The organism is Fibrobacter sp. (genome assembly GCF_017551775.1).
In the GTDB taxonomy this organism is placed as follows: Bacteria; Fibrobacterota; Fibrobacteria; order Fibrobacterales; family Fibrobacteraceae; genus Fibrobacter.
In genome coordinates this window covers 1-57,671 of sequence record NZ_JAFZKX010000075.1, presented here as the reverse complement: position 1 = coordinate 57,671, position 57,671 = coordinate 1, and the positions used below count along the sequence as shown (strand labels likewise).

Below are 57,671 nucleotides of genomic sequence, written 5' to 3'. Positions count from 1 at the left end.
CCTATGACGGCATCGGATTCCGTCGCAGCGCTCAAGACGGCCAGCGACGGTTCGAATCTCTTCCTCGCCGTGCTCACGAGCTCGGGCAAGTTGAATGTCTACAAGTCGACCGGCGGAACGTCCACATGGGCCCGCCTCGGCACCGCCGACATCAGCGGCAGCGCTTCGAGCATCAGCATCACCTGCAAGCCCGGCACGACCGACCGGCCGGCCGTAAGCTACATAGATAAATCGACGAAGATGCCCGCATTCAGCCGTTGGAACGGTTCGGGATGGATCTCGACAGAGATTGCCGCGCCGTTAAAACAAGAAATCAACTGCCACAGGGTAAACCACAGAGATGTCTGCGACACCTCCTATAAGGAAAACCCGACAAAGATGCGCGAACTACAGTCCGCATATCTACAAAACGGCTCCATTGCATTCATCCTTGTTGACACCACATCGAGCTACGTAGCCTACTACGCACTCTATGACAACGCCAATAACCTGAGTCACCGTACAGAAAGCTTTGCAACCAACGTGAACGGCGTGAACCTCGCTACCGACGGCAACACGCTCTACATGGGCTTCCTGAACCGCGACACCGAGAAGTACGGTCCTTATGTATACAAGGGAACTGTAGGCTCTTCTTCCATATCGTGGACCAAGACCGGCGCCTTCGGCAAGTCCATCCACGAAGGTATCCTGGCCTACCATATCAGCCTCACGACCTTCGACGGGAAGCTGTACGCCATCGTCGACGACAAGGGCAAGGTTTCGCTTGCGCAGAGCCACGCGTTCCACCTGGACGGCAACAAATGGAAGCTCCTCGGCGAAAACGAACTGCCCTACTTCAAGGCCGTGTTCTACAACAACAAGCACTACTATCTCCGCGGTGCAGTCCCGAGCATCGCTGTCAGCGCGAACGGAAAAATCTACATTTCCATGCTCGCCTGGGAAAACGCAGGCGGTAGAGACAAAAACTTCGGCCCCATCGTAATGAAATACGTGGCCGACACATGGACGGTTCATTAATGAATATTGAAATTGCAGCAATTTGTGACGCAGCGACAGCGAACGGAGTAGGTGGTAGACTTAACATTCTCGGAGCATTCGACAGGGCTTTCCCGCCGCAGTTCCCCTTTGTCATACCGCAGTGCGCCGCGGCGTTCCGCATCCGTTACCTGAGGGCGGAAGCAGGAACGCACAAGCTCGCGCTTTCCATTGAAGATGTATGCGGTCACCCGATCGTTCCCGTGATGGAATCCAACATCCCGTTCGAACCCGTGGCCACCGGTCTCGACACCGCGGCAATCAACCTGGTGCTGAACATGCAGCGCCTGCAGATTGCCCGCCCCGACAAGTACATCGTGCGCCTGCATATCGATGACGAAGAAATTGCGACGCTCCCGCTGTACATTCTCGAAGACCCGCGCGCAAAGCAGGCCAATCCGCCGGCTAACAACGGCGAGATAAGGAACTAGCAGGGAATGCACCCGCACCGCATTTTCACGGCCGTCACGCTGTCGCTCGGGCTTGTCGCCTGCAGCGGCATCAACGACAGTTGGGAAGTGAAGGGCGGGGGCTATATCAAGTACAAGATCAATGGCGGGGAGAGCCACACCATCGAGCTCGACGCGGACGACGTCGAAATCCCGTTCATCCGCAACAGCCACCATTACCTGTACCTGAAAACGCGCCCCGAGGAAAGCAGCCGCGGCGACCAGTTCTCGATCATGGTGAACAGGCCCACCCTGGGCAACAATGCCCCCGTTCAGGGGCAATATTCCTGGTTCATCGCCGAGAATACGGAAAAATCCATGATTTACGCCGACAGCAGCATCGTCCATTTCGACCAGAAGGACGATTCCACCTGGACGGCGGACCTTTCCCTGTACGTGCAGGACTGCAGGAGCGGATACTGCAAGGAATCGCTCCCCAGGCTGCATATCACGGGCAGGCTACGGTACTGGATACCCGCGGAAGACCGGTAGTGGCAAAAAAAAGCGGTTTCCCCTTGACAAAACCCGCCCAAGTTTCTACTATTGGGCTACCTTAATGGTCGATTAGCTCAGTTGGTTAGAGCGCCACCTTGACATGGTGGAGGTCACAGATTCGAGTTCTGTATCGACCACTGAAAAAGACCCTGCGAAAGCGGGGTCTTTTTTTATGTCTAAAAAACAAAAAGAAAACCGCTCCGAAGAGCGGTTCCCTAAATTCAGCCGAAGTAAAAATTACTTCTTGCCCTTCTTGGCAGCGGCCTTCTTGGAAGCGACAGAAGCCTTGAGAGCGGCGCCGGCCTTGAAGCTGACGGTCTTGGAGGCCTTGATCTTGATCTTTTCGCCGGTGAGCGGATTGCGGCCGTCACGAGCAGCGCGTTCCTTCACAGCGAAGGTACCGAAACCGATGAGCTGAACGTTGCCGTCCTTCTTGACACCAGCGGCGATGCCGTCGAGCACTGCGTCAACAGCGCGAGCAGCAGCAGCCTTAGATTCAATACCAGCTTCCTTGTTAGCGAGGATGGCGTCGATGAGTTCTTGTTTGTTCATTTTTTAACTCCTTGAGTTGTTGAGATTAAATTGTATGGTGATATTATACCTTTTTTTTTCTCATGTGGAAGATATTTTTTGAAAAAAATCGTTTCAAAGCCCATGAAATCAAGCCTCGGGGGCCGGTTCGACTTTTTCTTCAGAAGCGTCTGTCCTCTCGTGGAATTTCTTCACATACACAAGACACAGGCATGTAAATGGGATTGCAACGAGTAAACCTAAGAAGCCCAACAACTTACCCCACACGGAAAGAGAGAGGAGAATTCCGACGGGCGGAAGATCCATCGACTTACCGACAATGCGCGGCACCAAGAAGAAGTCTTCGATAACCTGCACGACCAAATAAATGGAGCCGATGATGATCGCGACCTCCCAGAACGGAAGCCCGGTATTGAGGGCGTAGACGACCGCCAGTAGCAGTGCAAGCGGAATCGTCGTGAGCTGCATGTACGGAATCATGTTGAGCGCACCGGAGAAAAGTCCGAAGGCGACTCCCATAGGCAGTCCCATCACGCCAAAGCCGATGGCGTAAAGGATTCCGACGATCAGGGCGACCAGCGCCTGTGCACGGAAGTAGTTGCCCATGAACTTGTCTGTCTCTTTTGCAAACAAACTAGCATCCTTGCGCATGCGTGTCGGGAACATGCTGAGAGCGCCGGAACGGAGCTTGTGCATATCGAGCATGATGAACACGAGGTACATGAAGATGACTGCCGCACTAGAGAACCACACGACAACCGTACCCGTATAAGAAAGCACGCCCCAGGCTCCGGGCAATACCTTCGATGCTATACTCTGGACTTCGCTCCAGAAATCGAGACGCTGCATGGCGCCCGCTAGCTTGTCCCAAGAAATCATCGAACGGACGGAATCGAGCAAATTGGCGGGCAGGATTTCGTTCAAGCGAGAAAGCCATTCAGAGTCCGTAAACAGGCGGGTTATCAACGTTCCCAAAGTCTGCACTTCGCGAACAATCTGCGGAATGAAGAACTTGCCGAACCCGAACAAAGCGAGCACGACAGCGACAAGCACGATAATGACAGCAATAACGCGGTGTTTCACCTTCTTCTGCAGCCAGTTCACAATCGGGTCGACGATATAGGCCATCAGGAACGCGGCAAAGAACGGGAAGAGCACGCCACGCAGATAATAAACCAGGACAACGGAAAGCCCTATCCCGAGGCTCCAAAGTACAAACCGCATCACGCGGTCAAGATTCCAGTATCTAGACATTTTGTCCCCCGTTTTTCGGAGGCTCGTTCGGGTTCCTCTTGAGCGTCACCGTTTCGAGAATCACGAACGTCACCACCATCACAATCAAAATAGCATACATCACGTTTTCGAAATCGCGGCTCACGCCCCAGGCGCGCAGGCTCTTGACGCTAATTTCGTCGGAGATTCCGCGCAGGATACCATCGCCGTTCGCAATTTCGAGCGCGGTACTCCTGTGCAGGTGCGTAAGGCCGTCATCTTCTTCCAAGCCCATGGCGGCAAGCCACCACACGGCAGTCTTGAACCCATTCACCGGGACCTTCACGGTATCGAACGAGCGGGATGCCGGCACGTTGTACACAACCGGGCGGAACGTTTCGCGGAGGCCGACCTTGCTATACGCGGGATCGTCGGTAAGGATACGGATAGAAACCGAAGACATGCGCCTGGTCGCGAAAACAATTTCCAGCGTATCGTACACCGAGAAGTCGAAATGGTCCACGGGGCGGTTGTGCACGGATTTCAGGTTGAAGCCCACGCCGACCGCCGGATACGCGACACCCGAGCGCACGTTGACTTCGACACTGAGCAGGGAATCCGAAAGGTCCATGGACGCAGTCGAAAAGCCGCCACGCGCGGCGTCCGTCAGTTCGTAAAATTCGAACGGGCTCGTCGGGAAGAACTCGCACGAAATAGGCCGGAACGAGACAAAGCACCAGGCCCACACAAACAACAGAACGAAAAAGACGAACCCTACGGCATATTTAATTCTTGTCTTCGTCATTATGAACCTTGTGGCTGCGGCCCACTGCGATAATGGTGATGATCAGGAAGGCGAAAAGCACTACACCGAAATAGAAGTTGCTCACACCGTTTGCGGAAATCGAGTGCACCTTCACGGAGAAGGCCTTGCCGCGCGGCTGGTTCCAGCCCGGGGTAATCTCAAAGCGGGCGACAGACTCCTGGTGACGCTTGTTGTACTTCGGGTCGACACCCGCAGTCTCGTACCAGAATTCCGGAGTATAGAGTTGTTCCATCGGGATAGCCACACGCTGGCGCCCCGCCTTCAAGGGAATCTCCTTCAGCAAGAGCTTGAAGGTCTGCGCCTTCTCGATGTCCGTCACGTCGGGATCGTACGTCCATACCTTGACCAGGATTTCGTCCGTCCCCTTCGCGTCGATATCGAACACGAGCGAATCCACGAACATCCAGTTCCTGTAATTCTTTTCACCCTGCGGGTCGAAATTCCAAAGCAGGCCGCACCACGCGAAGACGGCGGTATCGGTCCCGAGCGTACACGAAAAATCGGCAGAAGAATCGTGCAAATCCATGGACGCTTCCGAGGAGCCCCCGTCAAGGCGGTCGTCGTACTTGTCCAAAGTAACACCTTCCGAAAGCGGGAACACGATTTCGGAAAAAGACCTGTCCGGAAGTAGAGCGTAAGCAACGAGAATCGCAGCAGCGACAATCGCGAGCACGGCATATGTTTTTTTCATGTTATTCGAATATCTTCTTTAAGTGGAGGTTGTACTGAATTTCATCCAGAGGGTCGACCTCAGGCATTTTTTCCCCAAACCACTTGTTCACAAGAGCGTCGATTGCACGAATAAAAAAGAAATGGTGTTTCGTCGAAGCGGACGCAGGCTTCTGGAACGGCGAATCCAGCGTACGCTTCAAGATGGCAAGCATCTGCGACGGCGGCAGGTGGAACATCTTGCAGCATGTCGTCACCTTGCCGGGCATTCCGTAATCGGGAATGTTGCCGTCTACCAAAGGTTCTCCGTGATCGATACAGCAGGCGCCCGTCATATCAGGATCGGGTACGTTCTTCGCCTTGAGGGCGTTGTACCACATTTCGCGCGAACGATCAGGAACGTCACCGCGCAGGGCCATCGTCTGGTCGCACGGGAAAAAAGTCGAAAAGCACTTGGGGCAAATGCGCAGGTCCAGATGGCCTATTTTCTTCTGGACGACTTCCGATTTGCAGAATGGACATATACTCATGTTATTGAATATAGTTATTTAATTATTACAAGCACTACTCCACCAAATCGAAATCAGCGGTTCTGAGTTGCCCGAATTCCCCGAAAAAAGCCAAATAACCAGAATTCACCAACCGGGAACGGCACCCGAAGCCCCCCGGAAACTATTAAACTAAATTTAGGCGCATGGCAAAAATTGTACAGATTACCGCTGAAAATTTCGAGACCGAGGTCATCCAGGCCTCCGAGACCCGCGCCGTCGCGGTGCTTTTCTCTTCCGCTGAATACCCCGACTGCGGGCCCTACTCCCAGCTGATGGGCCAGCTTTCGACCAGCATGGACTTCACCCTCGGCGTAGTGAGCTGCGACGAGCGCGAGAACATGCGGCTCATCCAGGCGTTCCGCGTGCAGTCCGTACCCGAAGTGCACGTGGTGGACAAAGGCCAGATTGCGGACGTCATCGCGGGCGTGCTGCCCGAAGCCGACCTGAAGAAGCGACTCGAGAAGTTCTTCGTGAGCGACGAGGCCCGGTTCCAGATGGCCCTCGAAGACGCTATTGCCCAGAAGAACTTCGACCAGGCCATCCCGATGCTCGAAGAAGCGCTCTCCAAGACTCCCGACGACAAGAAGCTGCAGCTCCTGTGGGCGAAGGCGAGTCTCGGGCTCGGCGACACCGAGAAGGCGAAGACCGTGCTCCAGAAGTTCAACGAAGGCGACGACCAGTACCGCGAGGCGAAATCCCTGCTGGAACTCCTCGACTTCCACGCCGAGGCCGCCAAGAAGGACGTTACGGGCAAGGAAGCCATCGTGTACCACGAGGCATGCAAGCTCGCCTGCGCCGAAGACTTCGAAAGCGCATTGCAGGCGTTCCTGAACCTGTTCGTGGAAGCACCCGAATGGAACGACGGCGCCGCCAAGAAGGCGATGCTTACTTTATTCGGAGTTCTCGGGCCCAAGCACGAACTCACGTGGAAGTACCGCGCCAAATTGAACACGATGATGTTTATTTAATGGTCGCTGGTTGCTGGTCGCTAGTTATTAGTTACTGGCCCTCTGACGAAATTTTTTGTAGTTTATTTTTGATGTAGTTCATCGCCGAAAGGGGTGTGTATCCCAGGATAAGGAGGAGTTGGGATGGGTAAGTTCAGGACAGCGCATATTCTCGCGGCAGTACTGTTATTTGCCAGTACCGCCTCGGCACTCTCGTTCAGCCCTTGCGGAAGCGCCCGGGAATGCGAGGATTATCCGGATTCCATCAACGCGTCAAGGCTACCGGAAACACTCCGTACCACCTTACAGCAAAAGCTCGACAGCGACACCGGCCTCGTGTTCTGGGGCCTGCAAGAAAATTATGAGGCCCTGGCCATCGTAAAGTATAGGGACGGGCAGATTCACTCCTGGTCTCACGAAAACATAACGAAAGAACAGGAAAAGAATTTCTTTGCTTGGTACAACGCAATGGACAAAGCGTCCCGCAGCAAACTCGATTCTGTACCGGAAAACCTCAAGCGCACCTACATTGATGCAAACGACCAGACCTTATACGCCCTTGTCAAGGCGGATTACGTCATCAAGAAAACCTACGACCGGAAAACGCGTACCTGGAACACCCCGCCGCAAGGGGAGCAATTCCTCACCCGATACTACCTAGTACACGACGGTCCCGTTCTCGAGGTGAACCCGCCCAAGTTACAGGTCAACATCTCCCTAGAAAATGTCCATTCGCAACTCGAGAGGATCTTCTTCGAAGATGGTCACTCCCGAATTATAGAAGAGAATGAGTTCAAATCGCTGGACTCCCTGCTGAAAAAAGAAGGCTACTACTTGCCGAATCACTATTTACTTGAAGTTTCCAAGGACATGTCGCCCATCTATAAGCAGAGAATCGCAGACGCCCTCGGGAACGGCGACAGGGACGCCATCCGCAGGAACATGGCCGCACTTGACTCCTTCCTGGTTTATGCCGACGGCAAGTTCTTCTTCTCCCGGCCAGGGCCGTTGACCTGCCCCACCAAGCAGTTGATGAACGCCTACCTGCGTACCTTCGAGGACGGGCTCGACTGCATGGAAAATTCCTATATGACCGAACCGGAAAACGTTATCTTCGCCCTGCTGCAAGACTCCCTCCGGGCGATGAACAAGTCGGGCGAACTGGAAAAGGAAATCGCACGGCTCAATTCCGGTGACCGCGCGTTTTGGCGTATACTAGTCACCATGCTCGAAATAGATGACCGGGAAAAGCGCAACGATGTTGTGACGGCGAACGTCGACAGCATCAAGAAAATCGATCAGCGCGACTTTATCATCAATAGATTCTATAAAGGTATGGGTGTCAGCTGGAACATCCAGATGGGCATGGGTGGCGGATTCTCCTTCGGGCTCGGCGATGCACACGAGTTCTTCCCGAGCGAAGGCACTTTCAACGTCACCCTCGAATTCTTCCCGAACAAGATTGGCGGCGGCTACAACGGCAGGATCCTTTCTTCAAAGAATTTCGACGAGAACAAGTTCCAGAGCATATACCTTCTGGATTTATATGCGGGCTACCGCACGTTCTCCTTGTCGCATCTCGAAAACCGTATTTACGTGGGGCCGACGCTCCTGTTCAGCGACCTCATGGAAAAGGACAATCAGGAATCCCTCAAGTCCCACTTCGGGGTCGGATTCCATCTCGGGACAGCTTTCGACTTCTACTTCACAAAGTACCGGCAGAACGGGCAGCTGCGCCTGGGGCTCAGGCTGCTCGCGAGCATCAGCAACTATTACACCGACGTCGTAAAAGGAAGCAACGGCGGAATGCTGTCGCTTTCGCTCACGCCACTGTTGCAGTATTACCAAATGAGGGCGACGAAATATGGCGAAAACTAAAGTGTCTATAAAACGAATCCTTGTCACAGCCTGTATCCTCCTGGGTTTCGCGCAATCCGCCTATTCGCAGCCGTCAAGCCCGGACGCATCCGACATGCGCAGCGAATGGAGCTGGGGCGGTGAAGCCGCCACGCCCGAAGCAGAAAAAGTCACCGTAAAAAAAACGGTGGAGATTCCCTATTTTGACCAGGACATTGGCCAGCGCCTGCTCAACAAGGAATTCAGCTACATCGCAAACACCGACAACATCCGCGAAAGCCTCGCAAGGTCCATCAACGTATACAGGACACCGTTCGGACGCCTTAAGGAATTCGGTTACGCCAACACGGAGTTTTACGAAAACATCTACGTGTACCTGAACAGCGACGAATGGGAAGAAGACCTGAAAAAACTTTCGCCCGGGGATGCCGCATTCATCCGCTTAATCGTCTATTACTGCTTTGCCAAAATACAGAGCCCGCGTTTCGTTCAAACGCAACTCGAAAAAATCGAAAAAGAGAATCAGCGCTCATTCATAGAGAATTTCTTCCGCGTAAAAAGCCAGCGCGAAGTTCTGCGCTCCAATCACTGGCTCATGTTCATAGGGTTCGGGGGGAACTTCTTTACCCACGGAGCCGAAGAGAATCTCGGGAACGGTCCCAGCTACGACATCGGATTCGGCTACTGCCTCAAAGGCATGTTCTGTGCCGATTTTCGCCTCAACGGAATTATCGGGGTAAACCCGTACAAAGAAGACATCGTACAGTCGGAAATCACCTACCCCAAAGAAGACATCCACTACACCGCCGTCGAAGCGCTGCTGCGCACAAAAATCATCTACACCTTCGATTACGAGTTCTCCATATTCGGCGGCCTGAGATTGCATGCCATAGAGTTCGACAGCGACGAAGGCAAGAAGTTCAAAGAAACGTTCGGCAAAGACATGAAAAACTCGTATTCGTACAGTTACACCATGGGCTTTGAGGGTGCCAAATACTTCGGCGGGAACGGAGCCATGCCAAAACTATTCGGAATCGGCGCCCGCGTCGGCGTCGCGAACTTCGGCGACAACTTCTTCGACATCGGCGGGTACAACTGGTACGCCACCCTGGACCTCATCGTAAAACTCATGCGGTACTAGATTTTTTTCGCAAGCGCGGCCTCGGCCGGATTTTCATCTATATTTACAGAAAACCGGTGAGGATGGTATGAAACGTTTCGCGTTGCTTGGCACCATGATTACTGTAGCCATCGGGCTTGCCGCCTGTGGTGACGACGGGAGCAGTGCTTCTGCCGACGAGACCTCCAGTTCATCGTGGGCACTATCGTCTGACGATGTTTTTTCTTCAAGCAGCGAAACCGGCGATTCCGGCTCTGAGGCCGGAATGACATCCTCGAGTTCGTACTTTGACGATGGGGCTGGACACACCTCCAAAATAGTTTACGCGCTCAAGCGGTTCGATGGGCCGCTGGCCAATCCGCACAAGGGATTCACGGTTCCTACCGAAGGCACGTGGGTTTTCGCCCCCGAATTCGAATACGGCCCTTACGGCTCGTTGAACAACAAGGCGTGGGACCTGGTCACCTACGGCTCCGGTTACCAGCAATGGAACAAACTGAACCCCGCAAAGGGCGTTTACGACTGGACGGAACTGGACAAGTTGCTGGACGCGCTGGCTGAACACGGCATGGGCTACGCCCTGCGCGTTTTCCCGTACACGCCGTCCTTCATCAGGGGGAACGACACTCCCGAAGAAGAATACGACTGGACCCCGAAATACGTCTACGAGATGGGTGCGAAAAAGGGAACCGCCATTTTGAAAGGCAAAGGCTACCGCGCGGCCGTTCCCGTCTGGGACGATTCCATCTACATTCAAGAAGCTAAAGCCTTCGGCACGGCTCTGGCGCAAAAATACGACGGCGACCCGCGAATCGAATACATCGACATCCGCTCCTTCGGCGAGTGGGGAGAGTGGCACACCTCGAACCTGGAGGGCAGCGAAATGCCTTCGGAAGAAATCCAGAAGGACATGCTGAAACATTACGCTTCCGTATTCAAGAAGACGCAACTCGTCTTGACGTCCGACGGTTACGGGGACGTCTATACGTACGCCCTGAGCCTCGGCATCACCAAGCGCGACGACGGGCTCATCGGCATTCCCGGAACCGCGGATTCCCTGGTGCGCGCCTACGAGGCGAACATGCCGACCATCGCCGAGAACATGGGCGGTTATGCGCTCATGCTGACCTACAACGACATCATTCCCGGCGGCTACCTCAAATGGACCCCGCAGCGCTGGGTGGACGCCATCACCACGGCGCACCTGACCTACTACGTACTGGACCAGGACAGCGATTGCGGTTACAACTTCTACAAAGACAACAAGGCCCTCGCGGATTCCATGAGCAAGGTCATCGGCTACAATTTCACCGTAACGCAAGCGGAACTGACGACAGTCGCAGACGCCTCGGGCACAACGAGCACGCTGGACATCTCCGTAAAGAACACCGGCGTGGCGCCATGCTTCTTCGACATCTACATGGTCGCGGAATTCGTCGACAGCACGGGAGCATCACTCGCGCAGCTGGGCAAGACCATCCACATTCCCAAGGGAACATTCAAGGACGGCATGTCGCAGGAATTCTCCTTCGCGTACAGGGTCGACGCCGGAGAAACAAACGCGGCTGCCCAACCGGGCGCTACAGTCGCGCTTTCGCTCTACGAAAGCGAAGAAGCCTTCAAGAGCGGCAAGAACCCGACCGTCCGTTTCGACAACGACGGAATCCTGGAAAACAAGAAACTCCTGCTGAAGCCGTAAATTACCCGAAATCCGACGCGGCAAGGCAGCTCACGTCGACCTTCGCCAAGTCCGGAGAGGCCGCGAGACGGTTCGCCTGCCTTTCGATCACCTTTTCGAACAGGTTGCGCACATAGCGCCCGTTGCCAAAGTGGTTATCCTTTTCGCGGACCGCCTTGGCAATGCAGTTCTTCATGGCGACAGCGGCAGCATCGCCCATCTTGTAGTCGTACTTGGAAAGCAGACCCCTGAAAATCTCCGCCAGCTCGTCTTCCGTGTAGTCGGGGAATTCGATATACCTGTTGAATCGCGAAGAGAGACCCGGATTGGAATTCACGAAGCGCTTGATCTCGTCCGTATAGCCGGCGATAATGACCACGAGCCTGTCGCGGTCGTCTTCCATGCGCTTGAGCAACGTGTCGATGGCCTCCTGCCCGAAATCGTTTTCCGCACTCCGCGAAAGCGTGTACGCCTCGTCGATAAACAATACGCCGTCCAGTGCGCTGTCGATAACCTTGTTCGTCTTGATGGCGGTCTGCCCCATGTAACCGGCGACAAGGTCCGCACGCGAGGCTTCTACCAAGTGGCCCTTCGCAAGGACCCCGAGGTCCCTGAAGATTTCCGCCATGATGCGCGCGATAGTCGTCTTGCCCGTGCCGGGATTCCCGGAAAACACCAGATGGTACGAAGTCGGCGGGACGGACAGGCCCTTCTTTTTGCGCTCGTTCTGCACGCGGAGGAAGTTGTGGAACGTAATGACCTCGCGCTTCACCGTCGAAAGCCCCACAAGCGAGTCCAGCTTTTTCACCGCGTCGCCCGTGCCGCGCACCTCCCCTTTCGCGGGGACCATCTTGGAGACGGCCTCCTGCAGCGGAGAGTTCTTGTAGTTCACCGAGCGCGCCGTACACTTCACCGCACCCGCACGGCGCGGAATCGAACGGTTGTTCCCGATATAGCGTTCGAGGTACTGCAGCCACTGCACTTCGCGCGGAGTGAGCGTGCCGTCGATGTTCGCGAGCGCCGCCGAGAAATCGTACATGAGCCGCATGTACTTGCTGACCGCATCCGGCGAAAAATCCGCGAATATCGAAGCGAACAGGAACAGTTCGCCCGAACCTTCGAGCTGGGCATGGTTCTTTTCCAGGCCACCTACCAGGCCGTCCATGTCGACATCCCTATCGACGAACGTCTGGAGCACCAGGCGGTTCCAGTCCGTAGACGAAGGCGCGTTCGTGCGCAACCGCAGCAGGAGCGAGATGAAACCGCAGGACTCGAACGAATCCAGGCTCACCTCATGCCCGAGTTTCGACGAAAGGAAGTTGACATCCGCAAGGAAAATGGTGGAAAGTTCCTGGAACGTGTCGTTGCCCGTCCCCGTCGTAAAATGACTGCGCAATTTTTCGACCACGCCGTTGTACGACAAGAAATCCTTGAAGAAATTCGAGATGGACGAAACCGACGGTTCGAGCTTCGTCATGTACTTTATGAGCTTCGGGTCGATTGTCGCATCGGGCTTGATAGCGACAGCGTATTGCGAATCGCCCCCCGCCTTTTCCAGCGGGGTGGTCAGGGCCTCCTTCATCAGGTCGGCGACCTGCTGCGCAGTCTCGTTTTCGCGGTAACGCGTCCACAGGTAGAACCCGACGGCCAAGAGAACGCCGAACACCACGAGAAAGAGCGAGTACGCCGAAGCCCCGATTATAGTCGAAAGCTTGACGACAAGAATAACCACGACCACCATCACAATCATCACGATGGAAGCCATTCCCATGACCAAATTCTGATTAAATCTCTTCCTCGGCATACCTTTTTCAAATCTATAATTATTTTGGCCGCATATAGAACGCTGGCTCAATTTGACCACTTAAAACCCGTTTGCAGCTAGTAAGGATTCCTTACATACCGAATTACAGGTTCAATCAGTCCTGCCGAGGTCCCATTATAAAGTAATCGTACTGGATGCTGCGTTCACGAAGAAGGCTATCCAAAACGGGTTTGTCGTATATTTCTAGCAGAGTCGGCTTATCAGCATATAACGATCTTCCAAGCCCAATAGAACGCCCTTCCAACTCAAAGCCCATAGACTCCAGCAATGTCGGGAACATGTCCATCGAGGAATATATTCTTTCGCGATGATAAGCCTCTTCATCAACAGCCGAATTGACGATGAAGTTTGTCCAATACACGGTATCCGTAGAAGCCACCCCCGCCTTATTCGAAAGCATTGGCGTCGCATGGTCTCCCATTACAGAAATCACTGTATTTCCAGACCACGGCTGATCCTTAATCCACTCAACGAACGAAGCAACTTGCATCGAGGCACAACGCAAAGCCGCTGGATAGCGATTATCGTCCTTTACTTCAAGGCCAACGTTCTTCAAAGCGATTTTACAGGAATCATCCAAATAACCAAAGGGCTGATGAGTGTCAACAGTCAGCATATAAAAAGCAAAGGGTTTACCCTGATTGGCAAGGCTATCCAGTTCTTCCTTGGCAAACGCATATAGTCTGCGATCCTCGAATCCCCAGAACTCATGATATTTCTCGGGAATTTTCCCCACCGATTTGTAATACTCGATATCGTGAATCCCGACGTTCCCATGATCAGTCCAGAAAGACCGCTTCTGCGTAAAATCGCCGCTGGATCCTTGCGCATAGAGCTGGTTATATCCCTTGCCGGCGAGGACATCCATCAAGCACTTCGCATAAGGCAGATACGTTGGCAGTCTTCCGTGGTGCTCGTTGATGCCCATGGGCATGTTCAGCGGGATACCGCAAAGTTTTCCCGTGATGCCAGCAATCGTCCACGTGGTCCCCGAAACATTATGCCCTCCAGGCGCAAAATTGAAGGACGTTTTTTCCAGGTTCGCAATCTCCGGTGTATGCACGGAAAAATTCGTCTCCATCGATTCAAGGAAAATCACGATCAAATTTCTCGGTTCGCCCTGCGACTGTATTTGCACCGAATCGGGATGGACATAGTATTCCCGATAGAACTTAGAATCTACAGGTTGCTGGAAGAAAGCCTTGAACGGCGCACTCGATACGATTCCCGGAACAACAAGAAACATGATGCATGCGTAGGGAACAAGAACTATCAAGGCAACACGATTCAAACCCGTTCTAAATTTCCACAATTGCACTTCATAAAGGATTTTTTTTCGAGACTGCACGAAATACAGCACAACTTGGAAAGCCTCTATCAAGACAAAAGACACCGAAGCGGGGAGCAGCACCTTCTGCACAAGGGAAGACACCACAAAATTCTCGGCCCCAGCATTCGTCCCTGAGAAAATGGTAAAAAGGACAGCCTCCACATTGGAAAGCGGAAACATGTCGACAGCCCACGGCAATGCGAAAACGACACACAGGCAAACGTACACAAGGACAAAAGACAGTACAAGCCGAATCCGAGAAACGGGAACGGATTCCGAGCCTGCCGGCACCGCGCGCAAAGATACTGCAAGCAGAGCCATACAAGAAGAAAGAACCGCCCCCAGATAGGAAATCAAGAAGGGGACTGGGCCGCCTAGCAGGCCATAATCAAAATCATAGAACAGTAGATATTGAAGGACAGGAGCAATCAAAGCCGCCAGCAACCGCCTTTTCAGCGAATTCCTGAAAAGCAACGGCATTGCAGCAGAAAGAACTAGCGCTACAATAAAATGTACCGAATAAGACGTCATCCTATTGTTTAATTTAGTATTTTACGCAATCTTGTCCACGTAAAACGAAGCTACTCCGGCCAAAGCCCCTAGGCTTTCGCCTGGCTGCGCAGAACGATGACGTCTTCGATAGAAAGGCCGGAATAGGCTGCGATATCCTCGTCGGTCAGTTTTCCGTCAGCAATCATCCGTTTGGCACTTTCACGCTTGGCATCGGAAGTACCTTCTTCAACCTTCGCGTTGACATCGTCCGCGAATTCCTCGAAGATACTTCTTCTCAGTGCATTGTGATCCCATTCTGCGTGAAACATTCTTTGATACGCCCCGATTTCTTCTTTAGAAAACTAAGACACTTTTGAAGATTCCGTCAACTATCTGAACTTGCTTTTTTTCGGGCGTTTCCCCAGCAAGCCGGGGCCGGGCCATCGCTGTATAAAATCGACGCCACGCGGCTTCCGTCCCTAACGCTAATCTACAGATCAATTCCCAACTTGTCTTTGTTGCCAAAGGCTATGTGGCTTTCGGCGTTCTTTAGCAATAGATTGTTCAAGAACTGAACATCTTTGCCGCATAACGGCTTAATGTCGAATCCGTAATCTATCGGCTTCTTATCACGAGTAAATGAAACTTTTGCCGGTTTGAGCATATAGCCATTTCCAAAACCAAGTACATCTTGAATGGAATTCTTGGCAATCGCGTATCTAGGATTATCAGCAATAAGTTTAAAAAAGGAACTCATACACAAAACGGCCATGTCTTTTGATAGTGGGAAAATGGTGTAATCATGAGGAGTCAACTGAGAAAGAATCTGAACAAACGTTTCATCAGGACGCCTCATCACCATTTCATACATTAAATAAGCTTTTTCCATCGCAAGGCGCCCCATAAACCAAGCGTTCCCTCTATCCGGAATCAAGAACTCCCTGCCACAATCCGTAGATTTAACAAATATTAAGTAAGAGCCAAGAATGTCCTTGGCGTAGGCTGTTAGCGAAAGATTTGCATCCGCGTCCTCGTAATTGTAGAAACTGGTAATTTCGTCCTTAGTTTTACAATTGAGAATTTTATTGATATTTTCAAAAAAATTTCCCTTAATAAATTTAATTTCTGATTCGCTCAATTGTTCAAGAATTGCTTCGTCTTCCTTTTCATCTGTCCTGTAACGGAGAACAGAAATAAGCAAGAACTTTTTTAATAGGAACATTTCTGCAGCAGATAAAGTCAATTTTCCCACAGATGCGACAATCTTTTTATGAACAACGGCAAAATCCCGTTCAATTTTATCGCAAAGGTCATGCTCTAGCTGCTCTGGATAATAGCCATATTCGCTGAAAACAGACCGCGTATTTCGAGATTCCACCTTTTTTGACGAGAGATCCATGTATTGGATCTGATCATCTTCGCAAAAGGCTCGGAGAATAAATTGCGGGATATAATGAGAACGGAGCATAGATGAATGTGATTTAGGTTTAACTAGTTATAAAATATATGTCCTCTTCCGGCATATTTGTCTTTTTTTCACAAAAAAAGAGCACTTTCTTGCTAGCCGCATCCCACATTTGTAGCATAAATCTATATTACTCAATAGAATGACAGCGATAGAATTCGAGAACATCAGCAAGCAGTACCGCCTGGGCCTAGTGAGCACCGGGACGCTCAGCCACGACCTGAACAGGTTCTGGCAGACCAAGGTGCTGCGCCGCGATGACCCCTACCTCAAAGTAGGCGAAACGAATGACCGCGCGCACAAGGGCAACAGCGACTACGTGTGGGCCCTCAAGGACATCAACTTCAAGGTGGAGCAGGGCGACGTCGTAGGCATTATCGGCCGAAACGGCGCCGGCAAGAGCACACTCCTCAAGCTGCTCAGCCGCGTGACCGCTCCCACTACCGGAATCATCCGCGCCAAGGGCCGCATCGCAAGCCTCCTCGAAGTGGGCACCGGGTTCCACCCCGAGTAGTGTGCAAGGCGAGTGTCGCGGCGGGACGATTGCGTACCGACATGACCGAGCCGCAGCCACAGACGCCGTAGGCGTCAAATGACCGGCGTTCCTATATCTTTTTTCAACATTCCGAAAAAGATTAAATCTATATTACCTATAGACATACTAAGGATTTTCCCACAATGAAATCGGTTCTCAATTGGATAAAAAGGCATTTTCTTGCCATTCTATGTTCAATGGCATTCGCAACAACTTTATTTGCGCTCCTTGCTCCATGGCTTTTCGCCACTCGCTCTAGTTCCATAGCATTTAATAGCGAAACGGGAGTCATTGGCGACACATTCGGCATTATGAACCCTTTCGTTGCAATTGCCGCAGCAATCATCACTTTTGCCGCATTTTGGGCACAATACCAAGCCAATCAAGAGATGCAGAAAAATTCAAACAAAATGCAATTTGAGCGACAATTTTACGAGATGCTCAAGATTCACTGCGACAATGTCAAAAGTCTGCACGCAGAATCAACATACAAGTCCCTCGAATCAGAACATCCCGTTCGAAAAGCCGCCGAAGGACGAGAATATTTCAGTTGCTTGCTTGAAGAATTCAATTTAATCTACGAAAACTTAAGGAAACTAGAAGGGACAATAGACATATTTAACAAAACATACCGTATTTTCTTCTTCGGCATAGATTTGATGGCAAATCACCTAAAGAAGGAAACCGTAGATTTTTTTCGCAGTTTTGCTTTTCAGAATATCAATAAAACCACTTGGCAGGAACACCCCAAGTTAACCCCTATAAAAGATTCCCTTTTCATAGGACGTATAGACCAATTAGTTCCGTATTACAGGCACCTCTTTTTACTCGTGAAAACCGTTGTGCAGTCCGACAACAAACTGTTTACATACGACGAGAAACGCCAATTCCTACGAATTCTACGAGCCCAGTTATCCAGCGCGGAGCAAACACTACTATACTATAACTGGAAATCAGGCTGCGGTGAGCAATGGGAAGAAGATTCCTCCAAACCCAGAGGCAACCATTTCTTCACAGACTACCGGATGATTCACAACATCATTCCCAAAGACTGTTGGGTATTCAGCTCTGATGAAATTTTGCAATCTCTATTAGAGAAAAATCCCGATTACCAAAGACTTAATGACGAAGACACTCTGTTTGAATTAATCTAAGGCAAATCGTCCTAGCGTAATAGAGAAAACGGCAGGCTTAGCCTGCCATTTTCTCTTGTCAGTCGTTTTATTCCTTAACCCAACGGTACTTTCGGGTAAAAGCCTCCTTTTTCGTTTCATAACGGCGATACGGGTCATCTTTTATGGTTGCTTTCAGCAGCCATCCAGCACTCTTTGCAGTCATCTTGAGAGCATCACTCCTGCCTCGATAGGCCTCAAATAATTCCTGCAAAGGCGTCCCGTTCCAGTCAAAGTTTTCTCCGCCCATCAAATCTCGCAAAGAAAACCATTCGCCGACCGCAACCTTATCGTGACAGCGGATTGCTCCTTGAAAGAAATTCTTGATTCCCTGTACTTTTGTCTCGGAAATGGCATGATTTTTTCTGATTTTACCATCTTGTATAAGCATAATTGCTCCTTATTTAAGATTATATTGAGAAAAGGAGGTAGGTAGGATTTATCTTCGCTCCTACTCGCTCCCGTTTTACGCAAATTTCGGCAAAACGCCTCTATTTACATAGGTAAGGGTTTTACCGCCCTCCAAAGGCGAACATCATGACCTCATATTGTCTTTTTTGCTCGGAAAAGACAATATTCACCACTGTACGGCATTCTATCCAAAAAAGGGTCCTGCCGGAACAGCGAAAAAACGCGCGTTTTTCGCGCATTTTTTCTGATTTGGGTTCCCGACAGTCCCTTTTAATCTATATTACTCAACAAGATGACCGCCATTGTCATTGCGCAAGCACATGACCCGTCGATTACGAAATATCGAAACATAAATGTTTCGCTGCTTCGTAACCTAGGATGTCATTGCGAGGCCGAAGGCCGTGGCAATCCAGGGCGGTTTACTAAAGACCTTGAAAAGACCATGACCGCCATCGAGTTCGAGAACATCAGCAAGCAGTACCGTCTGGGCCTAGTGAGCACCGGGACGCTCAGCCACGACCTGAACAGGTTCTGGCAGACCAAGGTGCTGCGCCGCGATGACCCCTACCTCAAGGTGGGCGAAACGAACGACCGCGCGCACAAGGGCAACAGCGACTACGTGTGGGCCCTCAAGGACATCAACTTTAAGGTGGAACAGGGCGACGTCGTGGGCATCATCGGCAGGAACGGCGCCGGCAAGAGCACCCTCCTCAAGCTGCTCAGCCGCGTGACCGCCCCCACCACCGGCATCATCCGCGCCAGAGGCCGCATCGCGAGCCTCCTCGAAGTGGGCACGGGCTTCCACCCGGAAATGACCGGCCGCGAGAACATCTACATGAACGGCGCCATCATGGGCATGAACCGCAGCGAAATTACCCGCAAACTCGACGAGATTGTAGACTTCAGCGGATGCGAACGCTACCTGGACACCCCCGTGAAGCGCTACAGCAGCGGCATGACCGTCCGCCTCGGATTCGCCATCGCCGCCCACCTGGAACCCGAAATCCTCGTGGTGGACGAAGTGCTCGCCGTGGGCGACGCAGAATTCCAGAAAAAAGCCATCGGCAAGATGCAAGACGTAAGCCGCGGAGAAGGCAGAACGGTGTTGTTCGTGAGCCATAATATGGGGGCGGTAAAGAATCTGTGCAAGAGGGGAATTGTACTAGACCAAGGGCAAGTTGCGTTTGATGGTGACGTAGAAGATGCTATTTGCCACTACCAGGATGCTGGCATGTCTTCTTCTACTTATAAAAATTTATCATCATTGCCAAGATCCGGCAAAACATCTCAAAGCATCACCTTTTCAGAAATTGAATTTCTTGACAAAAAAAACAATCCTATTCAACCACGATGTGGGCAGTTTTTAAGAATAAAACTCACATTCAAAGTTTCATCACCCATCACTAATTGCAACTTGGCAATCGGCATGAGAACACTATTTGGGACGCCATTGTTAAACTTTGCTGCAAATACAAACAAGAAGTCTATTTCCTTCTCGCCAGGATTTCACTCAGCACATTGTGATATTGAAAAACTTCCTCTTACAGGGGGTGTATATAAGTTAGGCCTTTGGGCAGAAGACTTGAATGGATGTGCAGACTTTATTGACAATGTAATCACAATGGATGTTGACGACGATGATTTCTTTGGTCACGGCAAAGGTCCAAGCAAATCTCTGTATGGGAAAATTGTGCTATGTGAAAACTCATGGGAAATCCAGTAAATATGAAGATTCTGTATATTGGAGACAACCGAAATCGCGGTAATTATGGATGCAGAGCGACAAGCACTGCGCTATCCATGCTAATCCGAGAAAAAAACAAAATTACCGGCATTATCACTGGGAAAAATACATCTAAGGACACATCTGAATTATTCTTTTACTCTCCTCTTCCCCAAATAGCCTATTCTTTCTTTGGGAAGCACACCTTTCTCAGAGATGTTGTAAAAGTAATCCTGCATCGTTTCAAGTTTTTCTCGTATTTTGGTTCTTTTGATTTTGTCTCATTGGATTTTGAGAAATCAAGAAAGAATCTGTTAAAATGTATTCCAGCAAATCCGCAATTGCGGGATTTGCTTATCGATCAATATGATTTCGACGCAGTTGTTGTAAACGGAGAAGGCTCATTTATTTTCGGGAAACCTCAATGGAGAGAGCCTTTAGTTTTAACAATGCTCATCCATTGGGTTAACCAAAAACACAAGCCAGTTTATCTAGCAAACGTGATGTTTTCCGATTCAACGAGCCTACCCCATAATCAAGATAGTATCAAAGCCATAAATAGTGTGCTAAAAAATTGTTCTCAAATCATTGTTCGGGAAAAAACATCTTACAATTATATAAAGAAGCACTTTGTTGACATAGAGCCTTCAATCATCCCAGACGCCCTTTTCTCATGGCACAAGCTCATCACAGAAGCACCCGCCATCACAAATGGGAAATATTGTTTAGCACATTCAGCAGAACAAGACGAAGCCTATTTCAACCTAGATTTTTCTAAGCCCTATATCTTGATTGCCGGATCTTCCGCCTTTGTAGGAGACACAACGAAGTCTATTCCCGCATACGTTCAATTAGTCCAAAAACTAAGAAACATATATAAAAGCAACATTTTCTTGATTCAAACATGCGAGGGTGACAAGTTCCTATCGGAAGTCAGTTCAATAACAAACGCTCCCTTAATATCCATGGAAACCCCAATACTAGCGGCAGCAAAAATTTTATCGTGTGCAAAAGCGTTTATAACCGGGCGATACCATCCAGCAATTCTCGCTTCCCACGGGGGAACGCCTTGTGTTTTCATGGACTCAAATTCTCACAAAACCCGATCCCTCCAAGACGTTCTACAATATCCGTCACCTAGGGAATATCATGCAATTCCATCTGAAAAAGAAATAGACCTCATTATCGAAGACACACTTAAAGCCATATCTCTAGGCAAGCCCCTTAGAGAAACAATCGCCAACCGATGTAAATTCCTATCAAACGAATCCCACAAACTCGCCGATATTCTTTAGGATTCAGCATGATACTTCAGCCAATATTATTCCCCCGTGAAGATATTTGTACAGAAACGGAACTGTATTACAGATCCAATTCGAAGCAATTTGGCTGTAATTTCTTTTTATCGCCTCATCAAACAATTTCCTTTGACACATATTTCAACAGTTTTTCAATAGAGAACTGGAAAGAGTATACATCCATAACAAATCTCTTTCTTAATCTAAAAATTCAAGGAAGATGTTTTATTGAATTATTTGAAGCGACATTGGTCAATGGAACGATCCAAAACCGCTTACTTGCAACTCACGAAAAAAACGAAATCGAAGAATCCATAACAATTTCATTTCCCGACATAGCGAACATTCATGGAATTTGCTTTTTTACTATTTCTTCTAAAGACGAATCATGTCGCATAATCGAAGGCTTTTATGGCACCAGAATCTATTCCGATTCTACAAACTCTATAAAAATCGGCATTGGAATATGCACATACAAAAGGGAATCTTTTGTTTTAAAAAATTTAAAAGCAATTCAAGACACAATACTTGACAATCCGCAATCAGAACTATACAACAAACTAGATATAATCATTTCTGATAACGGGCAAACGTTACACAATTTCAACTACCATCATCCCAAAGTCCAAATTTTTCCAAACATTAATGCCGGAGGTTCTGGCGGATTCGCAAGATGCATGATTGAGGCCATTTCTCATAATCTAGAATTGAACCTCACTCACTTCATCTTGATGGATGACGACATTTTACTAGATCCCGCCGTTTTAGTAAGGACATTTTGTTTTTTACGTTGTCTCAGAGTGAATTTCCGTACAAAAATACTTGGTGGAGCAATGCTTAAATCGGAGAACATGTCCGAGCAAGCCATTAATGGCTGTATTTGGAGCCCAACAGACGGAGTCCGTTTTAGCAACCCCAACAGCAATCTTTCAAATGTTTCAAGCATTCTGAAGAATCTTAACAACAAAGAACCCAATTTTGCGCCATGGTTCTACTGCTGCATTCCCATACAATATATCAGAAAGGACAATCTTCCATTACCGTTTTTTTTTCAATACGATGACACCGAATTCAGTCTAAGAGAATCATCCACTGTAATTTTATTAAATGGAATTTCCGTCTGGCATTCTTTTCTCAGCAAAGACAATATGTGCAAGCAATATTGCTCCTACAGGAATAGCAGAATTCTAAAGCTGCTAAAAAAGACGCCCGGAAAAATTCTTGCCACAAAAAAAGAGATGACGTTGTCCTTTATCAATTTAGTCGGGACATATCGTTATCTTGACTGGATTGCTCTATCACAAGCAGAAATTGATTTATGGCAGGGTACAAAAAGTTTAAAAAACAAAAAAACAATAGTATTTTGTCAAAAAGCAATAAAAACGTCTTATCCTCAATGTGGAGCCAATAAAATTTCCACTAAAGCAACGTCTTTCTCCACTAAAAAATCCGACGATAAGACTTGGTCTTTTTTAAAGAAAATCTTTTTTGCGGCAAATATATTCAACACACTTTTGCCAAAATTAAAAAAAGATGTAATAGTTTTGGATTCCAATGATTTGACACCCGATTTATTTCGATTAAAAAAAATTATATATTTTCGACAAAACGAAGACATATACACAATCTATCAAAGTAACTTTAAATTATTCCTCTGGAGTATTCTGCAATTCACAAAGGTCTTATTCCATTTAAGGCCATCAGAGGCAACTTTGCAAACCAAACTACGTAAAGAAATCCGCTTCATAACCAGCACCGATTTTTGGCAATCATATCTAGTATAAATCCATTCAACATAAAACAAAAAAATGCCCGCTCCTGTTGTTTCCGTCATAGTACCAAACTACAACCATGCTCCTTTTCTTAGGCAGCGTTTGGAATCTATATTCAATCAAACATTTCAGGATTTTGAAGTTATTATTTTAGATGATTGCAGCACGGACAATAGCAAAGAAATAATTGAAGAATACCAAAATCGCCCCCAAATCAGCCATATAATCTACAACGAAATAAACAGCGGCTCCCCATTCAAACAATGGGCGAAAGGATTTAAGCTGGCCCAAGGAAAATACATTTGGATCGCAGAAAGCGATGATTGGGCTGAATTAAATTTTTTAGATGAGATGGTCTGCTGTTTAGATAGAGATTCATCTTTAGTTTTTGCCTTTTGCGAATCTTATTGGGAATACACCACCCAAACTGTTCCTGGCACCTATCTTGCAAGAGACACATTTTTTAGGGGCTTTACATTTTTAAAGAAAAAACAAATTTATTTCAACAACATCTACAACGCCAGTTCAGTTTTGTTCCGAAAACAATCTTTAACCAGCATACCCAAAGACTACCAAGATTTCCTTGGATCCGGAGATTATCTTTTTTGGAACTACTTGTGTGAAACAGGAAACCTGTATTACATATCCAAAAGACTAAATCATTTTAGGCGCCATTCCACAGCAACAACAAGCAAAAGTTTTAGCACGGGAATAAACTTTATTGAGAACCATCGTATTTACGAGTATTTCGAAAAAAAAGGCTTCACATCCAGATTAGCCAAATTCCGTATCGTTGATAGCGAATTATCCCAAATAGAACGAAACAAGCAAGACCTGATTCAAGCCGGCAGCTATACAAAATGTAGACTGTTATGGGAAAAAGAACTCAAGCCATCCGGATTAACATCTGTTTTTCTTTTATGTTGGGCACGGCAAATAAATAAATATAGCGGTCTACCATTCATTGTTAAAGTCTGGAAATTTTTCCATCTACCCAATACGGATTTTAGAGAAAAATTTCACCAAAAATTTGATAAACAGTAAAAAGCAATATATTTGGGCCATATGACACAACCTCTTGTTTCCATCATCATCCCTATTTACAAAGTTGAGCCATACTTGCGACGCTGTTTGGACTGCATCGAAAATCAGACTTACACGAATTTGGAAATCATTTTAGTAGATGACGGATCCCCAGATGCTTGTCCTCAAATCTGCGACGAATACGCAGCAAAAGACAATCGCATTGTGGTAATACACAAAGAAAATGGCGGTTTATCTGATGCAAGAAATGCAGGGTTAAATATTTGCACTGGAGAGTACATATCCTTTATTGATAGCGATGACTGGGTGGACAACGAATATATTCGTTGTCTAGTAGAAAACGCTTTCTCAACAAATTCAGACATCACAATCATCAACCACGACTTGGTGTGGGACGACCATCAATTAGATTCTGAATTTTTTGAAACAGGCATTATTGACGGAAAAAAAGCCTTTCGAAAAATCATTCTTTCACAAACGATACATTTAGGAATTTCTTGGGCGAAGCTCTACAGCAAACGGCTCTTTAAGGATATTAGATTTCCCAAAGGAAAAATCCACGAAGACGATTTCACAAGTTACAAATTAATATACGAAGCAAACAGAATATGCTGCGTTGACCGCGTTCTCTACCATTATTATCAGCGACAAGATTCTATCACCAAAACAGATTTCCTTTACAACTACATAGATGTTGTACACGAACAGCTCTGTTTTCTTTTAGAAAAGAAAGAGCTCGAATTAGCCGTTCTCGTTTCAATAAAATTAAGCTGGCATTGGATTAACAAATATACATCCGATTTAAACAACGACGAATATTTCTCAAAGGCTCTTACATATTTCTCGAAACTAAAGGAACTGCCTAAATTTCATATAATACAGAGAACAAAGTTAACCTTAGCCATAAGATTTCCCAAATTATATGCCATTTATGCAAAAAAATTAATCAAAATCCGCTCTCAATAAAGGCAACAATCTCTTCTGTCGTTTTTTTCCAAGAAAACAGTTTTGCGCGCTCCAAGCCCTTTCTTCTATTTTCTTTTCTCAACGCCTCATTGAAATAGTATTTCTCATACGCATCAATATGTTGCTCGTCACTATCCCAGTCAATCATTATCCCCGCATCACCAACAACTTCTGGCAAAGACGAATTATTACTTGTGATTACAGGGCAACCACATTGCATCGCCTCCAATGGCGGCAGGCCAAAGCCTTCATATTGGCTTGTAAATACAAACCATTCAGCATTACCATATAATATTGGCAAATCCACATCATCAACAAAACCAATTGGCAAAACAGAGCCGTTGCCAACAGACTCAATTTCACTTTTCATCTTTTGGGCAATAGTGGTGCCTGCACCACCCCCTAATACAAAAATAATATCATCTAATTGGTTTTTATTCACAAATCGCAGAAAACACGATACTGCACGAATTTGATTTTTTCGAGGTTCTAGAGTACATAAACTAAAGAGATATTTTTTCTCTTTGGGGATACCATACTTTTCTTTTACAGAATTTAACTTAGCCTCATCTTTTTCAACTTTATATTTTTCCGAAGCCGCCAAAGAAAGAACATGCAATTGTTCCGATTTTAAAATAGGAAAATAGGCAAGAAAGTCTTTTTTCGTCGCATTAGAAACAGCAAAATATGCATCTTGGTCATTAAACGAGTCAATTAAAGTTTTAAACCAGCCCGTTCGTGATTGTTCCTTGTATTCCTCTAACAGAATCGGAATAATATCATGAAGAACAACATAGCTTTTTATTGCCGTTTTTTTCAGTTCCTTAGGTGGCGCTTGATTCGGGGAAAAATAGACACAATCACTAGGACTATATTTTGAAAAATTATATTTACGAATACACAAATGAAGTATTTCAACAAATCTAATGATTACATACAGGCATTTCCGTATTATTGATATTCTTGAAAAAATTTTTCTTGCATATTTTAAATTTTTCCGAAGTTTATAAAAAGCGAAATCTAGTGACGAAGGCTTTTCAAACATTTTTAGGGAATAAAAATTTTTTTCTCGTAAATAAAACAGGTCCACAGAGTCTATTACAGTCGGCAATAAAATAACGTCAACATCTAATCGTTTGCTTAATTCCCTTAAAATGTTTTGGGCAACAAAAAAAACACCACCTCGGCTTCGCGTGTCGATTATCCCTCGCACCAACTGGGTAACGTCAAAAAGAATTTTTATTCTTCGCATTGTCGATGTTCCATAACTGAAATAATTTGATTAACAGACTTTGTCCATGAAAATTGTTCAGCTCGAGCCAACCCTTTCCGACCATACTCTTTTCGCAATTCTTCATCAAAATAATATTTCTCGTACGCCTCAACATGCTGTTCTTCACTATCCCAGTCTATTGTAAGTGCAGCATCACCAACAACCTCCGGCAAAGAAGAATTATTACTCGTAATTACAGGACATCCACATTGCATAGCCTCAAGAGGCGGGAGGCCGAATCCCTCGTATTGGCTGGTATACACAAACCATTCGGCATTACTATACAATATTGGCAAATCTTCATCATCAATATAGCCCGCACGTACAACGATTTCAGGATCCCAGTTCACGCCCGCTTTTTCTAATTCATCAATAAATGTTGTCCAAGCGGCACCACCCATAACCCAAATAATGTCCTTGGCGTCATTCTTTTTGACAAACCGCAAAAATGTTCTAACTGACCTTATTAGATTCTTTCGCGGTTCTAGCGTACACAAGCTAAACACATACTTCTTTTCAACGGGAATATTGTACTTCTTTTTTACCTTCAACAAGGTATTTTCATCGCGTATTGGAAAATAACATGAGTCCGCAGCCAAATGAATCACAGTAGAATTGGCTTTTGTGACAATAGAGAAAAAAGATTTAAAATCATTATATGCACTGGCAGAAACAAAAAAGAACGAATCTCCTTGGCACGAAGTTTCCATAATTTTCTTTACCAAAGGCTTCCCATAAGGATAATATTTCGGGAACTTCAAAGGAATGGCATCATGCAACAAAACAAATGGTTTCAAATGAGGGAATTTTCTTACAAATTCAGGGATTCCATATATGGGTGAAAGAAAACAATCCGATTTTTTCACTTCATCTTCATTGACTTTTATAAAAAGTTTAAAGATCCACTGCGAAAAAAAATATCCAGCAGCAAATATTTTTCGAAAATACAAATGCTTGTAGAAATGCGAATATTTTTTCTTGAAAAATGAATATACTTTCTTCAAAAAATAAAATCTAGAAAAATCTTGAATATAGACTGCTTCGGGCAAAAGTTCTTTTTGCAACCGACAACCTTCAGCATACTCTTCAGGATTGACATAAAGACGTAATCTAACATCTTGACGTTTCTGCAATTCCTTCAAAATATTCCATGCAACAAAAAAAACCCCGCTTCGGTTGTCATCTTTATAAAAAATATTCGCTATAATTGTTGCATCGTAGATGATATTCAACATATTTCGTAACTCTCGTCAATAGTTGAAAGAATTTCTTTTGTCATTTTTTCCCAAGAGAACTGCTTAGCGCATTCCATGCCCTTTTGGGCATAATCTTTTCGCAACGTTTCATCAAAATAATATTTTCCATAAGCATCTACATGCTGTTCATCGCTATCCCAGTCAATTAGCAGTCCCGCATCACCAACAACTTCCGGGATAGAGGAATTATTGCTGGCTATTACGGGACAACCGCATTGCATCGCATCCAAGGGCGGGAGGCCGAAACCCTCGTACTGGCTGGTAAAAACAAACCACTGAGCAAAGCTATAAAAAATCGGTAAATCTTTGCCATCGACATAAGAACGATACAGGACCAAATCATCATCTCTGTTATCAGAACTGCCGGCAACCACCAATACCAAGTCATCAATTTTGTTTTTTTCCTTAAAGGCCATGAAAGACCGAACAATTCGGTCACTATTCTTCCTTTTGTCTTGGGCCCCAATAGAAAAAACAAAATTCTTCGACTCCGGAATTCCGTATTTTTCTTTCAAGCACTTCAACTCTTCCAAATCCGAATGTCGACAAAAAAGCTTGTCGCTAGCGCAATAGGTGACCTTCACCTGCGAATCCCTTATTTTTTTGCTATAGCCGCAAAAGTCCCTTTTTGTATTCTCGGAAATTGCGAAATACGTATCATTGCCGTTAAGCGTCCGCAGCAAATAGGCAAACCAACCCCACCTCATCATCTCGCGGTTGTGGAACAAGACCGGAATCAAGTCATACAGGACTATAAATTTCTTTATGGATTTTCGCCTATTGATAAACCAAGGAGCCGATGTACGCGGTGAAAAGAAAACTGTATCCTTATCGAACTTACAATTGAAATTGATTACGGAATACAACAATGTGGAAACCACGGAGAAAAATGCTATCAGCGCAGAAAACAAGATCCTTTTTACGCAACCGCACCCTTTTTCAAGCCTCTTTTTCCTGCAACAGACAACAACAGAATGCAGCCTAGCGGACAAAGCCGACGCCTTTTTATAAGGCTTCGCATTGATACCTAATTCCGAAACAACCCGCTGAAGTCCAGCTTCTTTGAAGGTGGAGGCGAAGAGGATAATCTCAGATTGGCTCTGCCGGCACATTTCGAGCAAAAGATTCCTGGCAACAAAATAGATACCACGACGCTCTTCAATCATGTCGTTTCCATCAACAAGGACTGTTGCGTCAAAAAGAATCTTTTTCATCACGCCCTAATCTTGCCAAAAATTTTCTTCAACGTACACCAAAGACCTTCATATCTTATATGGATAAATATAGCCAAGAAGGAGCTCAGCACATCCCCGAAGCCCTCTCCAAGCACCTTGCAGAGCTTAGTTCTCAACGCCACATGTTTCTGCTGAGCCAAAGAATGCCACGATCCGTTGAAATGGTGGATGCTGTAGGTGTTCCCCGTAATATGGAGTTCCAGCGTCCGCGTATTCTTGGGACTAAAATAGTCCATCGGCAGAACATCCAGGTTTTCACCTTTCAATTGGCGAGCGAGGATTGTCGGCAAGGTCGTCGTATTCAGATTTCCACCCGCATCAACAAAATCTAGACGCTCATAAAAATCCATAACCTTTTTCAGGAAAGGAAGCCCCTTTTCCGCACCCATCGTTGCGGCCTCAATAGAATTCCGATTTTCGATGCGGTCGGGAGTATGTTCCCTTCCAAAGAAGTATGACCGGTCCAGCAGGACATCAAAGGGCTTCAGCACCTCCACGTCGCTATCCAGATAGATGCCGCCATAATTGTAGAGCGCATAGAGCCGTATGTAGTCGGCAGCGAAGGCCCATTTTTTCGCAGCACAGGCCTGTTCCACCCAGGGCACGGAATGGATGTCGAACCGGCTCATGTCCCAAAGCATGAGTTCATAATCCGGAAGTTTCTCCTTCCAGCTCTGCATACAGCGTTGCACCAGTTCCGGGTACGGTTCGCTGCTCAGCCAGCAGTAATGGATTATCTTGGGGATAGCCATAACCTAAAAATCCACCCCCGAAAGATATCTTTTTAGTAGAAATGCACAAAAATACGGGAAGGTGTATATATTGTTCTGGAAACCGATGTTCCCGGCGGTAAACTTAATTCCCGTCGTTATGTCTGGGTAAGCATCGCTCTTGACCAATGTCGATAGCGATTTTGCCGTTCCTGCCTTAGCTTTGACTTCCACCGGTACAAGAGACTTCTTCGTGCGCACGAAGAAGTCCTGTTCCAGAGTAGAGTTCTCTCTTTTGTAATAGAAAAGTTCGTATCCCTGCTTGTTCAAAATCTCGGCAACGATATTTTCGTACAAGGCTCCCTTGTACACATTCATGTTCCGGTTGGCGCGAAGGTCTTCCTGAGATTCGTCATCGAGGTTCGCGATAAGCAGTCCGGTATCCTTAAAATAAATCTTGTACTTTGATTCTTCGTAGTTGCCTTTCAGCGGGAGCTCTGGCGTATGGAGGCAATGGCAAACGTTCACCATTCCGGCATCGCACAGCCACTCTATGCATCCCCAGTAGTCCTTGAACTTCGCTCCGCTCGCCACCTTGGATATCTGGAATTTCTTGTTCTCTTTCGCCAACTGCACGGGGATGTTATTGAACACGTTCAGTACGCGGGTCTTATCTATGCCTTCAACATATTTCTTGATATCTTCCTTGTAGTCGGCGACGAGTGCGCGCTGGAGTGAGAGGGACCCTTCAAAAGTCCCCTTTTCTACATACGAACGAACAACTTCGGGCATCCCGCCGAGCAGGCAATAATCCATGAATCTTCCGCCGAAAACATTCATGTCCGTTTGGTTGAAGGGCTTGGCCGACAGCATGTGCGACAGCAAATCCTCGACAGCATCGGTTCCATAACCCACGGCCCAAAGGAACTCCTCGAAATCCATGGACTGCATCTGGTATTCCGATTTGTAGCCAACGCTGTTGCTTTCGATTCGTTTGTAGTTGATGCCTAGCATGGAGCCGCTGCAGATCACGTCAAAACGCTTGTCCATGCAGAACGACTTTAGCGAAGTCGCAATTTCCGGATAATCCTGGATTTCATCAAAAAGGATAAGCGTCTTTCCAGGTATAAACCTTTTTTCGGAATCTATGCGTGAGATATTCTTGATAATGTCATTGACGGTATAGCCGTCTTCGCAGATGCTCTTGTACTTCTTCTCTAGGACGAAGTTGATATTGATAAAATTTTCGTAATTCGAGGAAAAATGCTTGACAGACTCGGTCTTTCCAATCTGACGGGCCCCCTTGATTATGAGGGGCTTTCTATCGGCGGATTTTTTCCATTCATCCAGGAAATAGTCTAATTTGCGTTTGAGGTACATACCCTAAATATACACCATTTTATAAAAAATGAGCGAAATTTTCGCATTTTTTACTAAAAAATGAGCGAGTTTTAACAAAATTCCCCTAAATTTCAATTCAGCACAACCGCAGGAACCCAGTGCGTAAAGCTCTCGCGGCGGATTTTCGGGTCGCCGAGGGTGGGCCGGTGCGTTCCCTGCACTATGAACTGCACTTTGGGATATTTCCGGGCGACTTCGGCGATGAGATTCAGCGTGATGCGCAACTTCTCCCTGTCCCCGTCGCGGCTGCCTTGCGTCGTCAGCGCAAGCGTCTTCACGGTCCCGAAAAACAGGGCGGAATCCAGCGACGTAATCATCGAACTGTCGGAACACTTCTGGCAGAAAACGCGCGCGGAATATCCCAGCGAGTCGATATAGAGGTTGCGCCCGTACTCCAGGGAATCCCCGCCGAAAAGGTACAAGCCGTTCGTGTCGTTGGTCTTCAACTCGGCGAATTCCGCATGCCTCGTGCGGTTCACCAGCCTGTAATGCAAGTATTCCTTGTGCGGCACCTCCTTAAACGCGGAGAAGTCCTTGCGCAGGAGCGCCGTATCAAAAGGCACGCCCCAGGCATCCACCAATATGTTCACCGTTATCCGCGACGTATCGGCAAACCGCCTAAAGAGTTGGCCCTTGCCAAGCAGTTCATAGTTGTCCGCATATTCCGCCGTCAGCGAATCCGCGTCGACACGGGGCTGCATGTGCCACGGCTTGTAGGACGGCTTGATATACTGGGCACTAATCAAATACGAGAACACGACCGCAAAGGCGACGAGCACTATAAAAATGCCGAAACCGATTTTCTGGAAAATCGTCATGGTTCACCCCCTTCGCGGCGGTACTTCACCAGGCGCATGTCCCCGAACTCCCTCACCGTCCGCATAGAGACCGAGTCATGGTAATGGACACGGTAGAAACGGTTGAATCTGTGAAGCGTGTCAGTCTCCAGCACATACACGTTTTCCTTGACGATATCCCTTATGGGGTTCTGCACGCCGCGCACCCACATTTCCTTCTGCATGCCGGGCAGGTTCATGTTCCAGTAACCGAGCGGAATGATGTTGCCCCAGCTGCTCGGGGCAACCGCCCTGTAAGGTGGGTCCCTGTAGGTCGCGAGGTATTTGTAGTCATTGAAATAGAGCAGGAACACGTCGTCGGGATGCGCCCGCACATACTGGTCAAATTCGCTCCATTCCGTAGACATCTGCGGAATACCGAAAAGCGGACGGTTGTTGTCGACGCCACGCTGGCCCGACAATGCGAGCACCAGGCTGCCAAGCGCCATAAGCCAAATCAGGGAAGGCAGCCTGCCGATGTTCCGGCCCTTCTCAAAATATTCCTTGCGCATCATCGGAATCGCGCAGACTATGGCGTAGAGCCATATCCCCGACTCCACGTGGTAAACCACCCGGTTCACGTACAGCAGGTAGCCCATGCAAAGGCACAACAGCGCAAGCGAGCCCCAGGTGTACCAGTTGGCGCGTTTGGGGATAAAGAAGAAGAACATGAAACAAAGTACAATCCAGCACCAAGCATTCGCCTGGAAGAACGACTTCGCCACAACGAGGAAAAGCGCCGCCGGCATCCTGGCCGGATTCACCTCGTAGCGGTTCCTCTGGACGATGCCCGCAATCGGCTTCAGGCTATCCAGCGAGAACACTTCGGTGTCGTAGAAAATCCAACTCCGGAGGAACCTAAAATCGCGCCCCTGCATCTGCCGTTCTTCCAGTTCGTCGTAGGTGGCGTCGACATCGTAATTGTCGCCGTCGCCAAACAGGGCTCGGCTCCACTGGTATTCGCGGTAATAAGAATATTCCTTGTCCTCGAACAGGCCGTTGTTGAAGTTCTGCAACAGCTGATAGGCGCATACGCAGGCCACGAAAACCGCGATGGTCGTCTTCATGATCTTGCGCGTTTCGAAGAAATTCAGGGCCAGCACCGCCGCCAGGAAGGGCACCCCCAAAAGGAATCCTTCTTTGCGGAACACCATGCCCGCGACAAAGAACAATCCGCCCAGAACAATCCAGGCCTTGCGGCGTTCCCCGTTGCCAAAGTAGAACAGCAAAATGGCCGCGGCCGTCGACGCCGCAGCGCACTGGGTAAAGGCCGCCTGCAGGTAGAAATCCGGAGCGAGGCACGCAAGCAAGAATACGGAAAGAGCCACCCCCAGCTTACCGCCCACCTGGCGCAGCATGAAGTAGACGAACACCGTAAACGCGGCAAACGCGCCCAGCAGTTCAAAAATAAAGTACCAGCCCACCTCCGGGAAAAGCGCATAGAACGGCTTCAAGAAGTAAGCATAGGCCCCGTTCACGAAAAGCGTATGCGGGTCGAATTCACCGCCGTAGGCCCCGGTGATTACAGCCGACATGAAGTAATCGTCCAAGGAGCCCCTATGGAACCCGCAAACCGCAAGGCAAACCAGTAAGAAAGCCAAGTTCAGGCAGAATGCGCAGCAGAAGGAACTCTGTGGAAGATTCTTTAACTTCATTAAACCAAATATACGTTTAAACTTTTTGTTTTAATTTCTCTTCTTCGAAAAAAAACACTACATAACGTCTGACTTTCAAAAAGATTTAATCCCAGAACGATTTGTATTTCGTTCCCTTCCTTTTTATTAAAGCATTAAGAGAATCTTTTCCATATTTTTCGATTAAGGTTTTCTCTTCAGAAAATAAAGAACGGCCCAATCCCAGCGCGCGACCTTCAACTTTCACACCCATCGCTTCCAGAATCGTCGGAAACATGTCAAATGAAGTAAATTGCCTATCCCTACTCGGAACAGAAGCTATTTCTGAATTCACAAAGAAATCTACCCAATAACGTTCAATTTTTTCTTGGGGATAACCTACCACCTCCGGAGCAATCATTGCCGGATGATCGCCCATAACAACAATGGTCGTATTTTCAAACCAATCCTGTATTTTTGCCCATTCGACAAAATCTTTTATATGTTTCGAAGCGCATCGTAATGCGAAGGGATATTGTTGTTTTCTTTGTATGTGCAGAGGAATTTCAACACAATTGGAGTCAATCCGTCCATATGGACCATGAGTGTCCATGGTAAAGAACCAAAGCATCCATGGTTTATTCTGTTTTCCTAAATCATTAGCAATATTTTTCACCTCGTTATATAGATCCGCATCCTTTATACTTTCAAAAAAAGACTTGTCCGAACGAAAAATATTCTTCTTTAAAAAATGTGACAAATCATAAATGTTTTTCTTTTCAATGCCGTGCGAATTAGCAAAAAAATCCATTGAAGCAAACGCAATATCCGTTCCTTGAACCAATTTGATTTCATATCCATTTTTTTGAAGAACATCTGTTAAACACACTGCTTTTTTTAGATAATTTTCTATTCCATGCCTATTCCGACCTATCGGTTCTTGCAATGGGATTCCACACGTTTTTGCAATCGTTTCCGCCATCGTCCATCCCGTTCCTTCTACCGTCATCCCTCCAGGTAGAAAAGACACATTTGCTTCAATCATTTCTGTTATATCTGGGATTAAGTTATCTTTGAGACTCCCTCCATTTTTTTTATCTTGAAAATTGCCTTCAACTGACTCCAAAAACACTAAAATAAGATTCCTCTTTTTGTCAAACGTAACGGGAATGGAATCTGGATGAACATAGTCTTCTTCATACAATGAATTATAAATTGGTTCATCATTCAATAAAGCCCCATAGAATTCTATGTAAGACATCAACGGAAATTTATGTATAGTGGGAAGCCAAATAATTAAGCAAAATACCGCAATGCAAATTATTACCGGTTTGATGAGTTTTTTCATAAAAGTCCGCAAATCAATGGATTTTTTTTTGCAAGAAATGTGCAAAAAGAATACTATAATCGACACAATAAAAGCAAGCCCCCAAAAAGTATTTTCAGCGGCAGTTTTCAAACATGGTTCTAGAAGCAACCACATAAGATTTGTGGTCCCATCTACATTGTGCGTAAGAGTAAAAACAACAGCATCGAGATTTTCCAGAGGAAAGAAAGCCATTAAAACATCAATACTTTCAAAAAGGAACATTCCAACAAAGCAAAAGATTGTAAGGAAGACCAATCCAAAAAATTTCAAATACCTTCTCATTGTGAAAACCTTTTACTTTTTTATACCTATCCGTAAAAAAAACGTCAATTACACCCATATAAATATATATACTTACTCTTCACAGTAAGAAATAGAGAATCCAGCCTTAGCAAAGGCATACTCGCATAATCCGAGACAAAATGTGTAATATCATCAATGTCGCACAAGAAATTCACGCGAGCCAATAAAGTATCAGGATTCGCATAGACTTCAGCTATTCTTTGGGTATAATTACCCCAATTACCCAAAACAGTATCACCCAAAAGCAATGCATTTTTGCGAGAACGGGCCTCAAGAAACTGTCCTTTGTAAAATAGTTCTCCAATATTAATGGTTTCGTCAGCATAAGTCCCAGTCAAGAACTTGAAACGAGACTGCAAAGGGGATTCGCCATTTTCTACAAACAAAATTTTTCCTCGATCCTGAATTTGAGGGAAAGCTGTCTGATCAAAGAATGCGTCCATTTGTTGCTCATCCAATATTCTTGACTCACTGCGCACATCCCATTTGGCAAAGTCCCAGACCGCAAATGTCGCAATCATCAGCACAAACGGAATCCACAACACGCTCTCCCTATGACTTCTATACAAATATGTAACGCAACCTATAAGGATGAACAAAATGACGAGGAAAAGAGTGCTCTGAATACCAGGACCAAGCAATGGAGACGCCTGCAAGCCAGACAAATATTCCGCAAGCGAAATAACAATTGCACAGACAATCAAGATATCCTTAAGCAAGCCATCTATAGACGGGAGCAGATACAATACAATGGCAATGATAGGGAGAATCGTTAAATCGCCATTAAACAAAGAAAGACCAAAGGCAATAGCTAACCAAAAACGACGTTCCACAAGACATATCAAAGCAAGTAGACCTAAAACAACTTTGTGGACAGGAGCCAACATTGCAGGCAAATCCATAAGATTTCGAGCCAAGCCAACATTTCCAACATTCTGTTCCAAAGCCAATTGCACCATATTGTGCAAGAAAGCCGATGCAACCAAAAAGATTAGAGCAAAGACAAACGCAGCCCGCGCAAGCCTCGGCCTCGCATTCAACCACAATGAAATCGATGTGGGGTTACGGAAATAATCCCACAGACACAAAGCCGAAATCGGGACCATGGGGATAAAACCTAGCCACAAAACGCGGTAGGGCTGCGCCTGGACCAGCAGTTCGTGACGCAGGGTGATTCCTGCATACTGCCAAAAGACACCTATAAGGCAAAGCCAGAAAATAGCATACGCAAATCTGGAAACGGCAAGATTCCTGCAAAATTTCCAGACAACCCACCAAAAAACAAGAATTGTCGCATAGAATATGGCGTCTTCGCCCGTTGGTGTGAATGGAAGGCTTTGGCCAAACCAATCGTTTGGATAGAAATCTAAACGGCCCATGTGCAAAAAAGCCGTAAAAAGAGCAAAAACAGCCACTATCAATAATGGCAAACGAAGTTTGGGGTAATGGAGAAGCAGCCAAAGTGGTATACCCCACCCACCCATCAACGGGTGCAATACGGACGCCAACAAGAACATCGCTAAAGACACATAGCGGTTTCTAGACCACAAAAAGGCTAATCCCAAAAGAATAAAAACTTCCGCAGCGAATCTAGCGACCAAAATATGATCAATTATCGGGAAATAAGCTCCACTCCCATACTGCTTATTGGTAAGCACAACAAGGCATGCAATAAAGGTGGGCAGAGCCCATGTTGGGTGTCCCCACAATTTCGTCCAACGTACAAACAACGTTATTGCTGCCACCCCCCACAAGATTTCAATCAAAAAGACTGCAACGACTCCCCCGCAATTGACTCCAAACATCTTAAAAAAGATTGCCATTATCGGAGAAAAAACGGTAAAGCTATCCTGATTCCCGAACATGAACGGGACATCGTTTACAAAGCGCTCAGGATGCAAGAAATGAACCACTTGCAATAGGTAGCGACCTGCATCCTCAAAATATCCGTAATAACGGAACAATACAAAGAAAAAGGCCAAACCAGCCGTATAGATAAACCATTTCTTTTCTAACAAGGAACGCATCTTATTTACCAGGGCATCCGTACAGCCATACATTTTTTTGTTTTACATCTAAGTATACAGAATCCTGTTTAGAGAGAGGCATATTCGCATAGTCCGTAGCGAAATGCGATATTTCTCCTGCACCACACAAATAATGAACACGAGCAAAAAGCGTATCTGGGTTTGTATAAACCTTATAGATTTCTTTTTTAAACTCGCCTAAATGAACCATTTGCGATGATCCCGTCAACAAAGCACTTCGGCGGCGGTTAGATTCCATAAACTGTTCTTTATAAAAGACTTCACCCACATAAATAGACTCGTCAGCATATGCCCCAGTCAAAAAGTTCATTCTAGATTGTATAGGCGTTTCGTAATCAACGGTAAAAAGGAGTTTGCCGCGATCTTTCACCTGTGGGAATATCGGGGTCTCAAAAAAAGCGTCCATCTGTTTTTCGTTCAAAGCCACAAATTCATTTCTAGAATCCCATCTATAAATATCCCACGCAGAAAGTGAAACAACCAGCACCAAAAACGGCACTAGCGCATTACGACTATGTGCGTCTTTTTTCAGAACCATAATCCAACAAGAAACTGCGAATAATACTACAAAAAGGAGGATGCATGCAGCCGCAGCGTTTTCAAGAGGCTGCATTTCAGTAGAATTGGACTTGTACAAAGAACTCAATAATTCAAAAAAAGAAAAAGAAATCGAAAAAGCCAACAAAGCTTTTTTTATTGAAGAACTCAAATTGGGCAAAAGACAAAGAAGCAACGCTACGATAGGGAGAATTTTCAGGCATCCACAACCAAAAGCAATAGCAAAGATTAATGCATATCCGTATTTTTTCTGCGATACGCATATCAAAGTAAAAACAACCAATAAAATTTTTTCAACAACGGACAGGTAAGAGGGAATACACATCCACGATACCGCCATATTCGTATTTCCGATTCCTTGCTCTACAGACAATTGAACAAAGTTACAGAACAGAGAATTCGCAAGTAAGAACACAAAGCCAAAGACGAACAGCACCTTCACCCAAAGAGCTGGCAATTCAACAACATTCCTATTCCCTATAGGGGAAAATACCAGGACAAGGCATGCAAACAAAAATACAGACCACTGGCACCCGGCAACCGCGCACAATCCCAATACAAATCCAGCATAATCGCGAAGATTCAACTTTTCGCAATTTATTAGGCAGCCACGAACATAAATCGCAAATACAGGAATTACAGAAATTGCGCAGAGCCACTGAGCCCTAAAAGGCTGCACTTGGAACAACAGAATGTGTTCCATATAAGACCCTGCAAATTGCAAATAGAATCCTATTAACGATACCCAAAATAGGCTCAGAGAGAATTTCGCAAAAAATCCCTCCTTGAAATGCCGGGACATGGCCACCCAAAATAGCAACAGACCAGAATATAAAAGAACATCACCCCATCCCGGTCTAAAAAAGATGGGATTCCAATCATCGGGATAAAAATCGAATCGTCCTATATGCAGGAATCCGCTCAACGGAGAAAGAAAAGCCAATACAATCACAGGCATTCTAAATTTGGGGAAATGAATAAACAGCCATAGGGGAAGTGCCCACCCACCCATCAATGGATGCATCAATGCAGCCAATACAAAAAGAGCCAACGATATATATCTACTTTTGCTAAAGAGAAATGCCAGCCCCATTACGACCAATACTTCGGAAGCAAGCCTAGCAACAAGAACTGGCTCGAACATGGGCAAATAGAAACCGGCAGGCCCATACTCCTTATTCGCCAACAAAGCAAACATTAGGATTGTCACAGGAAGCGACCATGACACGGCATTAACCGATTTACACCATTTATATACCAACGTAATGATAGCCGAGCCTAAAGCAACCTGCAAGAACAACGTCGCAACAACCCCGCCAACATTTACGCCCAGAATTTTAAAAACAGCAGCAATAATAGGCGAGAAAAGACTGAAAGAATCTTGATTGCCGAACATGAATGGGACATCGTTTACGAATCGTTCCGGCTGCAAATAGTTCATCACCTGCAACAGGTAGAGTGCTGCATCGAAATCATAACCCTTATACCGAACAAAAGCGAAAAATAGAACTATGCCGGCCAGAAAGATAAACCATTTCTTTTCGTAAAGGGCATTCATAAAACAGTTTTTCCACTCATTTTCTTTCACCCATCAAAAAATAATCGTATTGGATGCTTCGTTCCCGCAGTAAACTGTCCAAGCTTTTTCGTCCGTACATTTCAAGTAATGTCGGGCTGTCAGCATAAAGCGAGCGCCCCAAGCCAATGGCGTGTCCGTCCAACGCATACCCCATAGACTCTAATATCGTAGGGAACATATCCAACGAAGAATATGCACGTCCTTGCCGATAGACACCCTCGTTGCCCGTAACTGAATTGATAACAAAATTTGTCCAATAGAGGCTGTCCGATTGAGATACTCCTGCTTTTGTGGATAAGAGGGGAGCGGTATGATCACCCATTACGAAAATCACAGTTTTATTGAACCACGGCTGTTCTCGCATCCAATTTATAAAAGACTCCAACTGCATAGACGCGCAGCGTAAGGCTTCTGGGAAATAATTTAGTTTGATATCTGTAATGCCGATTTCTTTCAATGCAGCCCTACACGAGTCATCTAGATAACCTCGAGGCTGATGCGTATCGATAGTCAACATATAAAGAGCAAAGGGCTTTTTTAAATTCGCAAGACTATCCAGTTCTTCTTTTGCCAAATGGTATAATTTTCGGTCTTCGAATCCCCAGAATACTAAGTAATCTTCCGGAATTTTGCCTACAGACTTGTAATGTTTTATATCGTGAACATCGACATTTCCATGAGTTTTCCAAAAGTCTCGTTTCTGAGTAAAATCTCCGTTAGTCCCCTGTATGTATAGCTGATTATACCCCTTTTCAGCCAGTACATTCATCAAACATTTTGCATACGGCACATGCGTAGGAAGCGGTCCGAAATATTCTTCGATACCCATGGGCATATTTAGGGGAATTCCGCAAAGTTTTCCGGTAAGCCCAGCAATAGTCCAACCCGTTCCTGAAACATTTTGTCCGCCAGGCAAAAAATCGAGTGATTTCTTTTCTAGGTCAACAATTTCTGGTGTATAGTGAGCAAAATTTTTTTCCATTGATTCCAGGAAAATAACAACAAGATTCATCGGCTCGTTCTGTGTTTCTATTTTAACAGAATCGGGATGAATGTAATTGTTGCGGTAAAATTCTGAATCTACAGGCCGTTGAATCAGCAACTTAAACGGATCGCTCATGACGATTCCTGGTAATACGAGAAGGAGTATTGTGGCATATATGCCGAAAATGGTCATCAAAGCCTTCTGAATTTGCCAAAGAATCTGTAGGCACTCGCCTCGATTAAAAGACAACTTAAAAAAGGAGAACCTTGCTTCATAAAAGTTCTTCTTTTTAGACAATGCAAAAGACAATACCAGCTGGGCAAGTAGAACCGCAACAAGAGTGCACAAAACAGGGATTATAACCTTGTCTGTAAAAGTGGATATTACAAATTCTTCAGAACCCTCATTATCCCCTGCAAATACAGTAAAAAGGACCGCTTCTACATTAGAAAGTGGAAAAGTATCAATAGCCCATGGAACAGCAAATATTATACAGAGAATAATGCATGCGAAAATTTCCGAGAATAAAAATTTTGTCAATGGCCGCGAAACGCACGAGGTATCTACAGGAACTCTCCGGAAAGAAACCACCAGCAGACTTAGACAAACAGCAAATGCCGCACCCACATAAGAGAGGAAATACGGGAAAGGACCACCCATAACCCCATAGTCATAGTCATAAAAAAAGACATACAGGATGATAGGAGCGCACACCAGTGCAACCAAGCGCTTTTTTAGCGGGTTTCTGCAAACGGCAGGCACAACAACAGAAATGCACAAAGCTATGATAAAATGAATAGAATAAAAAGACATTTCTTCCATGCAACCTAATGAAAAACCGACCCCAAATGGAGCCGGTTTAAATTATTCTCGTTTAAACAATACTAGTCTTTAGCAAGTTTCACGAAGGAAGTGGTGAGGCCCATGCATTCGGCACGACCCGTTCCAACAGCAATGGAAGCCTGGCCAGCCTTAGAAGAGCCTTCAGATTGCACCGTTGCAGTCAACTCCCAACCGACGCCTGCTCCAGACAAGCAGTCATCCAACTTATGACGGTTTTCCGCAGACCAAGTGCCCTGGTCGCCGTCAAGACCACCAACATAGATGAATTCGTTAGATTCGAAGGAGCCAGAGGCCTTCTTGTCACCCGGAGCGGTGTAACCAATCTGGTTCCAGTCACCGGCTGCATAAGCTTCCTGAGCATAAGCTTCAATCATGTTGATCCAAGTACCGGCGGCGGTCGGGACTTCAGAGGCCTTGGACTTGGCGATCATGCCGAACAGTTTCGGCACTGCGACGGCGGCGAGGATGCCCATGATCACGATCACGACCATCAATTCGATAAGGGTAAAACCTTGTTTCTTCATAGTGTACTCCTTGTTGTTTGTGACACACTTGTTTGAGCAACATTGCTCGGTTAACAATCCTAATATACACACTTTGATTCAGAAAAGCAATAGGTTTGTCAAACTTTTGTCACGATTGTGTCACAACGCACACAAGAAAGACGAAGAATTGCTTTTTTCAATCAAAAACGCCATATTAGGAACGTTTAGGATGATTACAATTATACATTATTTTTCCAAAAAAAGGGGGGGATAGGCATTTTTTTTATTCCAATATGGAATAATTTGTTCCTATTTTTGTCACGATTGTGTAAAAAATCGGTTTTTTACCAGGTTCGCTACAGTTTTCCAAGCTCCCGAAGCATCTTCTCGTACTTATCAGCACGAGCTTCCGCTTCATCAGCGCGGGCCTTTTCTGCATCAGCCTTTTTTTGGATTTCGTCAGCACGCTGGCGCTCAAGCTCAACGGCGATGTCTATTTCCTCTTGCCATGTCATGTAGCGAATCCTCGTGTTGCTGTCCGTCTGGTACCACTTCACAAGCCTGTCGATGTCCTCGGTTGCTGGGGTATTCGCCTTGTTGGTGGCAAAATACTCCATGTAATCCCGAATTGCCTTCTCAGCGACCTCACGGTACTTACTAAAGATATAAAAATTTTTGAAGGAGAGATCGCCCATCTCTATTTTCGGGTCATCGGCCTCAAAGTTTTTGAATCTGTAGACAGCACGATCCTTCCCAAAAATGTCTTCGGGACAAAGGAAGATGATGTAAAGTTCTTTAAGGTTGAAGTATTTTTCACCTCTGCACAGAGCCTCGCTGTCGCGCATGGCCTGGTAGAAGCGAGCCCGCTTGGGGATTTCGTGGGTGTCCTCAATCTGCATTTCGATATCAAAGCTGCGGATAATTTCGCCATTGGGGCCGCTTTCCTTCACAAAAACATCAAAGCGTACACCCTTACTAACAGGACTAATCTCGATGGTCTTTTCCGGTTCGGGATCGCGGAGTTCATGAATCTTGATGCCGAGAATTGCTTCGAGGAAGGGCTTAGCGATTTCCTTGTGGCTGAACACCATCGCAAACATGAACCTGTTGGTGATGGTCAGTTGCTCGAAGGGAGTATTTTTTGTTTCCATAATTCATATCAGACGGGAACGCCCCCGCGTAGGCAGACAGGGAAAATCCACCATCTATACTTATAAACGGTTTCGCGGCAAAAATAAGCCAAATTGATACTTTTTTTTGCAACAACAAAAAGGACCCGCTTTCGCGAGTCCTTTTTGTATACCCCCAAGCGGTTTCGAACCGCTGTTGCGGGAATGAAAATCCCGAGTCCTGGGCCACTAGACGATAGGGGCGTCTTGGTAGGGCCAAATATAGTTATTTGGATTTTTTTGTAAAGGGTGTTGCAGCGATTTTTTTATTTTTTTTATGTGGATATCCAAAATTGGCTCAAGAAATCCCTTTTTACCGGCATTTTTAGGTTTTTGCCCCTCGCCTTGATGGCCAGCGCCGCCGACGCGGGGCTTCTTTGGGGTATCCGCTCGTTCATGCAGCTGCTCTCGGGCGAAACGCCGTTCGCCCTGTGGGAATGGGCGCTCCTGATGGCGCTCGTCGCCGCGCTGCGGCAGATATTCATGTTCGCGAAGGTCCGCAACTCCGAGACGTTCCTTTACCACACGAACTTGCGCATCATGCGGTGGTTCCTGGACGCGCTGCGCTCGCTTTCGCCCAGGCTTTTCCACAACGGCGAGGGTGATGCGCGGGTGGAAGCTGCCTACGAATCGACGCTAGCCCTGCAAAACAACGGCGGGGTCTTTTTCCAGATGGTGCAGGCGATCCTCCAGCTCGCCATATTCCTGCCCGTACTTATATATATATCATGGCCGCTCACGCTGTTCCTGTTCGCGGCGGTAGTCCCGTTTGTCGCATGGATGCAGCGCAAGCTGCAGTCCCTCGGGCCGACCGAGGAATCGCTCCTGTACGCTCGGTCGAATTTCAGGCTGAGCCTGAACGCGGCCCGCAAAATATTCCGCAACTGGAGCGGGAAAACGGAACGCGAAGCTGTCGCAAGCGAACTCCAAGCCGACGCGGACGCGCTGAACCAGAAGGGCCTTGCCGCGAGCGTACGCAAGAACGGGCTCGCCATCGCGATGGAAACTTTGTCTGTAACGGCGATGATCATGGTGCTCGCGTTCTGCGCGCTGCTCATCAGCCGCGGGTGGATGGACGGCACGGGGCTGGTGCTGTTCTGCTCGGCGCTCCTCCTGTGCTACAAGCCCGTCAAGGAATGTTCGCGCGTTTTGCCGCAGTTCCGTTCGGCATCGAGCGCGTACCGCGTGCTGGTCGAATTCGGGAAGTTACCTCGCAAGGTGGACTCCGACGCAATTAGTAAAGGCGCAGCGGCCGTGGATTCTATCGCCTTCGGCTCCAGAATGACAGACTCCAGAATGACAAGCGGGGATGCTGCGGGTCTCGAGATTCACGGCGGCAACTTCCGCTACGAGGGTTCGAACACGCCGGTGTTCCGCGACTTCAACCTGACGCTCGACAAGAGCAGGCCGGTACTGCTGCGCGGCAAAAACGGCATCGGGAAGTCCACGCTCCTGCGGCTCGTCGCCGGGCTCGAGGAATGGGGTTCGCATCCCGAAGGCAACGCGCAACCCGCGGCAAACGTGTTCTTTATCCCGCAAGACCTGGAACTCCCGCCACGGCGCATGCTCCTGCGGCAGCTCGAAAAGAACGGAGGAACGTCGGCCCTCAGTGCGGGCGCCCTGCACGACTTCATAGAAGTAGCGGGCACCGACCGCCTGCTCCGCAAGGAAGGCCTTTCGGGCGGGGAACGTTCGCGCATCGCGCTCCTGTGGGCGCTCGCTTCCGATGCACCCGTAGTGCTCCTCGACGAACCGATGGCGGCCATCACGCTCGCCGACCGCGAGAACATACTCCTCCAGTTCCTGGACTGCGCCGCCAAGCAGAACAAGTGGGTCATCATGTCGAGCCACGATCCGTTCAGCGCCGCAGCGGAATCCCGCTTCAACATCGTGGAGATGGAACATGCGAAAGGCTAGCGAAATCCTCTACCGTTTCCGGGGCTACATCCTCGCTATACTCGCCCTCGCCATGTTCGCGACACCCGCGGCCCCGTTCCCGCAAAATTACACCCGCATGGTCGAAATCGCCCCCTATCTGACAACCATCGTCACCTACGTGGTCGGGATCATGCTGCGGATAAAATCGCGCCAATATATAGGGCAGCACACGCGTGGTTCCAAGCACGAGGCCAGCGAACTCGTCACGGACGGCCCCTACGCCAACTGCAGGCATCCGCTTTACTTGTCGAACACGTGCATCGCCCTGGGCGTCATCTCCTTCCACGTCGGCGTAACGCCCTTCTTCCACCTTTTCTTTCTCGCAACGATCCTTTTCGAAATCCTCCTCGCCAAAGCGGAAGACAACTTCCTCGAAGAAAAGTTCGGCGACACCTGGCGGGCTTGGGCCCAAAAAACACCGATGTTCCCCATGAACGGCGAATTCCTTGTTAGCAACAAAAAAAAGAGCTCGCCCCGGCGCACCGTTTTTCAGGCATTCAAGGCTGATGCCTCCACGTGGTTCTGGCTCGTAATTGTTAATTTGATAATTGTTCTTTTAAAAATCCACACGGTCTGAAAATGTTTAACGCGCTGGACATCGCCCGCTCCGCTATCGGCACCGCCGCAAAGGCTGTGGCGCGTGTCCCCGTCGCAGACAAACGGTTTCGTATAAACGAACGTTTGGAAGGTCCATGGCCCGAAGGTCCGTTCCTCTGGCTGCACGGAGCAAGTCTCGGCGAATGCAAGATGCTCCTGAACCTCGCGAAGTTCCTGCAGCAAGACATCGCGGACTGCCCGAGAATCCTTATCACCACGCAGAAGGCGGAAGTACTCGAATACCTCCGCAACGCCATGCCGACGCCGAGCATCGAAGCCTGCATAGCCCCGGCCGATACACCGGCGGCAATGGCAAAGTTCGCAAAAAAGGCGAAGCCCATCGCGCTCGTCCTGGGCGAGAACGAACTGTGGCCGGGCTACCTATCCACCATGAAGCGGCTGAGCTACAGGCCCTCCGTCGCCATAGTCTCGGGCCGCTACCACGCCTCCATACCGGGCATAGACTTTTCTACCATCGGGTTCGCGAGCATGCAGACCGGCGCCGACCTTTCGCGCCTGATGAACGTGGCGTCGCGCTCGAACATCGGCAGCCCCATCATCGGCGGCGACTGGAAGCTCCTCCCCTGGGCGCGCGGCAACAAACCCGCGACAAACGACGCCAATCCCTCAGCAGAGGGCGATGCCGCCGGAGCCGAAAAGACCGTCGACACTTTCTTCGTCTCGATACACTATTCGGAATGGTCGAGCCTCTATCGCATGTTGTCGTTCTCCTTGCTGCAGAACGAATCCATGGTGCTCGCCCCGCGCAGGCTCGAAGAAGTGGAACAGTTCCGCAAGGCGCTCGCCGAAAAGAAGATTCCCGTCGTCGAATGGCCCGAAGTCCAGAAAGGCGCCATCTCGATGGTAAACAAGTTCGGCATCACCGCCGAAATATTCGCCGTCTCGAAAACCGCGGTCGTCGGAGGCTCGTTCAGCCGCTTCCTCGGCGTGCACGACTTCTGGGAGCCGCTCCAGGCCGGAGTCCGCACCAGCATCGGGCCCTATTCCGCAGGCCAGGCCGAAAACGTGGCCACCCTCGTGCGCGAAGGCGTGCTCACGCAGCTCCGCGGGCCCGAGGACTACCCCCGCAGGAACATCGCCGACACCAGGAACATCGAGCGGTTCCTCGCCCACGAGCGGGAAAAGCTAGAAGATTCGTACACGCAGTTCGTGGAATTCCTGAGCGATCTGCTCCCAACCCCAAACGCGAAATAACCATGAAGAAGATTGTACTTGCCACCCCCCGCGGGTTCTGCGCCGGTGTCGACCGCGCCATCCACGTAGTCGAGAAGGCCCTTGAAAAATACGGCACATCCATCTACATGCGCCACGAAATCGTGCACAACAAGTTCGTCGTCGACACCCTCAAAGAGAAGGGCGTCATTTTCGTGGACGAGGTGGACGAAGTTCCCGAAGGTTCCGTCGTCATTTTCTCGGCCCACGGGGTCGCAGAACACGTATACGCCGACGCCGAAGCGCGCCACCTGAAGGTCCTCGACGCGAGCTGCCCGCTGGTGCTCAAGGTCCACTACAGCGCCAAGCGCCACTACACCGCTGGCCGCCATATCATCTTGATTGGCCACGCGGGCCACGCCGAAGTGGTCGGCACGCTCGGGCAGCTCCCCGAAGGCGCCATCTCGCTCATCCAGAACGAGAATGACGTAGCGACGGTCCAGGTGCCCGAGGGCAAGGAACTCGCCTACATCACGCAGACCACGCTCTCCGTGGCCGAAACCCGCAAGATCATCGAGGCCCTCAAGGCCCGTTTCCCGGGTATTATCGGCCCCAACGCAGGCGACCTCTGCTACGCGACAGGCAACCGCCAGGCCGCGGTGCTCGATCTGTGCAAGCAGGTCGACATGCTCCTGGTCGTCGGGGCGAAAAACTCCTCCAATTCCAGCCGTCTCATGGAACTCGGGCTCGAACAGGGCATCAAGAGCTACCTCATCGCCGACGTGAACGACCTCGATCCGGCCTGGTTCGACGGCGTCGAATCGGTCGGTATTTCGAGCGGAGCCTCCGCACCCGAGGTGCTGGTCCAGGAGGTCGTGGAGTGGCTGAAGGCCAAATTTGCCCCCCTAAACATCGAAAATTTCATAAAATTGGTCGAATCGACCAAATTTAACCTTCCCAAGGAACTGCAAGATTAAGTTTAGCCTTGACAATTTGCCAATTTTTATCTAAAATTGCAGTCCGTAAAAAACAACGGAGTTTATTATGAGCCGCATTTGTGAAGTTACCGGTAAGGCCGGCCTCGTGGGTAACATGGTTTCCCACTCCAACCGCAAGAAGTTGATGAAGCAGCTTCCCAACCTCCAGAAGAAGCGCTTCTACATCCCCGAAGAAGATCGCTGGGTAACCCTCCGCGTGAGCGCTGCCGGTCTCCGCACCATCAGCAAGCTCGGCATCCAGGCCGTCGCCCAGGAACTCGGAATCTAATTCCCGTTTCGGAAACAGAATTCAACCGCCAAGGCAGCCCTTTGGCGGTGTTTTGTGTATTCTGAGCATGGCACCGGAAGCACTTCCGCCCGGGAGTCACCCTGAGGACACTCAGGGCAGGGTCGGAATGTTTATAACTGATCCTGCCCTGAACCAAGTTCAGGGTGACGTCAGGATGACTGTAGGGTTAGTTCGGCTTGTTGATGAACAGCGGGAGGCCCTTGTACTTGGCGAGGCTCGCCATGATGTTCGCCATTTCCCAGTCCTTTTCCTTGAACCGGCGGCGCATGAGCGCCACGAACACTTCCATGAGCATCTCGCAGTCGTACACGGCGCGGTGCATCTTCGCGGAATCGATCTTCATCGTGAACTCGCCGCGCTTCATGAAGAGGTTCGCCATGTAACCGAGCTTGTGGTTGTCGAGCTCGGGCAGAATCGTACGGGCGACCACCAGGCTGTCGATAGCGGGGTTGCCGGGAACGTACTGCGGGTTCTTGGAGTAGGCCACGCGCAAGAAGCCGACGTCGAAGGGAGCGTTGTGCGCAAGCAGAATGGAGCCCTGCCCGCAGAACGCGGTGAACTTCTTGAGGCACTCGCCCACCGGGGGAGCGTCCTTCACCATGGCGTCGGTAATGTGGTTCACGCGAGAAGCCTCTTCGGGAATCATCATGTTCGGGTTCACCAGCGTGTTGAACTCGGAGATGAGCTTGGGCACTACCTTGCCCTTTTCTACGGCCACGGTGAACTTCACGGCACCGATTTCGACGATTTCATCCTTGGTATTCACAAGCCCGGTCGTTTCGAGGTCAAACGCGACAAATTTTGGCGGCAATGTAATCACGACGGTTACTCCTTTTGTTTTTTTGTTTCTTCTTGGCAAAAATACTTAATTCGAATGTCAATTGATGACAACGGCAAGGGAACGACAAAATTATCCCAGGTCTTGAGGCGGAAATGCGCGCCGTAGCGCGGGCAGATAAGCCATATCGGGCGGCCGGAAACTTTAGAAAGCCAGGGCGTACCCGGCTTGACCTGCAGTGCCGGACCGCGGGGACCGTCGAGCGCCATGCCCACGGTTCCGCCTTCCTTGAGAGTTTGTACCAAATGGCGCACGTTGAGCGAACCGTGCGTGTCCGAACCGCGGCTGACCCAGAAGCCCATGCGGGCGATGGCACGGGCGAGGAATTCCCCATCGCCGGATTCCGAGACGAGAGCGTGCACTCCCCTGCCCTTGAACGCGGCGAAACTCGCCAGCAGGTCGCGGTGCCAGCAACCCAGGATGCCCGGCCCGAAATCGGCGGGGGCGTCGATGCGGACCCGCAGGCTGCGCATCCACAATTCCCCGAGCAGGGCGGCCAAATTCACCTTAATCGCGCCGAACGCGCGCGTTACTGCACCAAACATGGTCGAAATCTAGTTTTTTTCGCATTTGCCCCTTGATAAAACCGCAATCATTACCTATATTAGCGCTCACAATCGGCGACGTACCCAAGTTGGTAAGGGGCGGCTCTGCAAAAGCCTTATTCATCAGTTCGAGTCTGATCGTTGCCTCTTAAAAGCCCGCTTTCGAAAGAAGGCGGGCTTTTTTGTATTCTCTTTTCTGGTGCTTACGGCTGTTCGGTCGGAGGCAGCGGGTTCTTGCGCGGGCGTCCGCGCGGGCGCTTCACCGGAGTGCCGTCTTCTGCGACCGCGGGTGCCACGGTCTTGTTCTTGCGGGCGAGTTCGGCACGGATTTTCTTGGCGCGTTCTTCCATGCGGATGCGTTCGAGTTCCGCGACGGAATAGACCTGCGCCTTGGCCTCGTCGGAACGCTTGGCACCGAACGAGCCCCTGAGCACGCGACCCGACGACGGGACTGCGGGCGGGGTGAACTTCGGTTCTTTTTTCACCGGAGCCGAAACGGGAGCCTCTTCCACATGGCGGTCGCGGTGGAAGGCGGCGCTGAACAGCGATTCAAGCTTCTTGCGGGCGAAGGACGGCTGCTTCTTCTGGAAGCCCTCCTCCCCCTTCGGTCCGCCGCTCTTCGCCGATACGTGCTGGATGGGGGCCGGCTGGCGCGTATTGGCCCGCGCGATGCCCGCACCGATCTGCGACATGGTGGCGAGTTCCTTGTTCATCTTGCGGCGAATCCTTTCGCGCTTCGAAGGCCTGGCGGCCGCACGGCGGCGCCTTTCGGAGTCTTCTCGCTCCGACATCTGCAAAATTTCTTCATTGGACGGGCCGCGGAGTTCAGGCGGGACCTCGATGACACCATTATATAAAGAGCCGTTTTCAGTAGCCATAAAGCCTTAAAATCTCAGAAAAAATCGTTGTCAAGAGTATTTTTTGTCATTTTTTTGCAAAAAAGCTTTGAAAAAATAAAAAATTTTGAAAAAAAGTTTTGTCAAGACCTAGAAAAAAAAATCTTTTGGGACTATTTTTGTGGGGTCATGTTAAGGTTCACTCAAGAAATACTACTTGCACTACGTGCTATCGCGAACGAAGAAGAAGCACACGAGATGTCCAAGAAGACGAGGGAACAATTCGATTTCCTCGGCATCAGGCTGGTCCCGCGGCGCGAAGTCACTTACCCGATATTCGACAGGAACCCGCCCAAAGATGACGCTGAACTCGTAGCCAGGGTCGAAGACATGTGGTCGCAGCCTTACCGCGAAATCCAGTACGCGGCATGCGATTACCTCTTCCGCCACAAGGATCTTCTCGGCGGTCAGCACCTTAACTTTCTGAAAAAACTTATCAAGACCCGCGCTTGGAGAGATACGGTCGACACGCTCGCCGCCTGCATCCTGGGCGACCTCGCCCTCAGGCTTCCCGCGCTGCGCAGCAAAATCACCGCATGGATTCGCGACCCGAACATCTGGGTCCGCCGTAGCGCCATCATCTTCCAGATCCAGTACAAGGACCGCACCGACTGGCCGCTCCTGCGCCAGTTCTGCCTCACTTGCGCCAAGGAAGACGACTATTATATTAGGAACGGTATCGGGCGCGCGCTCTCCGAATACGCACGCATCAACCCGACCGAAGTGCGCCGCTTCGTGCAAGACAACAGCTTCGCCGAACAGACCACGCAAGAAATCCTGCGACTTATTTAACTGGTCGCTAGTCGCTGGTCACTGGTTATTAGTTAATAGAATTACAGGTATCAAGATGTTTCTTGATACCTTTTTTATATGGCGTTACGGGCTGTTCCGCCTGGGGCTTCCCATTTCGGGCCGTCATTTTTCGCTGGGGCCGGAGGGCTTTTTGGCACGCGGCGCGGGCGCATCTTTTAACGGGAAGCTCACCTTCCCGCGCAAAACGCACCCCGGTTCCCCCGGATTGCATTCCTGTTTCCGCTTGTCGCAGAATGTTTCTCTCAAATACCGGCATTCCCAACTCATGCTGTTGAATATAATTATTCCGGCGCACAACCCGAGGAAAAGAGCCCTCCACGGCACCCCAAATCACGTTTTCGTCCCTCTTTACTATATTTAAAGGCATGCGTTACGGTGATATTTCTTCTTTCCAGAGCGGCGTAGCCGTCCCCCTCTTCAGTCTCCGCAGCAGAGCCGGCATCGGCATCGGCGAATACCTCGACCTCATCCCGTTTGCCAAATGGTGCAGGATGTGCGACTTCGACATCATCCAGCTCTTGCCGGTGAACGACACGGGCGCCGAGGCCAGCCCCTACAGCGCGCGGAGCGCCTTCGCACTGAACCCGGTTTTCATCAACATCCAGGCGGTGCAAGGTTCCGGCGAGTTCGAATCCGAAATCGAGGAAGCGAAATCGGAATTCGACCACCAGACAAAAATTGACTATTACAAGATTTCCACGTGGAAGCGCACGATACTGCGCCGCATCTTCGACAACCGCTACGACCAAATCAAGAAGGACAAGAGCCTCGCGAAATGGATCGACAGCAACACCTGGGCGAAGGCTTACTGCGTATACAGCACGCTCAAGGCCCAGAACGGAGAATCCAGTTGGAAAGACTGGAAGAAATACCGCGAGCCCACCGAAGAAGACCTCGACAAGCTTTGGACCAAGTACCGCAAGGAAGTCCTGTACCAGGCATGGATGCAGTTCGTAGCCGAGCTGCAGTTCTCGGCCGCCGTGGGCGAAGCCACCAAGCTCGGAGTCCACATCAAGGGAGACATTCCCATCCTCATCAACGAGGACAGCGCCGACGTCTGGGCCAACCGCAATTACTTCTCGCTCGACGACCGCGCGGGCGCACCTCCTGACATGTTCAGCTACAGCGGGCAGAACTGGGGATTCCCCACCTACCGCTGGGACGTCATCGAGAAAGACGGTTTCCGCTGGTGGAAAGACCGCCTCGCGCAGGCGAGCAAGTTCTACCACGCCTACCGCATAGACCACGTGCTCGGTTTCTTCCGCATCTGGTCTATCCCGCAGCGCGAAGTCACGGGAATCCTCGGGCGCTTCAACCCGTGCATCCCGCTTACCTGGGAACTGCTCCACAACGCAGGCTTCAGCCGCGAGACGCTCGAATACCTGCGCCGCCCGAACTACTCCGTGGACCAGCTCCGCGCATTCCTCGGCGAAGAGACCGAGAACCTCGTCTCTGTCTACTTCGAGAGCCTCCCGAACGAGGCCACCCGATTCGTGTTCAAGCCGGAATTCTACAACGAGCGCGCCATCACTTCGCTCGACGAGCCGCAGAACGTGAAGGACGCCCTCCTCAAGGTCTACTGGAACCGCATCTTTATCCCGGCGGGCGACGAGAATACCTTCTACCCGTTCTGGTACTGGTACAACCAGCCCGTGCTCGGCACGCTCCCGCAATACGAGCAGGACAAGCTGAAGGACATCATCCACGCGAACGAAGCCGCGCAGGAAGGCCTGTGGGAAGAGAACGCCACCAAGCTGCTTACCATACTCGCGAAGGAAACCGACATGTTGGTGTGCGCCGAAGACCTCGGTGCTGTCCCGAACTGCGTGCCGGTCGTACTGAAGAAGCTCAACATCCTTTCGCTGCGCATCGAACGCTGGGCCCGCAACTGGAACGCGCCGTATTCGCCCTACTACGAAATGGCGGAATACCCGCGCCTCTCCGTGTGCACCACGAGCTGCCACGACACCTCGAGCCTCCGCGGGCTCTGGGAAGAGAAGGACTTCGACCGTGACCTGTACTGGTCGCACGCGCAGATGACCGGCAAGGCGCCCGAAAAGCTCACCCCGCCGGTGGTCCGCAACATCCTCACGCACGTGTTCTCGTCGAACAGCATGTTCTGCATCTTGCCGGTGCAGGACTACTTCGCGCTCTCCTCGACGCTTTCCGAAATACCCGCCGAAGAAGAACGCGTGAACATCCCGGGAACCGTGGGCGGCAACAACTGGACTTACAGACTCCCGCTGACCGTCGATGACCTCGAGACCTTCACCGCGCTGAATTCCGAAATCCGCAAGCTGGTCGACACCCGCAGGCGCCGCCCCATGTGGAAGATTTAAGTTCCGAGTTCTGAGTTACTAGTGTTATAGGCGTCTAGAAGTTTCTTGACACTAGAAATTCTAGCAACCAGTAACCATTAACTAATAACTACTAACATGTTCGCTCCTGCCTGGGTCAAAGACGCCATCTTCTACCAGATATTCCCCGACCGGTTCTGCCGATCGGAGCGGTACCATGCAGTCGGCAAGTTCGTGCCTTGGGGCTCCAAACCCACGCGCGAGAACATGTTCGGCGGAAACCTCGCCGGCATTGAAGACAAACTAGAATACATCAAGAATCTCGGGGCAAACGCGATTTACCTTTGCCCGATTTTCAAGAGCAATTCCAACCACCGCTACCATACGGTGGACTACTTCGAAATCGACCCGGTGCTCGGCACGCTCGAAGATTTCGACCGCCTGGTGAAAAAGGCGCACAAGCTCAAGTTGCGCATCATACTGGACGGCGTTTTCAACCATTGCTCCCGCGGATTCTTCCAGTTCAACAGCCTCATGGAACTGGGCCCGAATTCGCCGTACGTGGACTGGTTCCACGTGAAGGGATGGCCGCTGAACGCCTACTCCGGCAAGCCCAATTACGAATGCTGGTGGAATTTTCCCGCGCTCCCGAAATTCAATACCGATTGTGCGGAAGTGCGCGAGTACCTTTTCTCCGTCGCCGAATACTGGACAAAGCGCGGCATTGACGGCTGGCGCCTCGACGTGCCGAACGAAATCAACGACGATTCGTTCTGGCAGGAATTCCGCCGCCGAGTGAAGGCAATCAACCCGGAAGCCTACATCGTGGGCGAAATCTGGGATGCGCCCGAACGCTGGCTGCAAGGCGACCAGTACGACGGCGTGATGAACTACCTTTTCCGCAAGGCAGTCATGAAGTACCTCTTCGACGAGAACCCGATTTCTACGGAAGAGTTCTGCAACCGCCTGCAAGAAGCGTTCCCTGTGGGTCGTGGCGACATCCCCATGAACCTGCTCGGGAGCCACGACACCACGCGACTCAAGTCGCAGCCCTGCGCGGGCTGGGAACGCATCAAGTTCGCGCTCACCCTGATGTTCTTCATGCCCGGCGCCCCCTGCATTTACTACGGGGAGGAACTCGGAATGCTTGGCGGCAAAGACCCCGACAACCGCCGGAGCGTCCCTTGGGAAAAACTGCCCGAAATGCAGCAGGAACCCGTCTACGCGCTGGTGAAAGAACTCACCGCCATGCGGAGCAGCAATCCCGTCCTTCGCGACGGCAAAATGGAAATCGCCCGCGAAGGCGACACCTTCTCGGTTATCCGCACCCTCGGCCGCAAAAAGATGACACTCGCCGTCACGCTCACCGGCAGCCAGCCGACTTTTGAAATCAGATGATTACAACTTGAACTGCAGAATCTCTTCGGCAGTCAGCATATCAACAGTTTTTCCAACCCGTCTGGCATAACGACCAAGTTCCAAAAGGTTTAATTCCCCTTTTGGAGAAGGTTTGTACGGATTCGGCGGAGCCATATACTCTTCCATAGAATCCGCCAAAATGACAGCGGGTTTTCTAATTCCATTCATAGGTATAGACTTCCAAAAGTTTTATTAGAGAGGCCCTCTCATATTTTCGGAAGAATCTGAGGAAAATCCCTTTTGCTGTAAATTACATGAACAACAAAAACGCTTTGTTCATCATCGTCCACAGTATAAAATACAGAGAAATTCCGAACGGAAAAATAACGCACGCCCTCAGAAAGCCATGGTTCTTCCATATAGCGATGATATCTGTTAGGCATAATGGACAAGTCTTTCATCGCACGCTGCAACGAGTCGATTACATTGTTAGCCGTCGCTATCGATTGCAATTCTGTTGAAATGTAAGAATACACTTCAGCGAGGTCGGACTTTGCACGTTCAGTTACAAAAACCTTGTATTCCATTACACAAGACTGTGCTTGATATCTGCAAAAGCTTTTTCCAATGGGGTGTAACGGCCTTCCCTTACATCGTCCAGTCCCATTCTCATTTTGGCCTGGAACTCCTCGTCAGATTCCGCAAGAGGAGCCATACGTTCCTGTTCATGCTGGTAAAGCAAAAACTGGATGTACTTGGCTACATCTTCAAGGTAGGATTCCGGCAACAGCCGAAGCTCTTTTTCCAGAACATCGTAGGACATAATCTATCTCCACCAACAAATATACACAAACGCCCAAGAAAAAGCAACCCCAACCGATTTTCGTCAGAACCAATGCCGGTTTATATCGATTATATTTATGGAAATAGGTAAGGAAGAAGCAAGAACATGAATGAGAGTGTCATCCTGAGCGCAACGAAGTGGAGTCGAAGGATCTCCCTGGCGTTTGTTTTGGCTTTTTTCTTGGCGGCATGCGGGGATGACGACATCAGTTTTGCCCCGCGCGATGACGAGTCGTCCAGCAGTATCGAAGACGTCACACCGCAGTCAAGCGAAGACGAGACAAGCGTGTCCAGCAGTAGTAAAAACGGCGATGCCGGCACATCGGCCGGCATGACATCTAGCAGCGCGAAGTCTTCCTCGAGCGTCGCGTCTAGCAGTTCCGCGAAGTCCTCTTCGAGCGTCACTCCGAAGTCGAGTTCAAGCTCGACAAATGTGTCCAGTAGCAGTGCCAAGTCATCCTCATCGGCGCCGTTGAGCAGCAGCGAATACGTGCCGTTTGATCACTCCGATGCTTTAGCGGAAGATTGGCGTATTGGTGAAAATCGTTATAAGACATTTACGGATCCGCGTAATGGCCGTAGCTATTATTACATAACGATTTATTCGGAATATAAGGGATATTCTGTTACCGTGATGGCGGAAAACTTGAATATCGGCGAGATGGTGCCTGGCGAAAATGACCAGAACGACGATTCCAAGATCGAACGCTACTGCTACAACAATGATACTACCAAGTGTGACGAATTCGGTGGCCTCTACCAGTGGGCCGAGATGATGCAGCTGCCGAGCCGCTGCAATACCGAGAGCTGCGCCGACCTTATTCAGGAAAATCACCAAGGAATCTGCCCTGATGGCTGGAGGCTGTTTACCTACGATGATTATTGTGTCGTGATGGGGTATGAGGACAAATATGATGATGGCGTCAAGGGCTTGCGTTCAATGCATGGTTTTAGCGGAACGAATAGCAGCGGATTCTCCCTAGTTGGTGCTGGATTACGAAATACCAATGGAACTTTTTCTGGTTTAAAGGATAAAACAGCATGGTTCCGCCCTGAGGAATATGCGGAAGAACCAGACATCCGTGCACACCATGCTCTTATAAGCGTAAACAGTTCTGCACCGCAGCAAAATCATAGAGAAATCAAAGCAAAAGGTTTCTCCGTCCGTTGTACGAAGGTTGAAGAACAAGCCGAGTAAAGCATGCTTAGTGGACCCTATCGGGCTTACTGCCCTCCAGGGTGACAATTACAAAAAAACATCTTCCTGCAGTTTAATACGAGACCCGCGGTTCGCGAAAGCCGCAGTGATTAACAATCACAAGGTTTTCGCAGTACATGCTTCGGAACGTTCCCGCGATAAACATTCCCTTTCCGAAGCCACTCTCGTGTTTCTTTGCGGAGAGAGGGCGTTTTGCTAAGCAAACACTTAAACGAAGTGATCGTGTTTGCGTGCGAAATGCCCCTCGAAGCAAACATACTTATAGAAAGCGGTTCTGGTAAGGAATGGTGATGCCGAAACAAGTTCGGCATGACAGGTTCTGGTATAGACAATCCGATGCTGACCTTCGTCAGCATGACGAATGAAGGTAAGGAACGGTGATGCCGAAACAAGTTCGGCATGACAGGTTCTGGTATAGACAATCCGATGCTGACCTCCGTCAGCATGACGAATGAAGGTAAGGAACGGTGATGCCGAAACAAGTTCGGGGTGACAGGCTCCGGAAAGAACAATCCGATGCTGACCTCCGTCAGCATGACGAATGAAGGTAAGGAATAGTGATGCCGAAACAAGTTCGGGGTGACAGGCTCCGGAAAGAACAATCCGATGCTGACCTTCGTCAGCATGACATCTGGCATGACATTCGGGGGTTTGCAGAACCCCCTAGGCGTGAACTGACCCCAAAAAGTTGGACAGTTTAAAGTTAGGATAAAACAGCGTTATGAGTCCGGTATTGTACAGGACTCATTCCGTTTAGGCGCAGTTTTATCCGGTCATTGTTGTAGTATTCAATATATTTT

The 57,671-nt window shown here is 48.8% G+C and carries 53 protein-coding genes, 3 tRNA genes and 1 pseudogene (1 of these 57 running past the window's edge); 26 read left to right on the top strand and 31 right to left on the bottom strand.

What is annotated here, in order from left to right; genetic code table 11:
* From IK012_RS08890 to IK012_RS08875, 4 genes are all read left to right on the top strand, one after another.
* A protein-coding gene (locus IK012_RS08890) for a hypothetical protein (RefSeq protein ID WP_290953333.1) crosses the window boundary here: on the top strand, positions 1-1,017 show its 3' portion. It extends 4,368 nt beyond the left edge of the window; only the last 1,017 of its 5,385 coding nucleotides appear in the window; its start codon lies beyond the left edge, outside the window; it ends in the stop codon at positions 1,015-1,017.
* Positions 1,017-1,466 (top strand): hypothetical protein, encoded by a 450-nt coding sequence (locus IK012_RS08885; RefSeq protein ID WP_290953330.1) that lies wholly within the window; start codon positions 1,017-1,019, stop codon positions 1,464-1,466. The genes IK012_RS08890 and IK012_RS08885 overlap by 1 nt, the downstream gene beginning before the upstream one ends.
* A gap of 6 nt (positions 1,467-1,472) precedes the next feature.
* Complete coding sequence (locus tag IK012_RS08880) at positions 1,473-1,976, top strand: hypothetical protein (RefSeq protein ID WP_173379302.1); 504 nt, start codon at positions 1,473-1,475, stop codon at positions 1,974-1,976.
* Positions 1,977-2,042: 66 nt separating this feature from the next.
* A tRNA-Val gene (locus tag IK012_RS08875) sits at positions 2,043-2,116 on the top strand.
* Positions 2,117-2,216: 100 nt separating this feature from the next.
* On the opposite strand, the gene IK012_RS08870 is transcribed toward IK012_RS08875, so the two are convergent.
* The 5 genes from IK012_RS08870 to IK012_RS08850 form a co-directional block, all read right to left on the bottom strand.
* Positions 2,217-2,531 carry an HU family DNA-binding protein gene (locus IK012_RS08870; RefSeq protein WP_173379303.1) on the bottom strand — a complete coding sequence of 105 codons (315 nt, stop codon included), beginning with the start codon at positions 2,529-2,531 and terminating at the stop codon, positions 2,217-2,219.
* Positions 2,532-2,639: 108 nt separating this feature from the next.
* Entirely contained in the window at positions 2,640-3,764 is a 1,125-nt protein-coding gene (locus IK012_RS08865) for an AI-2E family transporter (protein WP_290953323.1), read from the bottom strand.
* Complete coding sequence (locus IK012_RS08860) at positions 3,757-4,527, bottom strand: hypothetical protein (protein ID WP_290953320.1); 771 nt, start codon at positions 4,525-4,527, stop codon at positions 3,757-3,759. The genes IK012_RS08865 and IK012_RS08860 overlap by 8 nt, the downstream gene beginning before the upstream one ends.
* Positions 4,508-5,239, bottom strand: a complete 732-nt coding sequence (locus IK012_RS08855) for a hypothetical protein (RefSeq protein ID WP_290953317.1) — start codon at positions 5,237-5,239, stop codon at positions 4,508-4,510. Before IK012_RS08855 ends, IK012_RS08860 begins: the two co-directional genes overlap by 20 nt.
* Before the next feature lies 1 nt (position 5,240).
* Positions 5,241-5,747 (bottom strand): hypothetical protein, encoded by a 507-nt coding sequence (locus tag IK012_RS08850; protein WP_173345119.1) that lies wholly within the window; start codon positions 5,745-5,747, stop codon positions 5,241-5,243.
* 164 nt (positions 5,748-5,911) lie between these two features.
* Between IK012_RS08850 and IK012_RS08845 the strand changes: the two genes are divergently transcribed.
* From IK012_RS08845 to IK012_RS08830, 4 genes are all read left to right on the top strand, one after another.
* Positions 5,912-6,736: a tetratricopeptide repeat protein gene (locus IK012_RS08845; protein ID WP_290953313.1), complete on the top strand. Its 825-nt coding sequence runs from the start codon at positions 5,912-5,914 to the stop codon at positions 6,734-6,736.
* Positions 6,737-6,859: 123 nt separating this feature from the next.
* Positions 6,860-8,593: a hypothetical protein gene (locus tag IK012_RS08840; protein ID WP_290953310.1), complete on the top strand. Its 1,734-nt coding sequence runs from the start codon at positions 6,860-6,862 to the stop codon at positions 8,591-8,593.
* The gene (locus tag IK012_RS08835) at positions 8,580-9,713 is read left to right on the top strand and encodes a hypothetical protein (RefSeq protein WP_290953307.1); all 1,134 of its coding nucleotides are present in this window, start codon (positions 8,580-8,582) and stop codon (positions 9,711-9,713) included. The genes IK012_RS08840 and IK012_RS08835 overlap by 14 nt, the downstream gene beginning before the upstream one ends.
* A 67-nt stretch (positions 9,714-9,780) precedes the next feature.
* On the top strand, positions 9,781-11,391 hold the full coding sequence (locus IK012_RS08830) for a beta-galactosidase (protein ID WP_290953304.1): 1,611 nt from the start codon (positions 9,781-9,783) through the stop codon (positions 11,389-11,391).
* Position 11,392: 1 nt separating this feature from the next.
* Here IK012_RS08830 and IK012_RS08825 read toward each other — a convergent pair whose 3' ends face one another.
* The 4 genes from IK012_RS08825 to IK012_RS08810 all read right to left on the bottom strand — a co-directional run bounded on the left by IK012_RS08825 (position 11,393) and on the right by IK012_RS08810 (position 16,485).
* Entirely contained in the window at positions 11,393-13,174 is a 1,782-nt protein-coding gene (locus IK012_RS08825) for an AAA family ATPase (RefSeq protein ID WP_290953301.1), read from the bottom strand.
* Positions 13,175-13,289: 115 nt separating this feature from the next.
* Positions 13,290-15,056 carry an LTA synthase family protein gene (locus IK012_RS08820; protein WP_290953298.1) on the bottom strand — a complete coding sequence of 589 codons (1,767 nt, stop codon included), beginning with the start codon at positions 15,054-15,056 and terminating at the stop codon, positions 13,290-13,292.
* A gap of 68 nt (positions 15,057-15,124) precedes the next feature.
* Positions 15,125-15,346 (bottom strand): hypothetical protein, encoded by a 222-nt coding sequence (locus tag IK012_RS08815; RefSeq protein WP_290953295.1) that lies wholly within the window; start codon positions 15,344-15,346, stop codon positions 15,125-15,127.
* Between the two features lie 161 nt (positions 15,347-15,507).
* Positions 15,508-16,485 carry a DUF4238 domain-containing protein gene (locus tag IK012_RS08810; protein ID WP_290953292.1) on the bottom strand — a complete coding sequence of 326 codons (978 nt, stop codon included), beginning with the start codon at positions 16,483-16,485 and terminating at the stop codon, positions 15,508-15,510.
* A 139-nt stretch (positions 16,486-16,624) separates the two neighbouring features.
* On the opposite strand from IK012_RS08810, the pseudogene IK012_RS08805 reads away from it, so the two are divergent.
* Positions 16,625-16,993, top strand: a pseudogene (locus IK012_RS08805) (ATP-binding cassette domain-containing protein); the annotation flags it as partial.
* A 167-nt stretch (positions 16,994-17,160) separates the two neighbouring features.
* The gene (locus IK012_RS08800) at positions 17,161-18,171 is read left to right on the top strand and encodes a putative phage abortive infection protein (RefSeq protein WP_290953286.1); all 1,011 of its coding nucleotides are present in this window, start codon (positions 17,161-17,163) and stop codon (positions 18,169-18,171) included.
* 67 nt (positions 18,172-18,238) lie between these two features.
* On the opposite strand, the gene IK012_RS08795 is transcribed toward IK012_RS08800, so the two are convergent.
* Complete coding sequence (locus IK012_RS08795) at positions 18,239-18,580, bottom strand: hypothetical protein (RefSeq protein ID WP_290953284.1); 342 nt, start codon at positions 18,578-18,580, stop codon at positions 18,239-18,241.
* Between the two features lie 462 nt (positions 18,581-19,042).
* Here IK012_RS08795 and IK012_RS08790 point away from each other — a divergent pair, with 462 nt between their 5' ends.
* From IK012_RS08790 to IK012_RS08770, 5 genes are read left to right on the top strand one after another with little or no spacing between them, the layout of a single operon-like run.
* Complete coding sequence (locus IK012_RS08790) at positions 19,043-20,323, top strand: ABC transporter ATP-binding protein (RefSeq protein WP_290953281.1); 1,281 nt, start codon at positions 19,043-19,045, stop codon at positions 20,321-20,323.
* Between the two features lie 2 nt (positions 20,324-20,325).
* The gene (locus IK012_RS08785) at positions 20,326-21,618 is read left to right on the top strand and encodes a polysaccharide pyruvyl transferase family protein (RefSeq protein WP_290953278.1); all 1,293 of its coding nucleotides are present in this window, start codon (positions 20,326-20,328) and stop codon (positions 21,616-21,618) included.
* A gap of 8 nt (positions 21,619-21,626) precedes the next feature.
* Positions 21,627-23,405, top strand: a complete 1,779-nt coding sequence (locus tag IK012_RS08780) for a hypothetical protein (RefSeq protein WP_290953275.1) — start codon at positions 21,627-21,629, stop codon at positions 23,403-23,405.
* Positions 23,406-23,429: 24 nt separating this feature from the next.
* Positions 23,430-24,437, top strand: a complete 1,008-nt coding sequence (locus tag IK012_RS08775; protein WP_290953272.1) for a glycosyltransferase family 2 protein — start codon at positions 23,430-23,432, stop codon at positions 24,435-24,437.
* A 21-nt stretch (positions 24,438-24,458) separates the two neighbouring features.
* Positions 24,459-25,403, top strand: a complete 945-nt coding sequence (locus tag IK012_RS08770; RefSeq protein ID WP_290953269.1) for a glycosyltransferase — start codon at positions 24,459-24,461, stop codon at positions 25,401-25,403.
* On the opposite strand, the gene IK012_RS08765 is transcribed toward IK012_RS08770, so the two are convergent.
* The 14 genes from IK012_RS08765 to IK012_RS08700 all read right to left on the bottom strand — a co-directional run bounded on the left by IK012_RS08765 (position 25,384) and on the right by IK012_RS08700 (position 43,270).
* On the bottom strand, positions 25,384-26,655 hold the full coding sequence (locus IK012_RS08765; RefSeq protein WP_290953266.1) for a glycosyltransferase family 1 protein: 1,272 nt from the start codon (positions 26,653-26,655) through the stop codon (positions 25,384-25,386). The genes IK012_RS08770 and IK012_RS08765 overlap by 20 nt on opposite strands.
* Entirely contained in the window at positions 26,643-27,911 is a 1,269-nt protein-coding gene (locus IK012_RS08760; protein ID WP_290953264.1) for a glycosyltransferase family 1 protein, read from the bottom strand. The genes IK012_RS08765 and IK012_RS08760 overlap by 13 nt, the downstream gene beginning before the upstream one ends.
* A complete protein-coding gene (locus tag IK012_RS08755; protein ID WP_290953261.1) occupies positions 27,905-29,146 on the bottom strand; it encodes a glycosyltransferase family 1 protein in 1,242 nt (413 codons plus the stop codon). Before IK012_RS08755 ends, IK012_RS08760 begins: the two co-directional genes overlap by 7 nt.
* Positions 29,146-29,919, bottom strand: a complete 774-nt coding sequence (locus IK012_RS08750; RefSeq protein WP_290953258.1) for a glycosyltransferase family 32 protein — start codon at positions 29,917-29,919, stop codon at positions 29,146-29,148. Before IK012_RS08750 ends, IK012_RS08755 begins: the two co-directional genes overlap by 1 nt.
* 3 nt (positions 29,920-29,922) lie before the next feature.
* Positions 29,923-31,257, bottom strand: coding sequence for an ATP-binding protein (locus IK012_RS08745; protein ID WP_290953255.1), 1,335 nt, complete (start codon positions 31,255-31,257; stop codon positions 29,923-29,925).
* Positions 31,258-31,349: 92 nt separating this feature from the next.
* Positions 31,350-32,096 (bottom strand): hypothetical protein, encoded by a 747-nt coding sequence (locus IK012_RS08740; RefSeq protein WP_290953250.1) that lies wholly within the window; start codon positions 32,094-32,096, stop codon positions 31,350-31,352.
* On the bottom strand, positions 32,093-33,769 hold the full coding sequence (locus tag IK012_RS08735; RefSeq protein ID WP_290953247.1) for a hypothetical protein: 1,677 nt from the start codon (positions 33,767-33,769) through the stop codon (positions 32,093-32,095). The genes IK012_RS08740 and IK012_RS08735 overlap by 4 nt, the downstream gene beginning before the upstream one ends.
* An 85-nt stretch (positions 33,770-33,854) precedes the next feature.
* The gene (locus IK012_RS08730) at positions 33,855-35,318 is read right to left on the bottom strand and encodes an LTA synthase family protein (RefSeq protein WP_290953244.1); all 1,464 of its coding nucleotides are present in this window, start codon (positions 35,316-35,318) and stop codon (positions 33,855-33,857) included.
* Positions 35,319-35,422: 104 nt separating this feature from the next.
* Entirely contained in the window at positions 35,423-37,417 is a 1,995-nt protein-coding gene (locus IK012_RS08725; protein WP_290953242.1) for a hypothetical protein, read from the bottom strand.
* 10 nt (positions 37,418-37,427) lie between these two features.
* Positions 37,428-39,593 carry a hypothetical protein gene (locus IK012_RS08720; protein ID WP_290953240.1) on the bottom strand — a complete coding sequence of 722 codons (2,166 nt, stop codon included), beginning with the start codon at positions 39,591-39,593 and terminating at the stop codon, positions 37,428-37,430.
* Complete coding sequence (locus tag IK012_RS08715; protein WP_290953237.1) at positions 39,580-41,391, bottom strand: LTA synthase family protein; 1,812 nt, start codon at positions 41,389-41,391, stop codon at positions 39,580-39,582. The genes IK012_RS08720 and IK012_RS08715 overlap by 14 nt, the downstream gene beginning before the upstream one ends.
* Before the next feature lie 62 nt (positions 41,392-41,453).
* Entirely contained in the window at positions 41,454-41,936 is a 483-nt protein-coding gene (locus IK012_RS08710; protein ID WP_290953234.1) for a type II secretion system protein, read from the bottom strand.
* A 317-nt stretch (positions 41,937-42,253) separates the two neighbouring features.
* Positions 42,254-43,048 carry an Rpn family recombination-promoting nuclease/putative transposase gene (locus IK012_RS08705; protein WP_290953233.1) on the bottom strand — a complete coding sequence of 265 codons (795 nt, stop codon included), beginning with the start codon at positions 43,046-43,048 and terminating at the stop codon, positions 42,254-42,256.
* Positions 43,049-43,197: 149 nt separating this feature from the next.
* Positions 43,198-43,270, bottom strand: a tRNA-Glu gene (locus tag IK012_RS08700).
* Between the two features lie 75 nt (positions 43,271-43,345).
* Here IK012_RS08700 and IK012_RS08695 point away from each other — a divergent pair.
* From IK012_RS08695 to rpmB, 5 genes are all read left to right on the top strand, one after another.
* Positions 43,346-44,983, top strand: coding sequence for an ATP-binding cassette domain-containing protein (locus tag IK012_RS08695; RefSeq protein WP_290953230.1), 1,638 nt, complete (start codon positions 43,346-43,348; stop codon positions 44,981-44,983).
* The gene (locus IK012_RS08690; protein WP_290953228.1) at positions 44,970-45,581 is read left to right on the top strand and encodes an isoprenylcysteine carboxylmethyltransferase family protein; all 612 of its coding nucleotides are present in this window, start codon (positions 44,970-44,972) and stop codon (positions 45,579-45,581) included. The genes IK012_RS08695 and IK012_RS08690 overlap by 14 nt, the downstream gene beginning before the upstream one ends.
* 2 nt (positions 45,582-45,583) lie before the next feature.
* A complete protein-coding gene (locus tag IK012_RS08685; RefSeq protein WP_290953225.1) occupies positions 45,584-46,816 on the top strand; it encodes a glycosyltransferase N-terminal domain-containing protein in 1,233 nt (410 codons plus the stop codon).
* 2 nt (positions 46,817-46,818) lie between these two features.
* On the top strand, positions 46,819-47,751 hold the full coding sequence (gene ispH / locus IK012_RS08680; protein ID WP_290953222.1) for a 4-hydroxy-3-methylbut-2-enyl diphosphate reductase: 933 nt from the start codon (positions 46,819-46,821) through the stop codon (positions 47,749-47,751).
* Positions 47,752-47,818: 67 nt separating this feature from the next.
* The gene (gene rpmB, locus IK012_RS08675; protein WP_088636662.1) at positions 47,819-48,040 is read left to right on the top strand and encodes a 50S ribosomal protein L28; all 222 of its coding nucleotides are present in this window, start codon (positions 47,819-47,821) and stop codon (positions 48,038-48,040) included.
* Between the two features lie 187 nt (positions 48,041-48,227).
* Here the strand turns inward: rpmB and IK012_RS08670 are convergent, their stop codons facing one another.
* Together IK012_RS08670 and IK012_RS08665 are read right to left on the bottom strand one after the other, a co-directional pair.
* Positions 48,228-48,881 carry a PolC-type DNA polymerase III gene (locus IK012_RS08670; protein ID WP_173379419.1) on the bottom strand — a complete coding sequence of 218 codons (654 nt, stop codon included), beginning with the start codon at positions 48,879-48,881 and terminating at the stop codon, positions 48,228-48,230.
* 5 nt (positions 48,882-48,886) lie between these two features.
* Entirely contained in the window at positions 48,887-49,444 is a 558-nt protein-coding gene (locus IK012_RS08665; protein ID WP_290953218.1) for a DUF374 domain-containing protein, read from the bottom strand.
* Positions 49,445-49,518: 74 nt separating this feature from the next.
* Here IK012_RS08665 and IK012_RS08660 point away from each other — a divergent pair.
* Positions 49,519-49,591 (top strand) — tRNA-Cys (locus tag IK012_RS08660).
* Between the two features lie 56 nt (positions 49,592-49,647).
* Here the strand turns inward: IK012_RS08660 and IK012_RS08655 are convergent.
* Positions 49,648-50,322, bottom strand: a complete 675-nt coding sequence (locus IK012_RS08655) for a hypothetical protein (protein ID WP_290953215.1) — start codon at positions 50,320-50,322, stop codon at positions 49,648-49,650.
* A gap of 147 nt (positions 50,323-50,469) precedes the next feature.
* Here IK012_RS08655 and IK012_RS08650 point away from each other — a divergent pair, with 147 nt between their 5' ends.
* The 4 genes from IK012_RS08650 (at position 50,470) to IK012_RS08635 (ending at position 54,848) form a co-directional block, all read left to right on the top strand.
* Positions 50,470-51,132 carry a DNA alkylation repair protein gene (locus IK012_RS08650; RefSeq protein ID WP_173345545.1) on the top strand — a complete coding sequence of 221 codons (663 nt, stop codon included), beginning with the start codon at positions 50,470-50,472 and terminating at the stop codon, positions 51,130-51,132.
* Positions 51,133-51,187: 55 nt separating this feature from the next.
* Entirely contained in the window at positions 51,188-51,514 is a 327-nt protein-coding gene (locus IK012_RS08645) for a hypothetical protein (RefSeq protein ID WP_290953211.1), read from the top strand.
* Positions 51,515-51,518: 4 nt separating this feature from the next.
* Positions 51,519-53,492 carry a 4-alpha-glucanotransferase gene (locus IK012_RS08640; RefSeq protein ID WP_290953208.1) on the top strand — a complete coding sequence of 658 codons (1,974 nt, stop codon included), beginning with the start codon at positions 51,519-51,521 and terminating at the stop codon, positions 53,490-53,492.
* Positions 53,493-53,588: 96 nt separating this feature from the next.
* Positions 53,589-54,848, top strand: coding sequence for a glycoside hydrolase family 13 protein (locus IK012_RS08635; protein WP_290953205.1), 1,260 nt, complete (start codon positions 53,589-53,591; stop codon positions 54,846-54,848).
* Here the strand turns inward: IK012_RS08635 and IK012_RS08630 are convergent, their stop codons facing one another.
* Genes IK012_RS08630 through IK012_RS08620 form a run of 3 tightly spaced genes read right to left on the bottom strand, consistent with a single transcriptional unit; the run spans position 54,849 to position 55,632 of the window.
* Positions 54,849-55,037: a hypothetical protein gene (locus tag IK012_RS08630; RefSeq protein WP_290953202.1), complete on the bottom strand. Its 189-nt coding sequence runs from the start codon at positions 55,035-55,037 to the stop codon at positions 54,849-54,851. It abuts the gene before it with no gap.
* A 38-nt stretch (positions 55,038-55,075) separates the two neighbouring features.
* A complete protein-coding gene (locus IK012_RS08625; protein WP_290953199.1) occupies positions 55,076-55,396 on the bottom strand; it encodes a type II toxin-antitoxin system RelE/ParE family toxin in 321 nt (106 codons plus the stop codon).
* Positions 55,396-55,632, bottom strand: a complete 237-nt coding sequence (locus tag IK012_RS08620; protein ID WP_290953196.1) for a hypothetical protein — start codon at positions 55,630-55,632, stop codon at positions 55,396-55,398. The genes IK012_RS08625 and IK012_RS08620 overlap by 1 nt, the downstream gene beginning before the upstream one ends.
* A 189-nt stretch (positions 55,633-55,821) precedes the next feature.
* Here IK012_RS08620 and IK012_RS08615 point away from each other — a divergent pair, with 189 nt between their 5' ends.
* Positions 55,822-56,850: an FISUMP domain-containing protein gene (locus IK012_RS08615; protein WP_290953193.1), complete on the top strand. Its 1,029-nt coding sequence runs from the start codon at positions 55,822-55,824 to the stop codon at positions 56,848-56,850.
* 724 nt (positions 56,851-57,574) lie between these two features.
* Here IK012_RS08615 and IK012_RS08610 read toward each other — a convergent pair.
* Positions 57,575-57,671: IS3 family transposase (locus tag IK012_RS08610; protein ID WP_290951517.1), on the bottom strand; the 97-nt coding region annotated here is incomplete at its 5' end.

Excerpts from the sequence above, each read along its gene's own strand:
- IK012_RS08885 (WP_290953330.1), top strand. The coding sequence starts at position 1,017 with ATGAATATTGAAATTGCAGCAATTTGTGACGCAGCGACAGCGAACGGA.
- IK012_RS08880 (WP_173379302.1), top strand. The coding sequence starts at position 1,473 with ATGCACCCGCACCGCATTTTCACGGCCGTCACGCTGTCGCTCGGGCTT.
- IK012_RS08870 (WP_173379303.1), bottom strand. The coding sequence starts at position 2,531 with ATGAACAAACAAGAACTCATCGACGCCATCCTCGCTAACAAGGAAGCT.
- IK012_RS08865 (WP_290953323.1), bottom strand. The coding sequence starts at position 3,764 with ATGTCTAGATACTGGAATCTTGACCGCGTGATGCGGTTTGTACTTTGG.
- IK012_RS08860 (WP_290953320.1), bottom strand. The coding sequence starts at position 4,527 with ATGACGAAGACAAGAATTAAATATGCCGTAGGGTTCGTCTTTTTCGTT.
- IK012_RS08855 (WP_290953317.1), bottom strand. The coding sequence starts at position 5,239 with ATGAAAAAAACATATGCCGTGCTCGCGATTGTCGCTGCTGCGATTCTC.
- IK012_RS08850 (WP_173345119.1), bottom strand. The coding sequence starts at position 5,747 with ATGAGTATATGTCCATTCTGCAAATCGGAAGTCGTCCAGAAGAAAATA.
- IK012_RS08845 (WP_290953313.1), top strand. The coding sequence starts at position 5,912 with ATGGCAAAAATTGTACAGATTACCGCTGAAAATTTCGAGACCGAGGTC.
- IK012_RS08840 (WP_290953310.1), top strand. The coding sequence starts at position 6,860 with ATGGGTAAGTTCAGGACAGCGCATATTCTCGCGGCAGTACTGTTATTT.
- IK012_RS08835 (WP_290953307.1), top strand. The coding sequence starts at position 8,580 with ATGGCGAAAACTAAAGTGTCTATAAAACGAATCCTTGTCACAGCCTGT.
- IK012_RS08830 (WP_290953304.1), top strand. The coding sequence starts at position 9,781 with ATGAAACGTTTCGCGTTGCTTGGCACCATGATTACTGTAGCCATCGGG.
- IK012_RS08825 (WP_290953301.1), bottom strand. The coding sequence starts at position 13,174 with ATGCCGAGGAAGAGATTTAATCAGAATTTGGTCATGGGAATGGCTTCC.
- IK012_RS08820 (WP_290953298.1), bottom strand. The coding sequence starts at position 15,056 with ATGACGTCTTATTCGGTACATTTTATTGTAGCGCTAGTTCTTTCTGCT.
- IK012_RS08815 (WP_290953295.1), bottom strand. The coding sequence starts at position 15,346 with ATGTTTCACGCAGAATGGGATCACAATGCACTGAGAAGAAGTATCTTC.
- IK012_RS08810 (WP_290953292.1), bottom strand. The coding sequence starts at position 16,485 with ATGCTCCGTTCTCATTATATCCCGCAATTTATTCTCCGAGCCTTTTGC.
- IK012_RS08800 (WP_290953286.1), top strand. The coding sequence starts at position 17,161 with ATGAAATCGGTTCTCAATTGGATAAAAAGGCATTTTCTTGCCATTCTA.
- IK012_RS08795 (WP_290953284.1), bottom strand. The coding sequence starts at position 18,580 with ATGCTTATACAAGATGGTAAAATCAGAAAAAATCATGCCATTTCCGAG.
- IK012_RS08790 (WP_290953281.1), top strand. The coding sequence starts at position 19,043 with ATGACCGCCATCGAGTTCGAGAACATCAGCAAGCAGTACCGTCTGGGC.
- IK012_RS08785 (WP_290953278.1), top strand. The coding sequence starts at position 20,326 with ATGAAGATTCTGTATATTGGAGACAACCGAAATCGCGGTAATTATGGA.
- IK012_RS08780 (WP_290953275.1), top strand. The coding sequence starts at position 21,627 with ATGATACTTCAGCCAATATTATTCCCCCGTGAAGATATTTGTACAGAA.
- IK012_RS08775 (WP_290953272.1), top strand. The coding sequence starts at position 23,430 with ATGCCCGCTCCTGTTGTTTCCGTCATAGTACCAAACTACAACCATGCT.
- IK012_RS08770 (WP_290953269.1), top strand. The coding sequence starts at position 24,459 with ATGACACAACCTCTTGTTTCCATCATCATCCCTATTTACAAAGTTGAG.
- IK012_RS08765 (WP_290953266.1), bottom strand. The coding sequence starts at position 26,655 with ATGCGAAGAATAAAAATTCTTTTTGACGTTACCCAGTTGGTGCGAGGG.
- IK012_RS08760 (WP_290953264.1), bottom strand. The coding sequence starts at position 27,911 with ATGTTGAATATCATCTACGATGCAACAATTATAGCGAATATTTTTTAT.
- IK012_RS08755 (WP_290953261.1), bottom strand. The coding sequence starts at position 29,146 with ATGAAAAAGATTCTTTTTGACGCAACAGTCCTTGTTGATGGAAACGAC.
- IK012_RS08750 (WP_290953258.1), bottom strand. The coding sequence starts at position 29,919 with ATGGCTATCCCCAAGATAATCCATTACTGCTGGCTGAGCAGCGAACCG.
- IK012_RS08745 (WP_290953255.1), bottom strand. The coding sequence starts at position 31,257 with ATGTACCTCAAACGCAAATTAGACTATTTCCTGGATGAATGGAAAAAA.
- IK012_RS08740 (WP_290953250.1), bottom strand. The coding sequence starts at position 32,096 with ATGACGATTTTCCAGAAAATCGGTTTCGGCATTTTTATAGTGCTCGTC.
- IK012_RS08735 (WP_290953247.1), bottom strand. The coding sequence starts at position 33,769 with ATGAAGTTAAAGAATCTTCCACAGAGTTCCTTCTGCTGCGCATTCTGC.
- IK012_RS08730 (WP_290953244.1), bottom strand. The coding sequence starts at position 35,318 with ATGTTCCTTTTTGAAAGTATTGATGTTTTAATGGCTTTCTTTCCTCTG.
- IK012_RS08715 (WP_290953237.1), bottom strand. The coding sequence starts at position 41,391 with ATGGAAGAAATGTCTTTTTATTCTATTCATTTTATCATAGCTTTGTGC.
- IK012_RS08710 (WP_290953234.1), bottom strand. The coding sequence starts at position 41,936 with ATGAAGAAACAAGGTTTTACCCTTATCGAATTGATGGTCGTGATCGTG.
- IK012_RS08705 (WP_290953233.1), bottom strand. The coding sequence starts at position 43,048 with ATGGAAACAAAAAATACTCCCTTCGAGCAACTGACCATCACCAACAGG.
- IK012_RS08690 (WP_290953228.1), top strand. The coding sequence starts at position 44,970 with ATGCGAAAGGCTAGCGAAATCCTCTACCGTTTCCGGGGCTACATCCTC.
- IK012_RS08685 (WP_290953225.1), top strand. The coding sequence starts at position 45,584 with ATGTTTAACGCGCTGGACATCGCCCGCTCCGCTATCGGCACCGCCGCA.
- ispH (WP_290953222.1), top strand. The coding sequence starts at position 46,819 with ATGAAGAAGATTGTACTTGCCACCCCCCGCGGGTTCTGCGCCGGTGTC.
- rpmB (WP_088636662.1), top strand. The coding sequence starts at position 47,819 with ATGAGCCGCATTTGTGAAGTTACCGGTAAGGCCGGCCTCGTGGGTAAC.
- IK012_RS08665 (WP_290953218.1), bottom strand. The coding sequence starts at position 49,444 with ATGTTTGGTGCAGTAACGCGCGCGTTCGGCGCGATTAAGGTGAATTTG.
- IK012_RS08655 (WP_290953215.1), bottom strand. The coding sequence starts at position 50,322 with ATGGCTACTGAAAACGGCTCTTTATATAATGGTGTCATCGAGGTCCCG.
- IK012_RS08650 (WP_173345545.1), top strand. The coding sequence starts at position 50,470 with ATGTTAAGGTTCACTCAAGAAATACTACTTGCACTACGTGCTATCGCG.
- IK012_RS08645 (WP_290953211.1), top strand. The coding sequence starts at position 51,188 with ATGTTTCTTGATACCTTTTTTATATGGCGTTACGGGCTGTTCCGCCTG.
- IK012_RS08640 (WP_290953208.1), top strand. The coding sequence starts at position 51,519 with ATGCGTTACGGTGATATTTCTTCTTTCCAGAGCGGCGTAGCCGTCCCC.
- IK012_RS08635 (WP_290953205.1), top strand. The coding sequence starts at position 53,589 with ATGTTCGCTCCTGCCTGGGTCAAAGACGCCATCTTCTACCAGATATTC.
- IK012_RS08630 (WP_290953202.1), bottom strand. The coding sequence starts at position 55,037 with ATGAATGGAATTAGAAAACCCGCTGTCATTTTGGCGGATTCTATGGAA.
- IK012_RS08625 (WP_290953199.1), bottom strand. The coding sequence starts at position 55,396 with ATGGAATACAAGGTTTTTGTAACTGAACGTGCAAAGTCCGACCTCGCT.
- IK012_RS08620 (WP_290953196.1), bottom strand. The coding sequence starts at position 55,632 with ATGTCCTACGATGTTCTGGAAAAAGAGCTTCGGCTGTTGCCGGAATCC.